This is a genomic window from Edaphobacter sp., from assembly GCF_035763405.1.
Taxonomy (GTDB): domain Bacteria; phylum Acidobacteriota; class Terriglobia; order Terriglobales; family Acidobacteriaceae; genus Edaphobacter.
This window is the reverse complement of sequence record NZ_DASUBE010000160.1, coordinates 1-46,883: the sequence shown is the minus strand read 5'-3', so window position 1 is coordinate 46,883 and position 46,883 is coordinate 1. Positions and strand designations below refer to the sequence as shown.

At 59.3% G+C, this 46,883-nt stretch carries 41 protein-coding genes and 1 tRNA gene; 21 read left to right on the top strand and 21 right to left on the bottom strand.

The window, feature by feature from the left end; translation table 11 throughout:
* The 3 genes from msrA to lpxC form a co-directional block, all read right to left on the bottom strand.
* Window positions 1-501, bottom strand: a 501-nt coding sequence (gene msrA / locus VFU66_RS15025; RefSeq protein ID WP_414649463.1) for a peptide-methionine (S)-S-oxide reductase MsrA, incomplete at its 3' end; no start/stop codon positions are given.
* 41 nt (window positions 502-542) lie between these two features.
* A complete protein-coding gene (gene folK / locus VFU66_RS15020; protein ID WP_326447079.1) occupies window positions 543-1,043 on the bottom strand; it encodes a 2-amino-4-hydroxy-6-hydroxymethyldihydropteridine diphosphokinase in 501 nt (166 codons plus the stop codon).
* A gap of 3 nt (window positions 1,044-1,046) precedes the next feature.
* On the bottom strand, window positions 1,047-1,961 hold the full coding sequence (lpxC, locus tag VFU66_RS15015) for a UDP-3-O-acyl-N-acetylglucosamine deacetylase (RefSeq protein WP_326447078.1): 915 nt from the start codon (window positions 1,959-1,961) through the stop codon (window positions 1,047-1,049).
* 154 nt (window positions 1,962-2,115) lie between these two features.
* Here lpxC and VFU66_RS15010 point away from each other — a divergent pair, with 154 nt between their 5' ends.
* Window positions 2,116-3,252 (top strand): M20 family metallopeptidase, encoded by a 1,137-nt coding sequence (locus tag VFU66_RS15010; RefSeq protein ID WP_326447077.1) that lies wholly within the window; start codon window positions 2,116-2,118, stop codon window positions 3,250-3,252.
* Here the strand turns inward: VFU66_RS15010 and VFU66_RS15005 are convergent.
* The 3 genes from VFU66_RS15005 to VFU66_RS14995 all read right to left on the bottom strand — a co-directional run bounded on the left by VFU66_RS15005 (window position 3,249) and on the right by VFU66_RS14995 (window position 5,267).
* Entirely contained in the window at window positions 3,249-3,836 is a 588-nt protein-coding gene (locus VFU66_RS15005; protein WP_326447076.1) for a Maf family protein, read from the bottom strand. The genes VFU66_RS15010 and VFU66_RS15005 overlap by 4 nt on opposite strands.
* A 202-nt stretch (window positions 3,837-4,038) precedes the next feature.
* Entirely contained in the window at window positions 4,039-4,707 is a 669-nt protein-coding gene (locus VFU66_RS15000) for a hypothetical protein (protein WP_326447075.1), read from the bottom strand.
* A gap of 62 nt (window positions 4,708-4,769) precedes the next feature.
* On the bottom strand, window positions 4,770-5,267 hold the full coding sequence (locus tag VFU66_RS14995) for a hypothetical protein (RefSeq protein WP_326447074.1): 498 nt from the start codon (window positions 5,265-5,267) through the stop codon (window positions 4,770-4,772).
* Window positions 5,268-5,397: 130 nt separating this feature from the next.
* On the opposite strand from VFU66_RS14995, the gene VFU66_RS14990 reads away from it, so the two are divergent.
* The 3 genes from VFU66_RS14990 to rho all read left to right on the top strand — a co-directional run bounded on the left by VFU66_RS14990 (window position 5,398) and on the right by rho (window position 9,197).
* On the top strand, window positions 5,398-6,990 hold the full coding sequence (locus VFU66_RS14990) for a YifB family Mg chelatase-like AAA ATPase (protein WP_326447081.1): 1,593 nt from the start codon (window positions 5,398-5,400) through the stop codon (window positions 6,988-6,990).
* 537 nt (window positions 6,991-7,527) lie between these two features.
* Window positions 7,528-7,746: a DNA-directed RNA polymerase subunit omega gene (locus VFU66_RS14985; RefSeq protein ID WP_326447073.1), complete on the top strand. Its 219-nt coding sequence runs from the start codon at window positions 7,528-7,530 to the stop codon at window positions 7,744-7,746.
* Between the two features lie 200 nt (window positions 7,747-7,946).
* Window positions 7,947-9,197 carry a transcription termination factor Rho gene (gene rho, locus VFU66_RS14980; RefSeq protein ID WP_326447072.1) on the top strand — a complete coding sequence of 417 codons (1,251 nt, stop codon included), beginning with the start codon at window positions 7,947-7,949 and terminating at the stop codon, window positions 9,195-9,197.
* Window positions 9,198-9,253: 56 nt separating this feature from the next.
* On the opposite strand, the gene VFU66_RS14975 is transcribed toward rho, so the two are convergent.
* Window positions 9,254-10,066 carry a NotI family restriction endonuclease gene (locus VFU66_RS14975; protein WP_326447071.1) on the bottom strand — a complete coding sequence of 271 codons (813 nt, stop codon included), beginning with the start codon at window positions 10,064-10,066 and terminating at the stop codon, window positions 9,254-9,256.
* Here VFU66_RS14975 and VFU66_RS14970 point away from each other — a divergent pair.
* From VFU66_RS14970 to VFU66_RS14945, 6 genes are all read left to right on the top strand, one after another.
* Window positions 10,065-10,934, top strand: a complete 870-nt coding sequence (locus VFU66_RS14970; protein ID WP_326447070.1) for a DNA adenine methylase — start codon at window positions 10,065-10,067, stop codon at window positions 10,932-10,934. The two genes, VFU66_RS14975 and VFU66_RS14970, sit on opposite strands and share 2 nt — an antisense overlap.
* Window positions 10,935-11,076: 142 nt before the next feature.
* A complete protein-coding gene (locus tag VFU66_RS14965; protein ID WP_326447069.1) occupies window positions 11,077-11,595 on the top strand; it encodes an RNA polymerase sigma factor in 519 nt (172 codons plus the stop codon).
* A complete protein-coding gene (locus tag VFU66_RS14960; RefSeq protein WP_326447068.1) occupies window positions 11,588-11,932 on the top strand; it encodes a hypothetical protein in 345 nt (114 codons plus the stop codon). The genes VFU66_RS14965 and VFU66_RS14960 overlap by 8 nt, the downstream gene beginning before the upstream one ends.
* A gap of 47 nt (window positions 11,933-11,979) precedes the next feature.
* Window positions 11,980-12,495: a DUF4252 domain-containing protein gene (locus tag VFU66_RS14955; RefSeq protein WP_326447067.1), complete on the top strand. Its 516-nt coding sequence runs from the start codon at window positions 11,980-11,982 to the stop codon at window positions 12,493-12,495.
* Window positions 12,495-12,986 carry a hypothetical protein gene (locus VFU66_RS14950; RefSeq protein WP_326447066.1) on the top strand — a complete coding sequence of 164 codons (492 nt, stop codon included), beginning with the start codon at window positions 12,495-12,497 and terminating at the stop codon, window positions 12,984-12,986. The genes VFU66_RS14955 and VFU66_RS14950 overlap by 1 nt, the downstream gene beginning before the upstream one ends.
* 131 nt (window positions 12,987-13,117) lie before the next feature.
* Window positions 13,118-14,137, top strand: a complete 1,020-nt coding sequence (locus VFU66_RS14945; RefSeq protein ID WP_326447065.1) for a radical SAM protein — start codon at window positions 13,118-13,120, stop codon at window positions 14,135-14,137.
* A 12-nt stretch (window positions 14,138-14,149) separates the two neighbouring features.
* Here the strand turns inward: VFU66_RS14945 and VFU66_RS14940 are convergent, their stop codons facing one another.
* Window positions 14,150-14,830, bottom strand: coding sequence for a DsbA family protein (locus VFU66_RS14940; protein WP_326447064.1), 681 nt, complete (start codon window positions 14,828-14,830; stop codon window positions 14,150-14,152).
* Window positions 14,831-15,147: 317 nt separating this feature from the next.
* On the opposite strand from VFU66_RS14940, the gene VFU66_RS14935 reads away from it, so the two are divergent.
* From VFU66_RS14935 to VFU66_RS14920, 4 genes are all read left to right on the top strand, one after another.
* Window positions 15,148-16,425, top strand: coding sequence for a TolC family protein (locus VFU66_RS14935; RefSeq protein WP_326447063.1), 1,278 nt, complete (start codon window positions 15,148-15,150; stop codon window positions 16,423-16,425).
* 64 nt (window positions 16,426-16,489) lie between these two features.
* On the top strand, window positions 16,490-17,821 hold the full coding sequence (locus tag VFU66_RS14930; RefSeq protein ID WP_326447062.1) for an MFS transporter: 1,332 nt from the start codon (window positions 16,490-16,492) through the stop codon (window positions 17,819-17,821).
* 23 nt (window positions 17,822-17,844) lie between these two features.
* Window positions 17,845-18,579: a hypothetical protein gene (locus VFU66_RS14925; protein ID WP_326447061.1), complete on the top strand. Its 735-nt coding sequence runs from the start codon at window positions 17,845-17,847 to the stop codon at window positions 18,577-18,579.
* A 212-nt stretch (window positions 18,580-18,791) separates the two neighbouring features.
* Window positions 18,792-19,439 (top strand): DUF2306 domain-containing protein, encoded by a 648-nt coding sequence (locus VFU66_RS14920; protein ID WP_326447060.1) that lies wholly within the window; start codon window positions 18,792-18,794, stop codon window positions 19,437-19,439.
* A gap of 159 nt (window positions 19,440-19,598) precedes the next feature.
* On the opposite strand, the gene VFU66_RS14915 is transcribed toward VFU66_RS14920, so the two are convergent.
* The 7 genes from VFU66_RS14915 to VFU66_RS14885 all read right to left on the bottom strand — a co-directional run bounded on the left by VFU66_RS14915 (window position 19,599) and on the right by VFU66_RS14885 (window position 29,080).
* Complete coding sequence (locus tag VFU66_RS14915) at window positions 19,599-20,099, bottom strand: energy transducer TonB (protein ID WP_326447059.1); 501 nt, start codon at window positions 20,097-20,099, stop codon at window positions 19,599-19,601.
* Between the two features lie 5 nt (window positions 20,100-20,104).
* Entirely contained in the window at window positions 20,105-20,422 is a 318-nt protein-coding gene (locus VFU66_RS14910; protein ID WP_326447058.1) for a hypothetical protein, read from the bottom strand.
* Between the two features lie 237 nt (window positions 20,423-20,659).
* Window positions 20,660-21,049, bottom strand: coding sequence for a hypothetical protein (locus VFU66_RS14905; protein WP_326447057.1), 390 nt, complete (start codon window positions 21,047-21,049; stop codon window positions 20,660-20,662).
* Window positions 21,050-21,235: 186 nt separating this feature from the next.
* Entirely contained in the window at window positions 21,236-24,664 is a 3,429-nt protein-coding gene (locus tag VFU66_RS14900; RefSeq protein ID WP_326447056.1) for a TonB-dependent receptor, read from the bottom strand.
* Between the two features lie 199 nt (window positions 24,665-24,863).
* Window positions 24,864-25,508: a PEP-CTERM sorting domain-containing protein gene (locus VFU66_RS14895; protein WP_326447055.1), complete on the bottom strand. Its 645-nt coding sequence runs from the start codon at window positions 25,506-25,508 to the stop codon at window positions 24,864-24,866.
* A 606-nt stretch (window positions 25,509-26,114) separates the two neighbouring features.
* Window positions 26,115-26,204, bottom strand: a tRNA-Ser gene (locus VFU66_RS14890).
* Between the two features lie 212 nt (window positions 26,205-26,416).
* On the bottom strand, window positions 26,417-29,080 hold the full coding sequence (locus VFU66_RS14885) for a chitobiase/beta-hexosaminidase C-terminal domain-containing protein (RefSeq protein WP_326447054.1): 2,664 nt from the start codon (window positions 29,078-29,080) through the stop codon (window positions 26,417-26,419).
* A gap of 627 nt (window positions 29,081-29,707) precedes the next feature.
* Here VFU66_RS14885 and VFU66_RS14880 point away from each other — a divergent pair.
* The 6 genes from VFU66_RS14880 to VFU66_RS14855 all read left to right on the top strand — a co-directional run bounded on the left by VFU66_RS14880 (window position 29,708) and on the right by VFU66_RS14855 (window position 38,738).
* A complete protein-coding gene (locus tag VFU66_RS14880; RefSeq protein WP_326447053.1) occupies window positions 29,708-30,856 on the top strand; it encodes a TIGR03435 family protein in 1,149 nt (382 codons plus the stop codon).
* 19 nt (window positions 30,857-30,875) lie between these two features.
* Window positions 30,876-31,742 carry a TIGR03435 family protein gene (locus tag VFU66_RS14875; protein WP_326447052.1) on the top strand — a complete coding sequence of 289 codons (867 nt, stop codon included), beginning with the start codon at window positions 30,876-30,878 and terminating at the stop codon, window positions 31,740-31,742.
* 45 nt (window positions 31,743-31,787) lie between these two features.
* Window positions 31,788-32,558, top strand: a complete 771-nt coding sequence (locus tag VFU66_RS14870) for a TIGR03435 family protein (protein WP_326447080.1) — start codon at window positions 31,788-31,790, stop codon at window positions 32,556-32,558.
* A gap of 115 nt (window positions 32,559-32,673) precedes the next feature.
* Window positions 32,674-33,540, top strand: coding sequence for a TIGR03435 family protein (locus VFU66_RS14865; RefSeq protein ID WP_326447051.1), 867 nt, complete (start codon window positions 32,674-32,676; stop codon window positions 33,538-33,540).
* Between the two features lie 32 nt (window positions 33,541-33,572).
* Window positions 33,573-36,593 (top strand): outer membrane beta-barrel protein, encoded by a 3,021-nt coding sequence (locus tag VFU66_RS14860; protein ID WP_414649462.1) that lies wholly within the window; start codon window positions 33,573-33,575, stop codon window positions 36,591-36,593.
* Window positions 36,594-36,596: 3 nt separating this feature from the next.
* A complete protein-coding gene (locus VFU66_RS14855; RefSeq protein ID WP_326447049.1) occupies window positions 36,597-38,738 on the top strand; it encodes a VWA domain-containing protein in 2,142 nt (713 codons plus the stop codon).
* Between the two features lie 19 nt (window positions 38,739-38,757).
* Here VFU66_RS14855 and kdpC read toward each other — a convergent pair whose 3' ends face one another.
* The 6 genes from kdpC to VFU66_RS14830 form a co-directional block, all read right to left on the bottom strand.
* Window positions 38,758-39,345: a potassium-transporting ATPase subunit KdpC gene (gene kdpC, locus VFU66_RS14850; RefSeq protein ID WP_326447048.1), complete on the bottom strand. Its 588-nt coding sequence runs from the start codon at window positions 39,343-39,345 to the stop codon at window positions 38,758-38,760.
* Window positions 39,346-39,356: 11 nt separating this feature from the next.
* The gene (gene kdpB / locus VFU66_RS14845; protein WP_326447047.1) at window positions 39,357-41,396 is read right to left on the bottom strand and encodes a potassium-transporting ATPase subunit KdpB; all 2,040 of its coding nucleotides are present in this window, start codon (window positions 41,394-41,396) and stop codon (window positions 39,357-39,359) included.
* Between the two features lie 26 nt (window positions 41,397-41,422).
* The gene (gene kdpA, locus VFU66_RS14840; protein WP_326447046.1) at window positions 41,423-43,210 is read right to left on the bottom strand and encodes a potassium-transporting ATPase subunit KdpA; all 1,788 of its coding nucleotides are present in this window, start codon (window positions 43,208-43,210) and stop codon (window positions 41,423-41,425) included.
* Window positions 43,211-43,225: 15 nt separating this feature from the next.
* Window positions 43,226-43,315 (bottom strand): potassium-transporting ATPase subunit F, encoded by a 90-nt coding sequence (locus VFU66_RS15785; RefSeq protein WP_414649460.1) that lies wholly within the window; start codon window positions 43,313-43,315, stop codon window positions 43,226-43,228.
* 163 nt (window positions 43,316-43,478) lie between these two features.
* Window positions 43,479-44,195: a response regulator transcription factor gene (locus tag VFU66_RS14835; RefSeq protein WP_326447045.1), complete on the bottom strand. Its 717-nt coding sequence runs from the start codon at window positions 44,193-44,195 to the stop codon at window positions 43,479-43,481.
* On the bottom strand, window positions 44,192-45,340 hold the full coding sequence (locus tag VFU66_RS14830) for a histidine kinase (RefSeq protein WP_326447044.1): 1,149 nt from the start codon (window positions 45,338-45,340) through the stop codon (window positions 44,192-44,194). Before VFU66_RS14830 ends, VFU66_RS14835 begins: the two co-directional genes overlap by 4 nt.
* 11 nt (window positions 45,341-45,351) lie before the next feature.
* Between VFU66_RS14830 and VFU66_RS14825 the strand changes: the two genes are divergently transcribed.
* The gene (locus tag VFU66_RS14825; RefSeq protein WP_326447043.1) at window positions 45,352-46,818 is read left to right on the top strand and encodes a sensor histidine kinase; all 1,467 of its coding nucleotides are present in this window, start codon (window positions 45,352-45,354) and stop codon (window positions 46,816-46,818) included.
* Window positions 46,819-46,883: the final 65 nt, after the last annotated feature.

The window sequence follows — 46,883 nt, the reverse complement described above, 5'->3', positions numbered from 1 at the left end:
CTTCGCAATCTTTTCCTGCTCGGGCGATGTGAAGAAGATGACCGAGCGGTAGGACGTGCCCACGTCCGGTCCCTGCCGGTTCAACTGCGTCGGGTCGTGAACGACGGAGAAGAACACGCGCAGCAGCGTGCCATAGCTGATCTGTGCCGGGTCGAAGACCACCTTCACCGACTCCGCATGTTCCGTCGTCTCCGAAGAGACCTGATCGTAGGTCGCCGTCGCCGCCGTCCCACCCGAGTAGCCCGCCGTCGCGTCCACCACGCCCTTCATGTGCTCGAAGGTCGTCTGCACACCCCAGAAGCATCCGCCGGCAAACACTGCCGTCTCGTGCGTGGTCGTGCCATGCGGCTCGTCGAGCGCTGGAGCCGGAATCGGCGCCTTCCGCGCTGCTTCTACACCCATCAACGTCCCCATCGTCAGCCTCCTGCCGCCCGCAATCACCAGCCAGGCAGCCAATACCAGACCCAATCCAACCAATCCCGTCCTGATTCCTGCTGTCATCGCGTCGCTCCACCTATACGACGCGCCAAATTCCGCGTAGGTTACATGCTCGAAGTCCGGAGCCGGTCGAGCATCTCGCTCACCGTTAATCCCAGCACCGGGTGGATCATCCCGGGAGCAATCTCAGCCAACGGCCCGAGCACAAATTCACGTTCAGCGATCGCCGGATGCGGCAAGGTCAACTCTTCGGTATTCATCACCGCATCGCCGTAAAGCAGCAGGTCGAGATCGATCACGCGAGGTCCCTTCGGCGCGGCAGCATCGCGCACACGCCCCATCGCCCGTTCGATGGCCAGCAGCGCGCGTATCAACTTCTCAGGCGGAAGCTCCGTCTCCAGCAGCAACGCCCCATTCAGGAACCGAGGCTGCGCCGTATATCCCACAGGCTCGGTGTCATAGAACGAAGAGACCGCTCGCACCTCGCCCAGCGTGCCCAGCCGTTCGATGGCCTCGCGCAAGTTGGCCTCACGGTCGCCCGCAGCAGAATTCAGGTTAGATCCCAGGGCAATCGCCGCCAGCCCCTTCGCGCGCTCCACAGCCACAGGCTACACGGCCACCGGATGCAAGTTGGCCGTCACAGGCTTCGGTTCGGCAACCTCATCGTAGCCATGCGCCAGCTCCCACGCCGAGCGGTCGCGCATCAGCCGCTGCACCAGCGCGGTATGCATGGCATGGCCCGCGCGCTCGGCCACGACTGTTCCCTGAATCCTGCGGCCAGCGAGAGCCAGGTCGCCAATCAGGTCCAGCACCTTGTGCCGCACAAACTCATCAGGAAATCGCAGCGGCCCATTCTCCACCCGCTGCCGCGAGAGGATAATCGCGCACGCATCGGAGGCTCCGCGAATCAGCCCCATATTGCGCAGCATCGCCTCATCTTCTTTGAAGCCGAAGGTGCGCGCCGGTGCAATCCATTTCCCGTAGTCGCCCGTCGCCAGGTCGCCGGTGAAGGTCTCGTAGCCAATCGGCTGCGGAAAGTCGATGGTGTACCGTATCCCATACCCGTGGCCCGGATACACGCCGATGAACTTCGACCCTTCGCGCACCTCGACTTCCTTCAGGATCTTCAGGTATTCCCGTTTGCGCCGTTGCTGTTTGAGGCCGACTGACTCGAACGCGCGCACGTAGGGCAGCGAGCTACCGTCAAGGATAGGGACTTCCAGGTTATCGACCTCGACGATGACGTTGTCCACGCCGACGCCGATCAGCGCCGAGAGCAAATGTTCAGTCGTCGAGATCAGCACGCTTTGCCGCATCAGGCTGGTCGCATAGCTAACCTTGGCAACGTTGCGCCCCACGGCAGCGATCTCGAAGTTGTCGAGGTCGGTGCGGCGGAAGACGATGCCCGACCCGGCAGGTGCAGGAACCAGCCGCATCGAAACAGGGGCACCGCTGTGCAGGCCGACGCCCGTGAACTCAATCTCCGAGCGAATCGTCCGCTCAAAATGAGCTAGCTGTGCCACCAGACCTGTTCTCCGGTAGAATTCATCTTTTCTAGGCTACAGTTCCGTTACAAAATGTCGATGTGTCAAATTTGCCACACTTGTTGATTGAACCGGCTCCTTTTAGCCTCTGCAAATATCTGCATAAACTATTTGACTGCTATAACATACGCCAATGGACCCGCAAGCCATCCTCAAGACCGTCAAAGCCGAGCGTACCTGGATGCGCACCCATCTGCGCGAGCTGGTCGAGCAGGAGTCGCCAAGTGAAGACAGACAATCAGTTAATGCTGCCGCCTCACTCGTCGAAGACTGGGCGTTTGGTCTTGGCTTTCGCGCAAAGCGCCATCCCGGCAAGAGCTTTGGCGACATCTTTGAGCTGAATCTCACTCCATCTCCTTCAAAACAAAAGCCGGTGCTTTTGCTGGGTCATCTCGATACTGTCTGGCCCCTGGGCACACTGAAGACGATGCCGTGGCGCGAAGAAAGGAGACGCTACCGGGGCCCGGGTGTGCTGGACATGAAGGCCGGGGTCGTCATGGCACTGGCAGCCGTAAGCGCATTGAAAAAGTTGAAGTTAGAAAGAAACGTCACGCTGCTGTTGAACAGCGAGGAAGAGGTCGGCAGTCCAGTTTCCCGGGCCATCACCGAGAGGCTGGCAAAAAAATCTTCAGCCGTCTTCGTTCTCGAACCTGCGCAGGGTCTTGCATACAAGACCGCGCGCAAGGGCGTGGGGTACTACGAGATCGAAGTCAAGGGCGTTGCAGCGCACAGCGGCGTGGACTTCGAGCGTGGCCACTCGGCCATTCTGGAGCTTGTAAAGCAGATCCAAACCATCTCCGGCTTCACCGATCTGAAACGCAAGCTGACGGTGAACTGCGGCGTCTGCTCCGGCGGCACGCGGTCGAACGTCATTGCGGAGAGCGCCCGTGCCGAGGTCGATGTCCGCATTGCGAAGGCCGCCGATGCTGCCTACGTCGAAAAGCTCTTTCGCAAACTCAAAGTCTCGGACCCGCACTGCAAGCTCATCATCACCGGCGGCATCAACCGTCCACCGATGGAGCGCACGGCGGGCACGATTGCGCTCTTCCGGCAGGCGCGTGAACTGGCCCGCGACCTGGGCTTCGATCTGGACGAGGCCGCGACGGGAGGCGGCTCGGACGGCAACTTCACGGCGGCGCTCGGCGTGCCGACGCTCGACGGCATGGGCGCGGTGGGCGAAGGCGCGCACGCGGCGCACGAGTCGGTCTCGATCGAGCATCTCGTTCCACGCACGGCGTTGCTTGCCGCGATGATTGCCCGCGTCTCCTAACGGTTCAGTCCAGCGCGGGCTTCCGTCAGCAGGGCCACGGTGCGGGCGACCGGCAATCCAACCACGTTGAAGTAGCAGCCTTCGATGCGCGGAATCCAGCGTGCGGCGTGACCCTGGATGCCGTAGGCTCCGGCTTTGTCCATGGGTTCGCCGCTGGTGATGTACCTGGCAATCTCGGCATCGGTCAGGACGTTGAATGTGACCTGCGTGATCTCGACTGCGCGCACAATGCCCTTGCGCGTAATGGCGGCAAGGCCGGTAAGCACGGCATGGGTGCGCCCGCTCAGCATCTCCAGCATGCGCCGCGCGTCGGCGGTGTCGACAGGTTTGCCCAGAATGTGTCCGTCACACACAACGCAGGTGTCGGCCCCGAGCACGAGGAGCGGATCGTCCTCGGTGTCTTCCTGCTGCCTGCGTGTCCAGACGGCCTGCGCCTTCTCTTCGGCCAGACGCTGAACGTAGGCGGCGGCCGTCTCGCCGGACAGCACCTCTTCATTCAAATCGGCAGACTCGAAGCTGAACTCGACACCGGCTTGCGACAGCAGTTCACGACGGCGCGGCGAAGCGGAGGCAAGGATGAGCATGGCACGAGACTACGGTACCGTGTCCGTTTCAGCAATGCAGCGCGCAGCCTGCTGGTGTGGTGAGTCCTAAATTCGTTTCACGTGCCAAAGGGCCAAAGGCCCGTTCTATACCAGCCTGGGGCAACGCCCCAGGTGATGTTGCAGCATAAAACCAAGGGCTGAAGGCCCGCCCTATCGTGCGCCGAACTTCGGACTCGCCACACTAGAAGGGAAGATGGAAGACGATACCGGAGCTAACGGACTTGACTGGATAGTTGTGCCTGCCGGTTCCGAAGGGATTGATGGCGCCATAGCCAAACTCAACCAACCGGAAATCCATGACGGGCAACAGTGTGATGTCAACACCGGCATAACCCATGTACTGGAAGTTTGTTGTGAGGCCGATCTTACCGCTTGGATTATCGACGAGGTTGATAGCGGAATTATTGTTAATGCCGTAGTCCGTTCTGGCGACACCAGCGGAGGCCTGTAAGTAAGGTCGAATGGGTACCCAGCGCGTATGAAAGACAGCACGGAGACCACCGAGGCCCGAATAAAGCCGCCCGCCGGTGCCGTTGGCGTAAGTCTCCGCTCCTCTTGTCGTGGTGGAGAGTGTACCGCGCGCATCGACGCCGAGTTTTACGTGACCGAGATTAAGGAAGTCGTAGTAACCGCCGAACGTTCCGCCGAGGAGATTGACGCTGTCATTGTACGTAGGGCAGAAAAGCACGATGCTTGGGTTGCACGGCGGAATCGCCGGCGAGTTCTTGATGCCGCTGAGCTGGTTGACCGTGAAGGTTCCATAAACGGCAGCCTGCGCGTGTGCGGTGGATGCGGCAAACGTGGCAAGGGCGGCGGCCGCCAGGAAGAGAACTGCTCTCTGGAGATTCATGTGCCGTTAGTTTACTAGTTTGGCGGCTTTTCTGGGGAGAGTGCAAAGGAAACTTCGTCCACTCATGGCAGGCGCAGCACCAGTCCCGTGGTGAAGATTTTGGCGTTGACCGAGTTGCTGGTCACGGCACTGTAGTCGAATTCGACGATGCGCCAGTCGATGCGAGGCAGGATCGTGGTGTCGATGCCTGCGATGAGCTGATAGTTCAGATGGTGCGAGCTGGACCCGCCGCCGCTCAGACTGGCGATGCCGACCAGCGCCTCTCCATAGGGCCGAAGGGGAAAGACGGGTGGCTTGATGGCAACGCGCGGGCCGATGGCTCCGGTGTTGAACGTGGTGCCGTTGTGCGTAAGAAACGAGCCACGAAGGTCCGCGCCCAGGTTCAGGATGTAACCCTTCTGCCAGTAGGCGCCGAAGAGCGGACCGTACAGCGTGGAGGAACCGGGATTGAGCTGTGCCCCGCTGAATCCGGCATAGATGCCGACCTGCGCGGAGGCTGCGGCTGAGAAAAAGATGGATACAACGGCAACGACAATCAGGAGACGCGAATTTATTTTCATGGGAGGGCCTGCCATCTGCTGAATCTATACGATGCAAGACCTTGTGCGGCAGTTGGATAGCAAGAAGCGCCTGCGCTGGATGCTATACTCGGCAGAACTTACCGCCTCATGGCTGGACCAGGCCCACGGAATGCTCTTCAAGGCTCGCAGCGCAGCTGTCTATGGAATCGACGCGCACATTATCGATGTGGAAGTCGATTATTCGGGCGTTAAGTTAGACAAGGAAATCTTCAGCACTGTCGGGCTGCCGGACGCAGCCGTGCGCGAGAGCCGTGATCGCGTGCGCTCCGCGATTAAGAACTCCGGCTTCGACATTCCCGCCACCCGCATCACGATTAACCTTGCCCCGGCCGACCTGAAAAAGGAAGGCTCCGGCTTCGACCTGCCCATAGCAATCGGGATTCTGGGCGCATATGGCGCGCTGGTGAAAAAAGACCTGGGCGACTTTCTGCTGGTCGGCGAACTGGGGCTCGACGGTACGCTGCGCGCCGTGCAGGGAATGCTGCCGATCGCGGTCGCAGCGCGAGCCGAGGGCATCGCCAATCTGGTGGTTCCGGCAAGCAACGCCCGCGAGGCTGCCGTGGTCGAGGGCGTCAATGTCTTCCCGGTCACGAGCCTGCTGGAGGTGCGCGAGCTGCTGAATGCCTCGGCACTGGGTGCGGCGAAGGTGCAGCCGCTGCGTGTGGAGGCCTCAAACCTGCTGAACGAGATGCAACAGTTTCCCCATGACTTCAAAGATGTGCGCGGACAGCATGTGGCCAAGCGCGCGCTCGAAGTCGCCGCAGCGGGCGGGCACAACATTCTGATGATCGGCCCCCCCGGCTCAGGCAAGACGATGCTCGCCAAGCGTCTGCCGTCGATCCTGGCTCCATTGCGCTTTGAAGAGGCGCTGGAGACGACGAAGATTCACTCCGTCGCGGGCGTGCTCGACGCCGAGCAAGGCCTGGTGATGCATCGCCCGTTCCGCTCGCCGCACCACACCATCTCCGACGCCGGACTGATTGGCGGCGGCATGATGCCGCGTCCCGGCGAGGTCTCGCTCGCGCACAACGGGCTGCTGTTTCTGGACGAACTGCCGGAGTTTCCGCGCAACGTTCTTGAGGTGCTGCGCCAGCCGCTCGAAGACGGCATGGTGACGATCGCACGCGCGGCCATGAGCCTCAACTTTCCAGCGCGGTTTATGCTCGCCGCGGCAATGAACCCCTGCCCCTGCGGCTACTTCAACGACAAATCGCGCGAGTGCATGTGTACGCCGCCCATGATCCAGCGGTATGTCTCGAAGGTGAGCGGACCGCTGATGGACCGCATCGACATTCATATCGAGGTCCCGGCGGTGCAGTATAAAGAACTGCGCGGCGGCGCGGCGGCTGAAGGCTCTGAGCAGATACGCGCACGGGTGCTGGCGGCACGCGAGCGCCAGCATGAGCGGTTCAACCGAAATGGCGAAGCGGCGAAGGCCACGGCAAAGGGAGCTGCGCGGCAGGTCTTCGCCAACGCCCAGATGTCCACTCAGCAGATTCGCGCCCACTGCGAGCTTTCGCCGGACGCCGAGCGACTGCTGGAGCGGGCGATGCAACAGCAGGGCTTGAGCGCCCGGGCGCACGACCGCATCCTGAAAGTAGCCCGAACGGTCGCGGACCTGGAGGGTGCCATGGACATCTCGGTCAAGCATATCGCCGAGGCGATCCAGTACCGGACACTCGACCGCAGCTATTGGTCCTAGGCGGATATATTCCTTCAATTTGTTGTGTATAAATGGCTTACGATAGAGTTCTTTGAGAATTCTTGATTTTTGAGAAATTTACAATCCCATTTCTGGAATACTGGCGCAGGTGCGATTCCCAAAATAAGTATTGACCGAAGCACCGATACAGGGTACCTTTCAAGAAGCCCAAATACTGAAGGAGCGCCCTGAAGCTGAGGCGTCGAGAGTAGCGGGCGAAAGATTTCGGTCAGAACGACTTTGATTCATTGGTCTGTTTCACGCCCAGGCGCAGCGAGCGCGGAACTCTACGGAAGAGACAGGTTCTGGAAGATGCCGGTTCAATCTGGCAGGTGAGACTATCTCTGCGTCATTGCAAGGATTTAGACGTTGACAATAAGCAGTTTGTCGGAATAAAAGAAGAATCCCTCGGGTCTTTTCTTGCGTCTAAAAGATGTACGGCAGCGGCCGGAAAGCCCGCCGAAAATTTTGAAATGTTTTTGAGGCTTGTGAGCGCAAGTAGACGCTATGTGGCCTTGGAGATGAAAGGAAAAACTTATGCGCTCAGACCTTATTTTCGGAGCACTTACCCACGTAAACAATCGCTATCAGCTGTGCCAGTTGGCGTCGAAGGCGACGCGCAAGCTGCACAAGCCGAATACCCGTCTACAGGACACGACCAATGACGTTCTGGATCGCTTCCGTGACACGGTTCCGATGAGCGACTCCAGCGAAATCGTAGAAAAAGTTCAGGTACAGGAACGCCGCGCGGCTTAGCGCGGCTGTTCCCCTTTGCTTTCAAAACATTCCACTCACCATACTGCCATCCTTCCGCCGTATCGGCACTTCATTCCATATTTTGGCCCCCGCACGACCCCTCTCACCCGTAGCCTCTGCCAAACTGGTACAGTCAAGCAGACCCCGCCTCAGCTCCACCCCCTCCAAAAATTCAAATTCCAGATCAATTCAGGTAAAACATGACAATCTCTGAACTCAAAGAGCACAACATCGCGGAGCTGGGTAAGCTCGCGCGTGGACTCGACATCGCCGGCACCAGCGGCCTGCGCAAACAAGACCTCATCTTCAAGATCCTCCAGGCCCAGAGCGAAAAAGAAGGCCACATCTTTGCCGAAGGCGTCCTCGAAATCCTGCCCGACGGCTACGGCTTCCTGCGCTCGCCCGACTACAACTACCTGCCCGGCCCGGATGACATCTACGTCTCACCGTCGCAGATCCGGAAGTTCGACCTCAAGACCGGCGACACCATCTCCGGCAACGTCCGTCCGCCGCACGAGGGCGAAAAGTACTTCGCGCTGGTCAAGATCGAGGCCATCAATTTCGAGTCTCCCGAGGAGACGCGCAACAAGATTCTGTTCGACAACCTCACGCCGCTCTATGCTGAAGAGCGCGTCAAGATGGAGACGGTGCGCGAGAACATCTCCGGCCGCGTCATGGACCTGCTCACCCCGGTCGGCAAGGGCCAGCGCGGTCTGATCGTTGCGCCGCCGCGCACCGGCAAGACGATGCTGCTCCAGGCTATCGCCAACTCCATTACGTCGAACCATCCCGAAGTCGTGCTGATCGTGCTGCTCATCGACGAGCGCCCGGAAGAAGTCACCGACATGCAGCGTTCGGTGAAGGGCGAAGTCATCAGCTCTACGTTCGACGAGCCCGCTGCCCGCCACGTGCAGGTAGCCGAGATGGTCATCGAAAAGGCCAAGCGCCTGGTCGAGCACAAGCGCGACGTAGTCATTCTGCTCGACTCGATCACCCGCCTTGCACGCGCCTACAACACCATCGTTCCGCCGTCGGGCAAGGTGCTCTCAGGCGGTGTCGATTCGAACGCGCTCCAGCGGCCGAAACGCTTCTTCGGCGCGGCCCGCAACATCGAAGAGGGCGGCAGCCTGACCATCATCGCCACCGCGCTGGTCGATACCGGTTCGCGTATGGACGAGGTCATCTTCGAGGAGTTCAAGGGCACCGGCAACATGGAAGTCATCCTCGACCGCAAGCTGGTGGACAAGCGCGTCTTCCCGGCCATCGACATCCAGCGTTCGGGCACGCGAAAGGAAGAGCTGCTTATTCCGAAGGAAGACCTGCAGCGCATCTGGATTCTGCGCAAGGTGCTCAACCCGCTCTCGCCCGTCGAAGCCATGGAACTGTTGACCGACAAGCTGGCCAAGACCCGCAACAACCAGGAGTTCCTGCACAACATGAGCTCGATCTAAACCGAACGCCTTCGAAGGCAGGTGCCATTCTCCTGAGGGTGGCACCTGCAAAAATATCAGGTCGAAAAGATCACGCCTGCTCTTTTTGCACGCTTCAATCCGGCCAATAGTTCTTCTCGCGTCGGAGGATGTCCTTCTCGAAGTGAGGTCAAAACGTCATCCCAAAGTGTATGCCGCACGTTAGGTTCGCCCATGCTGTAGCCTTTTGTGCCCCGTTCGAAGGGGTATATCAGCCACGTGACTTCAGCATTACCTTCGGGCACGGTGGGCAGCTTTGGCATAGCTTCGAAGAAGGTAGAATCAACGGCAACAAAGAATCGCTTTCCCCAACGGCGGAACACAGGTACCTTCAGCGATAATTGCGGCATGAGTCGCTTCTGTGCCGAAGATCGAAAGTCCGGTCTGCGCCGTCCATTCGCGTCGTTCTCACCCGTTCGAAGATAGTGCTCAAATGGCCCTCTGGTGCTCTTACCCGATATATAAACTGCCTGCACTTCGACAGCAGCGAAATCGATCGGGTCATTCTTCTCGTCCAATAATGCGACAACATAGTCGATTTTCCCGATTTTCCGGCCACTCTCTGGTATTTCCAGCAGCCGAACTTCGGGTACTGCCAAAACTCGTCTGTTCGGACCAAACGCAGCACGCCCAGCATCAACAAAAATTCGTCCAGCCTCTCTGAACCTTGACGGACATACGACTGTCGCGACTGAACCGTCGGAGTATGAGCAGATGCCGAGCGGACTCGTTTTACTTTGCTTCGTACAAGGCTGTTCCAAAAAGGGACACTTCGTATTTCTACGCACATTTTCCTCGATACGAATCGAGGTATCATGACCGAAGATTTCGGCTATTTGGAGAAGTGACATGCAAACGATCCTTGACGATTTTCGATTGACGGTTCCCTCGCCGATTGTAAACGTAGCGACTGTTCGCCACCTTTCTCCATTTCGCTATCCGGGCGGGAAGACATGGCTTGTTCCCAAAGTCTTGTCAGGGTTACGGAGCCTTGCTGCGAAACCTCTTGTATTTGTTGACCCCTTTTTAGGAGGCGGAAGTGTTCCCCTAGCCGCTTTGATAGAAGGCTGCGTCGAGCGCGTAGTACTTTGCGAGATAGACCCGGCAGTAGCGTCTGTATGGAAGGTAATCTTCTCACCCGACTACCGGAAGCTATGTTCGTTGATTTTAAACTTTGATATAAGTCGTGAGAAGGTTCTCGATGTCATCTCACGGGAGCCACGTACAGCCTTAGATCGGGCATTCCAAACCATCGTCCGCAATCGCACGTTCCGGGGGGGGATTCTCGCTAATGGAGCAAGCCTTGTAAGGATTGGGGAAAACGGACGCGGTGTGGCCTCACGCTGGTATCCGGAGACGCTAGTCAAACGGATTCAATTACTTCATGGATATACTGACCGGGTCTCCTTCATTGAAGGAGATGGCATGGAGGTTCTGAAACGGTTTGCGCCGGATCCAACGGCTTTTATCTTTATTGACCCCCCTTACACCGCTGGAGCAGGCAAAAGAGCAGGCTCAAGACTTTACGACCATAGTGACCTGGACCATGAAGCGATATTCTCGACATTGGCGGGAGGCCGTGCGCAATTCATGATGACTTATGACGACGACCTTGATGTGCTACGGATGGCCAAAATAAATGGCTTTATCCTACAACACATCGCCATGAAGAACACTCATCATCGTTGCATGAATGAATTGCTCATAACACGTTCCTGACTCAAAAGGCACTTTAGCGTTGCAGGCGCGGCCTTCGGGTCGCGCCTTTTATTTTTGGCGCGATGCGCACTTTTATGTCATTTCTATAGCTTTTTGCGTCCGGAATTGCAGAGGAATGCGTATAGGAAGTTGAGCGCGCCTGATGAGAGTGGACGAGCAGGGCTTTCGCGGGTTGGTAGAGGAGCACCAGTCAATGGTGTTTTCCATCGCGCTTCGTATCTTGGGAGACCGTGGAGCAGCGGAGGAAGTTGCGCAGGACGTCTTTGTCGAGCTGCATCAGGCGATGGCGAGTCTGGAATCGGAGGAGCATGTGCGGTTCTGGTTGAGGCGCGTGGCCTCACACCGCTCGCTGGACTCCCTGAGACGGCGGCGCGTGAGACCGGAGGCGTTTGCCGAAGAGTGGACAGAGCAGCACGTCGTCACGAATGCGCGGATGCATGCTGGCGATGTGATGGGAACACGATTGGAGCGGATGCTGCTGTCGTTGCCGGAGCAGATGCGCGCGGCGGTGGTGCTGAGGTACCAGGAGGAGATGAGTCCTACAGAGATTGCCGGTGTTCTGTCGCAGCCGGTGGCAACGGTGAAGAGTAATCTACAGCGCGGACTGGAGATGCTGCGGCGCAAGGCCGAGGTGGTGTTGAAGGAGTTTGTTCGTGAGTGATGAAGTTGAGCAGCGATTGAAGAACGATCTGGAACGTGTGGCCGCGCCGGAGGGCTTTGCGGACCGCGTGATGGAGCGCGTTCGAGCGAAGGAGCACGCGCGGCTGCGCCTGATGCCCCGCCGGATGATGCATGTCTGGCAGGCCATCGCCGCCGTGGCATTGATTGCCGTTTTCTTGGGCGGTGTGGAGGCAGTACACCGGCGGCAGGAGCAACGACGAGCAGAGGTCATTCAACGGCAGTTTGAACAGGCGATGGAGATTACGCAGAGAACGCTCGATGGAGTAGGCGAGCGCGTCAGCGAGGCAGGCGTGAAGCACGACAAGGGGGAACGATGAAGGCACGGATGAGGTGGGCAGGGAAGGGAATAACGATGGTGGCGGCTATGCTTTTTATTGCCGCGCCGTTTCAGGCGTTGGCGGCGCCTCCGCAGCAGAAGGACGAATTGTTTGCCGGTGCGGAGAAGTTTGCAAAGAACGCGAAGTCGTCGACCGAGGTGAATCTGGACAAGAACATGCTCGGCATGGCGAGCAAGTTTACCGATGACGACAAGGAAGCGTCCGATCTGACGAAGAAGCTCGACTTCGTGATTGTGCGTGACTACGAGTATGACAAGCCAGGCCAGTACAACATGGCGGACGTCGAAGAGTTCCGGAATCGCCTAGATAACGGTGGCTGGTCGCACGTGGTGAAGGAGAGAAGCGCGACCGAGAGCACGGACGTCTGCATGAAGACCGACAGCGAGGGAGTGACCGAACTGGTGGTCATCGACGCCGAACCGAACGAGCTGACGTTTGTGCATCTGAAGGGGCACATGTCGATGAGCGATCTCGAAAAGGCCGGCAGCAAATACGGCGGCTCTCAGAAGAAGGACGCGAAGCTGAAAGCGAAGGTGAAGTGATGCGCCGGCTCGGAGGGTTGTTACTGATTGCAGTCGGCGTGGCGTTGTTGGTGGTCACGAACGTCGATGCGTCGGGGAGGAACTCAAAGAGCTTCGACGCGATGGTGACGGCGTTGAGCGCACGATACGGAGTCCAGCCGAAAAAGATTCCGCTGATGTGGATGGTGAGCCTCTGCGCACGAGGCGCAACACACGGTGGTGTGCGGGGCATGAGGATCGTCCAGTTTGAGCACTTCGGCACGGTTGCCGACAGGGACGAGTTCGACGCGATCGTGCAATCCAGGCTGGGCGCCGACTGGACACCGACGGTCCGCGAGCGCGAGTCGAACGGCGAAGAGTCGCTCGTGTATACGCGCGAAGCCGGACGGCTGACGGAGTTTGTCGTGATTGATCTGGACCACAACGAGCTTGATCTGGTACGGATGGAGATGAATCCCCAGCAGCTTGCGCAATGGATCAATCAGCGAGAGCGGGTCGCAACCCACGATTAGGCCGCAGCCTTCCGGCAGAACCGCCTCGTTGAAGACTGGCCCGAAGGCGCATTCCGCCGTGCTCCCGGCCATTGAGGAAGGTATACTTAGGGGGTATGTCCTCTTCATCTCCCACAACAGGCAAGCGGCCCATGAATGCCCGCCGTCGCTGGAAGGCCGTGACGCGCAAGGCACGCGAGCTGGGCTCGATTGGCTGGGCGCTGGCCTCGACCGGGCACCCGTACATGGCGCACATCGTGCCCATGCGGCGGTGCAACCTGGCCTGCACGTACTGCAATGAGTTCGACGACTTCTCCGACCCGGTGCCTATCGACGAGATGCTGTGCCGCATCGACCATCTGGGACGGCTTGGGACGAGCGTTATCACGATCTCCGGCGGCGAACCGCTGCTGCACCCGGAACTGGACCAGATCATCGCGCGGATTCGCAAGACGGGTGCTATCGCCGGTATGATCACCAACGGCTATCTACTGATGCCGGATCGCATCGAGCGGCTGAACCGCGCCGGGCTCGACCACATGCAGATCTCGATCGACAACGTGATGCCCGACGAGGTCTCGAAGAAGAGCCTGAAGGTGCTCGACAAGAAGTTGCAGATGTTGGCCGAGCATGCAGACTTTCACGTCAATATCAACTCGGTGGTCGGCGGCGGCATCGCCAACCCGAACGATGCTCTGACGGTGAGCGAGCGCGCGCTGGGCCTGGGCTTCAGCTCGACCATCGGCATCATCCACGACGGAAGCGGCCAGTTGAAGCCGCTGGGCGAGGCTGAGCGCACCGTGTGGGACAAGGTCCGCAAACTAACTCGCCGCAGCTACTCGCGCTTCAACCACTTTCAGGAAGCCATCGCCAACGGCAAGACGAACGACTGGCGTTGCCGTGCAGGCGGGCGCTATCTGTACGTCTGCGAAAACGGCCTGGTGCACTATTGCAGCCAGCAGCGCGGCTATCCTGCAACCCCACTGGCCCAGTACACGACGGCCGACGTGAAGCGAGAGTTCCTGACGGAGAAGAGCTGCTCGCCCAGTTGCACGATCAGTTGCGTGCATCAGGTCAGCTACATCGACCACTGGCGCGCGCCGCAGACTTCGCAAGTCACGCCGGGATCTTCGCATGGAGCAGGGGCGCAGGAGCTGGTGCAGATTCGCTAAGCGCGCCCCGCGCTACTTCTTGTGCGCGGTTCTCGACCTGGAAACGGGTCTTGCAACAGCGGGAGCCTCTGCCAGCGCCGTGTCAATGGTCTGATACAGCAGGCTTACGTCCGTCACCTGAGTCCAGTGGTGCGCAGTCACAACAAAGATGGAAGGCGTATGGCTCAGGCCGATCCGTTCACCGAGCGAGCGGTCGGCTTCAACCTCGCGGGTGAACTGCCCGGTCGGGTCGATGACGAAGGGCATCTCGTGCCCATGTGTCTGGAAGTAATGTCGCGTGAAGTTCTGCAGGTCTTCCTTCGACGCAATCGAGGTCTGGTTGGCAAAGACCGCGCCGCGATAAGCCTCCGCCTCCTTCGCGCCGATTTTGTCCTGCATGTAGCGGGCGATCACCGCGGCGTCGAAGCTCCAGATATGCATCCGCAGCGGAAAATCGTGACGGATGAAAGGAATATTGTAGTGCGCGATGGCCTGCTGGACGATGGGAAAGGCATGGGCGCAGGCGGGGCACTCCAGGTCTTCGTACTCGATGACGGCGACGCGCGCTCCGGCTGGAGGCTTCAGTGTCGAGGTGTCCTTGAACTGGTCGCCGGAGTTGGGCGGCGCGGCGGACTGGGCAATCGTTGGAACGGCTGGGATGGCAAGCAGCAGGGCGACGGCAAGGGCGATGCGATTCATTGAGATAAGACGCATAGGAATGTGATTAGTATTTTATCTGAACCCGGAAATTGGGCGAACAGTTAACGAAGATGTCAACAGGAGGCTGCCTGGCAGCCCTGCAATTTCGCAACCGGAAAGGGTGCATGGCACTCTAATAAGGAGCAATGTCAGATATTCAGCCTCGAAATTCAAGCAGAGCAAAGGTGTGGGCCACGGCGCTTGTGTGCTGTGGGCTTGCTTGCGCCGCGTGTGCGCAGAGCACACCTGAACTGCCTTCAGCCCCCGTGCCGCATCCTGCGCCCATCCGGCTGACAGGGGGCGTTCTGGTCGAGCAAGGATCCGGGCAGTCAATGCCGCTCAGTCTGGATGAGGCGATCGAGCTTGGCATGAGGCACAATCTGCAACTGGAGCTTGCGCGGCAGAATCAGCGTGCAGTGCATGGCGAAGTGCTGACAGTCGCCAACAATCTGCTGCCCAGCCTGACTGCAAAAGCAACCACCGGCACGCAGGAGATCAACCTGGCGGCGATGGGCTTCAAGCCCACCTCGCTTGAAGGTTTCGGATTGCCTCCCGGAGCCTTCCACGAGATCGTCAAAGTGAATACCACCTCGGCGCAGTTGAATATGGAGCAACAGTTGTTTAACGTCCCGGCGTATTACATGTACCGCGCGGCGCAGAAGGCGGACACGGTTGCGACCATGACCGAGTTGAACGCCGAAGGCACGGTGACGCTGGGCGTAGGACAGCAGTATCTGCTGGCGCTGGCCGATGCTTCCGAGATTCAGAATGCGCAGGCGCGCGTGAAGGCCGACGAGGTCGCGCTCCAGCAGGCGACCGACGCACACAACGCGGGCGTTGGCACAAACCTCGATGTGCTGCGCGCCAAGGTGCAGTTCGAGACCGAACAGCAGGCCGTCGTGCGTGCCGAGAACACCTTCGCCAAAGACAAGATTGAGTTGAACCGCAGAATGGGCCTGCCCGCCGATCAGGAGCTGACCCTGACCGACAAATCTCCCTACTCGGAGTTTGCCGAACTGCCGCTGGCCGACGCGATGAAGCTGGCCTTTGCGCGACGCAAAGACCTGCTCAGCCTCGAAGCACAACTGGATGTGGCCGAGCGAGCGCGGAAGGCCGTGAAGTTCGAGCGGCTGCCTTCGCTCTCGTTCAACGGCCACTATGGCGTGTTGGGCGAGACGACGGGACTCTATCACGGAGTCTTTGCCGCCGAAGGCAAGCTGAGCGTGCCTATCTTTGAAGAGGGCCAACTGCGCGGCGAGCGTGAAGTGGCGGATGCGCAGGTGAGCGGCCTCCGGAAGCAGATTGCCTCGCTGCGCGTGACGATTGAGTCGCAGATTCGCACTGCAATGCTCGATGTCAACTCGTCGGCGCAACTGGTCAAAGTGGCGCAAAGCAACGTTGACCTGGCGAGCGAAGAGCTTGACCAGGCCAGCCAACGGTTTGCCGCCGGAGTCGATGACAATCTGGCCGTGGTGCAGGCTCAGGCCGTGCTGGCCTCGGCTCAGTCGCAACTGGTCGGAACGCTCTATCAGTACAACGTTTCGAAGCTGGTGCTGGCGCGGAACACGGGTGTGGTGGAGACGCAGTACAGGACCTACCTGGGCAAGTAAATCGACCGTAAATTAGGACGCCTCGATGGTCCGTCCAAAGCTGGAAGTGTGAAACCATAGATGAATGGCTGAGGGTGTGTCACGGTGGTTGCCGGCTGCAGGTGACGCGTTCCAATCGCGTGATTTTCGCTTGTACCAGATTGCGCGGCTGATGGTCATCATCGGTGCGGAGGCGCAGGCGATCGCCGTTGCCTGGCAGGTATATGCCATTACGAACTCGGCTCTCGACCTCGGCTACACCGGACTTGCTCTCTTTCTGCCGGGCCTGTTTCTGATGCTCGCGGCTGGGCATGCGGCGGACCGCTACGACCGGCGCAAAATTATCCTCGCCTGCTACGGATTGCAGATGCTCTGCACGGTGGCGCTGCTTGGTCTTTCGCTGAGCGGAGAGACCGCGTTGCGCGGCGGTCGTGTGTGGCCTATCTACGTGGTGCTGCTCGGCATCGGCATGGGCAGGGCGTTCAGCGGGCCTGCGGCGACGGCGATGCTGCCGAGCCTGGTGCCTGAAGAACACTTCGTCAACGCCGTGACCTGGAGCGCAACCGTCTACCGGACAGCGAACATGACAGGCCCGGCCTTAGGCGGGCTGCTCTTCACGCTTCCTCTCACCGGGTTCCTGGCCCGCTTCAACGGAGCGGCGATTGTCTATGCCTTCACGCTGGTGATGCTGGCTGGGTTCATCGTGCTGGTCGCGATGATTCGCGCGCCGATGGTGCGGGACACGAAGAAGGCGTTTACGTTCAAGACGGTGCTGGCCGGGCTTGAATATGTGTGGCGGACGAAGCTGCTGCTGGGCTCGATCTCGCTCGATCTGTTTGCGGTGATGCTGGGCGGTGCTACGGCTCTGTTGCCTATCTTTGCAAAGGACGTGCTTCACTCCGGTCCGCAGGGTCTGGGCCTGCTGCGTGCGATGCCTTCGGTGGGCGCGCTGGCCGTCTCGCTGATGATGCTGGTGAAGCCGATCAAACGGCGCGCAGGTTGGCTGATGCTGATCTGTGTGGCGATCTTCGGTGTTTCGACGGTTGTGTTCGGGTTGTCGAAGAGCCTCGTGCTGAGCGCCATCGCACTCATTATCGTGGGCGGAAGCGACATGGTGAGCGTAGTGATTCGGGGCAGCATGTTGCAACTGGCCACACCGCCCGAGATGCGCGGGCGGGTGAGCGCGGTGAACTGGCTCTTCATCGGCGCGTCGAACGAGTTCGGTGAGTTTGAGAGCGGCGTAACGGCGCAATGGTGGGGGGCGATTCCTGCCGTTGTCATCGGCGGCATCGGCTCGATTCTGGTGACGGCAGGAGCGGCGGCCTTCTTTCCCTCGCTGCGCGGTGTCGATACTCTGACTGCCGATGAGCTGCTGCAGGCTGACCGCGAGTTGAGCGTGGCTGAGCCTGTAGATTAGAGTGTCCGCACGGAGGATTCTCGGTGAAGACAGGTGTGAAGGCGGCGATTGGGGCTACGGCGGTGCTGGTGCTGGCGGTGGTGGGCGAGGTGGCGTGGTTGCATCACGAGCGGAACGCTCCGATGAAGACGCAGGCCACGCGGCAGGAGGAGCCGATCGACCAGGATGATCTGGTCTTTCTGAAGAAGATGCGGCCTGACACGCCGAAGGACGTGAAGGAGCTGGATGGCAAGACGATCTGGGTCTCGGCGGGCGGGCAGATGGACTACTATCCGTTTGTCGGGCACAGGGTTGAGTACGCGAAGACCTCGGGCACGCTGCTGGGCGCGCAGCCTTTGGTGGTGAAGGACGTCGTCGAGCAGGTGGCTCCGAAGGAGGCGACCTACCGGGTTCCCGGTGGCGATCGGCAAGTGCTGATGGTTTTCACTCTTCCGAACGATGCGAAGGAGTATGCGGTGCCGGTCGGCTACCGTGAGGGGAAGGACTACACCTTCTATACGGACGAGATCTTCTTCTATGACGATCCTCATGTGCTGTACAAGCACTGGGGGCCGGAGATATGGAAGGCTGTCGATGCTCATCAGGTGGTGATGGGGATGAACGAGCGGCAGGTCGAGCTTGCGCTGGGGCAGGTCTCGAAGAGCACGAGTCAGGATTATGGGAACAGGATGGTCGTGTTTGCGAACCTGGGCAAGCCGATGGCCGTGACCTTCGTGAAGAACAAGGTGACGGCGTTTCGGGCTGACCAGGGGTACTAGGGCACCCCCCCATATCTAATACCTAAAATCCTTCAAACAAAGGACTTAGATAGGGGGTATCGATGGGTATCGGCGCACGTTTCGTGCCAAAGAAGAAAGCCCGGCATAGCGCCGGGCTTTCTTCTTTCTTCTGATTTAAGTCTAGCAGGCGTGTCAAGAGTCGAACCCTGCGGCGGTGTTTTGCGTAACGCGGTTGAGATAGGAATCCATATATGGAGACGGCCAAGTCTGTATCGGGGCGGTTCAGGTGGGTGGCTCTGTATGGGCTGTGCTTCATAGGAGCGGCGGCGGCGGTGCGGAGGATTGCGGTGCTGCTGTTTCCTCCTGCGGCTCCGGTGACGGCGGAGTTGGGGAATCTGGATGCGCAGTTTGCTTCGCACGCGGCGCTGACGATGGCGCATATTGTTCCGGCGCTGGTCTTTGTGGTGGTGCTGCCGTTCTGGTTTTCGCGTAGGGTGCGGGCCAACGGTGTTGTGTACCGGAGGGTTTCGTGGGTGCTGCTGGTACTGGGCGCGGTGGTGGGGTTGACTGCTTTGCCGATGGCCGCGCTGCCGGTGGGCGGGGTGACGGAGCAGGCGGCGGTGCTCGTCTTCGATGCCATCTTTTTGTTTTCGCTTGCTCGCGCGTGGATGCTGTTTGTCCGGGGTGAGATGGCGCGGTATCGGGAGTGGATGATGCGGGCCGTCTCGGTGTTGCTGGGGATTGCGACGACACGGCCGGTAATGGGGGTGTTCTTTGCTACGTCGCGGCTGACGCACCTGACGCCGCATCAGTTCTTCGGGATTGCGTTCTGGATTGGGTTTGGGGTGACGTATCTGGTGGGTGAGGCTTATTTGCGGCGGCATCCGGCGGGGGTGTGATTCACCGTCGGATCTGCGCCGTGAAAGATGTCTGATTGGACTTTGTGCGATCCCACCCTTCGCAAAGACGCGAAGGATGGGGCACCCGAGCGTCTGCGGCTGGATTGAGGGAAGCAAAGACGAGGTCATCTCTGCGATCAGGAGAAGCGGCGTTTTGGTTCAGAATATTTGGAAATTGACCTTGACCTTGAGCTCAACGAGGACGGGTTTGCCGTTCTGCATCGCTGGGGTGAATGTGTACTGTTCTACAGCGGCCAAAGCCTGTTCATCCAGCCCCGCCCCGGTAGGATCGGCGATGGAAAGGCGGGTGGCTTTTCCGTCTGGCGTGATCCAGAGATCAACGAGGACCGTTCCGGAATATTTCAGGGCACGAGCGGTGTTGCTGAACTGCGGATTCACAGAGTGTTTCAGTACAGGTGCCGTGATACCGCGGTTCTGCAAAGTATTGACGGGTTTTGATGCGGGTTCAGAGGAGGCCGTGGGTTCTTCGTTAGTGGCGGGGAGAAAGTTCTTTGTTGCGTAGCCCTTCCAATAAGAAGGAAGTAATGGAGCAATCTCGGCTAAGCCATTGGCGAACACGGCGCTAATGGCCTGGGTGTAATCGCCGTTTGGGGGAGCGTCGATGGTGACGTCGACCATCAGGTCGTGATGTGAAAACATGCCTGCTATGGAATAGGGACGCGCTTCACCTTGTTGTCTCGAAACTCAAGAGCGATGCGCCGTCCGGTGAGGATGAGCCGATTCGGTTCGAGGGCCACATGTACGAGTTCAAAGCCGCTGAGTGTGAAAGAGACTGGATTGGAGTGGTCCTTTAATTGGCCGTAGGAATCGAAGTGGAGATCGTTGTTTCTCCAGAAGCCGCGCAAATAGAGAGGCTGATTCATCAGCCGGGCTTTGATGGCGGCTTCGGTGGACTGGGCGCGGGCGGGTGATTGCGCGAAAGGCAGGATGAACAAGAGAAGGGCGAGGGCCGTGGTTCGCATACTTCAGCACTGTACTTGATAACGGTGGTGATGGGGCGGGCTTTCAGCCCTCAGGGGGTTCGGATGGGTCCATACCTGGGGCTTCGCCCCAGGCTGGTATGGAGCGCGCCTTTGGCGCTCTTGACGCTGCGCTTCATGGAGTCCTTTTGCAAACTCTTAAGCAACTTGATTTTGCTGGGATTTTCGTAAGGCTGAAGAGGGTGATGAAAAAGTGTCTCGCCGGGAAGAAAGCGTACCTCAGCGGCTAAAGCCGCGTTGATTTTGCAGCGTTAGCGGCACGGCTGAAGCCGTGCCCTTAAGCAAAACTGACTTTTTCAGCACCCTCTGAAGCCCTGCGCTCCCACCGAAAAGCACAAGGTGTGCATTTTCCCGACACTGTGGTTCGGTGTGACCCAAAACGAAACGCAGATTCCCTTCGGGAATGACAAACAAGAGAGGCAAGAGCAAAGGCAAGAGCAACGGCAAACGCAGATTCCCTTCGGGAATGACAACAAGAAAGGCGAGACGCGGATTCCCTTCGGGAATGGCAAAAAAGTTTGGGAATGGCGAGCAAAAAGGTTCGGGATTGCGTTCTGGATTGGGTTTGGGGTGACGTATCTGGCGGGTGAGGCTTATCTGAGGCGGCATCCGGTGGGAGTGTCTTAGATTCTATGTGCTTTCATCAGCGTGTTTCGTGTGGGGAGAGGGAATACGGGGGTCTCTCCGCTACGGCGGCAAACGCGCCGCCTTCGGTCGAGATGACGTGATGCGGTGGTGGCAGGGAAAGCGGATTCCTTCGCTGCGGAGTGGAGATGCAAACGTGGGCGGCGCATCCTAGAAGGCGTATTTGAGGCCGAACTGGATGATGCGTGGGTTGGTGGTGGTGGAGGTGATGAGGCCGAAGGCGGAGCCGGCGATGAGGTTGTTGATGGGTGGGGCGAAGTTGGCCGTGTTGGTGAGATTGAAGAACTCGGTGCGGAAGCGGAGGGTGCCCCACTCGCGGACGGGGAAGCTGCGTTCGAGAGCGAGGTCGAGGTTGCGCTGGCCGGGGGCGCGGAGGATGCCGACGCCGCAGTTGCCGAAGTCGGTGCCGTCGCCGATGGCGGGGGCGGAGGTGAAGGCGTCGGGGTTGAGGTAGCCGTTGATGCGCGTGAACAAGGAGCCTTTGGTGGCCGGGTTGGCTCCGGTGCATTCGGCGCGGGAGAAGCCGGAGAGGTTGCCGTAGATGCTGCCTGCGCTGACGTCTCCGACGGTGATGGGCGTGCCGGATTGCGCGACGGCGACGGTGGAGACGGTCCAGTCGTTGGCGGCGTAGCGCACGGGGCTGGGTCCGGCTGTTAGCTTCGGCGGCGTGTAGACGAGGCTGAGGACGGCGCGGTTGGCGCGGTCGAAGTCGTCGAGGCCGCGGGCCTGACTCTGGTTGTGCTGATCGTTGGTGAGGAAGCCGAGTTCGAAGTTGGAGAGGCCGCCGGAGCCGCTGGTGGTGTCGAGATTTTTAGACCAGGTGTAGCTCGCGAGGAATTGCAGGCCGTGGGAGAGGCGTTTGGTGACGCTGGTCTGAAGGCTGTTGTAGCGGGAGTCGAAGCTGGTCTGGCAGATGAAGGAGCCTTGCGCGATGCCGCTGTAGGGCAGGCGCTGGACGATGTTTTCGAGCGTGTTGGTGGTCTCGCCGTTGACGGGATGTTCGGGACTGGCGAGCAGGGCCTGGTTGAACTCGATGCAGCCGGGAATGTGCGTGGACTTTGCGCCGACGTAGCCGACTTCAACGAGAAGGTTCTGGGTGAGTTCATATTGCAGGTTCAGGTTGTACTGCTGGATGTAGGGGTCGGAGAGATGCGGGGAGATGGCGGCGAGTGAGAGTCCGCCACCGGGGACGCGCGGGAGGAAGATGGGGAAGGCTGAATTGGGCGGGAGCGCGGGAACGTAGGGATTGGCCAGCGATGCACCGGCGTTCTGCACGCCTTGCAGGCGTTGGAGGAAGGAGAATGGGGGCTGGCCGACGGTCTGCTCGGCGAGGTCTCCGGACATGCGGTCGTAGTAGATGCCGTAGCCGCCGCGCAGGACAAGTAGCGGATGGTTGAAGAGGCGCGCGGCGAATCCGAAGCGCGGCGAGAGGTCGTGGTAGTTGGTGGCCCAGAGGCTGGAGTGTGAGGATTTGACGACGCCTGTGGGCAGCGGACCTTTGTAGTTGGAGGGAAGGATGAAGCCGCTGAGCGAGCCGGAGGGCGGGACGGAGGATGAGGCGATGGAGGGATCGAAGGTGGGGAGCTTGCCCTGGATGTCGGAGGGTGCGCCGAAGATCTCGTAGCGCAGGCCCATGTTCAGGGTGAGGCGCGGGGTGAGCCTGAAGTCGTCCTGCGCGAAGCCGGCGAAGTCGGTGTATCGCTCGTCTTTACGGAAGATGCCGGAGGAGCCGGTGGCGGAGAAGACGTTGCTGATGGTGCTGCCGTTCTGGGCGGCGTTCTGGCCGATGAGCAGGTCGGGCAGACCGCGGAGGTCGAGGAAGCCGTCGCTGACGAAGGGGACGTTGACATCGACCTGGTGGCGTTTGGCTTCGGCACCGAGGCGGAGGCTGTGGCGGCTGCGGGTGACGGAGACGGTGTCTTGCCAGACGTAGGTGTTGGTGTCTTGCCAGTAGAAGGGCTGGCCGGCAGTGCCGATGGTGAAGAGGCCATCGACGGAGAGGCCGGGGGTCTCGGGCAGGCCGGAGGGCGTCGCCATGCCAAGCGCGGCGGCGGTGATGGGCTGAGCGATGACGGCGTATCCGTCGAAGCGCATGTAGCCGAGACGGGCGACGTTGACGAGGCGCGGATTGAAGACGTGCGTGTCGGCGAGGACGAACATGTGGTTCTGGTCGAGCTCGTTGGTGCCCCAGCCGGGGACGGTGGCGCCGAAGGGCGAGAAGGGTTCGCCGGTGGAGGCGCGCGAGTAGAAGAAGCGGCCGCCGAGCTGGTTCGCGGGCGAGACGACGTAGTCGAGGTTGCCGGTGTACTGGTCTTCGCGGTACTTCGCGGGGATGGAGTAGGTGGACTCGCCGATGGGAAGCGAGCCGGGCTGGTCGGGGAGCAGCGTCTGCGGGCTGGGAATGGCGTACTGGCCGTTGGCGAATTTGAAGTTGAGCAGCTTGAGCGCGACGGGGTTGATGTTGGAGCCGTCGCAGGCGACCTGCGTGCCGCCGCCGAAGGTCTGGTAGGCGGAGTTGCCGGGATGGTTGGCGGGGCAGAACTGCGCGCCGAGGGTTTGGGCGGAGCGGTCGTTGGTGAGCTGCGGCAGGATGGCGGTGACGAGTGAGAGGCTCGAGTCGCCGTTGCGCTGCGTGGTGCCCTGGTAGGCGGTGAAGAAAAAGAGACGATCGTGCAGGATGGGGCCGCCGAAGGTGCCGCCGAACTGATTCTGCTTGAGCACGGGACGCGCCTGGCCGTTGCGCTTGGCGAAGAAGTCGTTGGCGTTGAGAGCGTCGTTGCGGAGGAACTCCCACGCGCTGCCATGCCATTGGTTGGAGCCGCTGCGGCTGATGACATCGACGTTGGCCCCCGCGCCGCGACCGTAGCCGGCGTCGTAGCCGCCGGTCTGCACCATGAACTCCGCGATGGTGTCCGGCGCGGGGATCGCCGTTCCCACCTCGGACTGGTAGCCGGAGGCCGAGTTCTGGGAGAGGTTGTTGGCGTCGATGCCGTTGAACTGGATGTTGTTGGAGGTGGTCTTGTTGCCGTTGGCGGAGACGTTCTGGTTGTTGCGTCCGAGTGCGGCGGCGTTGGGGACTTCGACGACGACTCCGGGTGAGAGTGCGGCGATCTGGGTGTAATTGCGGTTGGCGAGCGGAAGCTCCTGAATGGTTTGCTGGTTGACGGCGCGGCCCATGGCGGAGCTTTCGAGCCGGGCCATGTCGGTGACTTCGAGCGTCTCGTTGTGCGTACCGATGGCGAGCCGCAACTCGACGGTTGCTGTTTCGGCTACACCGACCTGCACGGAGACGAGCTGCTTCTGCTCGAAGCCGGTGGATCTGGCGGAGATGGAGTATGCGCCGGGAACAAGGAGCGGGACGCGGAATTCACCGTGGGCCGCGGTGGTGACAGTGCGCGCTGCGCCGGTGGCGTTGTTTGTCACGGTGACTTCGGCCTGCGCCAGGACTGCGCCGGTAGGGTCCATGACTGTGCCGGCGATGGCGCCGGTGCCCGGCGTCTGCGCCTGGATGGCTGCGCCGGTCAGAAGCGCCACTGTAAAGAGAGCCAAGCGGAAGGTGACAGCGCGAAGACAATGCATGATCTCGCCTCAACGGTTGGGAGTTGATTACGAGACAAGTATTTGCCTTGAGCAGGGCGTGAGTTGTCACGGCTTTGTCTGCGTTTCGCACGATGTTTGTCATGTGAAAGAGATGGGCCTGCGACATGGACGCAGAGAAATTATGGCCGCGCCGGAGAGCCGGCGCGGCCATGAGTAAGCAGTGAGGAGTTGTGCGTTGCTAGCTGGCTTTGAACTTGCGCAAAGCAATGCCAGCCGCGCCGAAGAGACCCGTTCCCAGGAGCAGGAGTGAAGAGGGTTCGGGAACCGGGGCTACGCCGCCGGGTCCGGAGACGAGGAAGTACTCCTCGCGGCCGTCATTGACCAGTGGCATGACCACGTGGAACTGCACGGTGTCGGTGGCGGCGAAACTTGCCAGACTGGTGAAGCCGGTCAGGGTGTAATCAGCGTAGCCGTTGCCGTTGCCGCCGCCAGCCGTAGGCGGGACAGGGGTGGCCGGGTCGGCTGAATAGGTATCGACGACCGTACCGTTGATCAACATGGTGAACAGGCTCAACGTTTGGGTTACGCTGGTCTGGTTGACATCGACGCCGATCTCTAACGCGTTCCCAGGTCCCAGAATCGACTGAATTTGAGAGACAGTATAGACCGGCGAAAGCGAATCGTAGGAACTGGCCCCCGACGGGAAGATGGTTTCAGGGAAAACCCCGTTATTGCATGAGGGATCGCCGATGACGCAGGGATTGTTGACTGTCTGCTGAAGTTGATGGACAACCGTGACCGGAGTAAGGGTCAGGGTGTCCGCATAAACTGTGGTAGCACTGGCAACGAGAAGTACCGCTAGTGCTAGTCCGAGATTTCGCATGTTGAATCCTCCTAACGAACCGAATACTTGGCCGACGGTTTCCCTGAACGTTCGGGGAGGAGGGAATCGTTACCGTGATGAATGCACGAACATGGCCAAAGAGGAGGAATTCGAGGTGTTGAGAGGAGCAGAGAGGTCTGGAGGAGACGCGGGGCTAATATGCCGCATTGTCAGCAAGTTATCGAAGGCTCTGCGAATCAGGAGGCGGGCATGTTTCGGGCACGCGAAAAAAGCGTACAGTGGCCAGTTTTGAATGTGCAGGATGTTGCAAGAAAATAGAACGGACTTGCCCAAACCTATCCGTTGTGAGTGCTGCTGGTGAGCATGGGATTTTAGGAAAGGTCTGTAAGTATAGAAGATTTCCACAGGGGCTAAAGAGGGTAATGAAAAGTGTCTCGCCGGGAAGAAAGCGTACCTCAGCGGCTAAAGCCGCGTTGATTTTGCAGCGTTAGCGGCACGGCTGAAGCCGTGCCCTTAAACAAAACTGACTTTTTCAGCACCCTCTAAAGCCCCATTCAAAATAGGTGGTTTGCGGCACGGCTGAAGCCGTGCCCTTAACAAAAGCAGGACTTCATCAGAGTCTTCCTAGAGCGGGGTCAAGGGCAATGGCGGAGGGAGAGGGATTCGAACCCCCGTTGGACTTTCGCCCAAAGCGGTTTTCAAGACCGCCTGTTTCAACCGCTCACACATCCCTCCGCGTGAGGGGTATCGATAGTTTAGCAGGGCTGAAAATCATCAGACAGGTTCACTGTGGGGAAAATGGTGTGGGATCTGCAATCTCTGCTTGCGCGAGGTTGTATGTGAGGTTGGACTGTTCCGGCTTCTCCACGGCCTTGCGTTTGTGCTCCGGGGTGGATGCACAAGCGCAAGGTCGTGTTGATGCCGTTCAGCCGCCAACTCACCTCAGATCACGGCCAGATCTGCGTTTCGGAGATGGCATTTACATTGTCGATATTGGTGCCATAGCAGACATAGCGTACATAGCGCGCGGTGACACCGCTGGAGAACGTGTAGGTCTCAAGCGCATTGCTTGTTCCGCTGCTGTTGACGCCGCTCAGCGCGGTTGTCCAGTTCGTGCCGTCGGTCGAGGTATCGACATCGAACCACGTCGAGCGCGTATTGCCCAGATACCATGCAATCTTCACCGAGTGCACCGTCTGGCTGCTGCCCAGATCGTATTGCGCATAAGCGGAGTTGCTGCCATTGGTCGTCGATTGCCAGTACGTGTTGTAGTTCCCGTCGATCGTTGTGGCCACGTTATGACCACCGCCGTCATCGCCGCTCTCGGAGGTCGCAGCGATTGCAAGCCCGCTGCTGCCGCCGGTCGTGATCGATACATTGTCGAAAGTGCTTGTGTTGAGCACTGTGTTGTTATGCGATGAAACGGCCAGCCCGGCAGTCGCGTTGGTGGCCATCGTCACGGTAGCTGTGCCAAGCTGTGTCCAGGTTGTGCCGTCCGGCGAAGTCGATGCCGTGAAGGTAGAGCCGGATCTCGCCAGCCGCACCCAGTATGGGGCCACTGGCCCCGTGGTCTCGGGACCATTCGTGGCGCTCGCTCCTGTTGTCGTGCGGTATTGCAGGCTCACTCCCTTTGCCGGTGTGACATACACGCCTACATAGGTCGAGCCCGCAGCTGTCGTCTCGCGGATCATCACGCCTGCCTTGGCCCAGGAGTTGGTGTTCTGCTGTGTAGCGACGCGTGCCGTAATCGTGACGTTGCCATTGGCCGCCATGTACGCATAGTTGAACTGGTCCGCAGTGCCATAGATGTCGGCGCCGCTTCCACTCACGGTGAATGTGGGGCTGCTGTAGCTTGCGCTGCCCGCAACACCTGGTCCACCGATGTCCGTGTCCGACCATCCGCTCGGCAATGTTCCGCCGGTTGTGATGGTGTAGGTTGCGCTGGTCACAGAGCTGTCCGCATAGCCCGATTTGTAGGCGATGGCCTTCAGGGTAGTCGTGCTGCTGATGTTCACAGCGCCGGAGTAGACCGTTCCATTGGTTTCGCTCGGCGTGCTGCCGTCGGTTGTGTAACGAATGGTTGCGCCGCTGGTGCTGCTCGTCATCGTCACCGACTGCGCGCTGCTGTACGTGCCGCCGGCAGGGTTGAAGGTTGGGGCCGCGGCTGTCGGTTCTGTCGAGACCGTCAGGTTCACTGTAGCCGTCTGAGCGACAGTGCCCATCGACGTTGCCAGGATGGTGAGCGGGTAGGTGCCGGCTGGTGTGGAACCTGCGGTCTGCACTGTCATGGTAGAGTCGCCACCGCCGGAGATGGTGACTGGGCTGAAGCTCGCTGAGGCTCCGCTGGGCAAGCCTGAAACACTCAGTGCAACACTGCCGGCGAACGCTCCCTGGGCCGCGACGGTGGCGATGAAATTGGCACTGCTGCCTTGAGCTACCGTCTGAAAAGAGGGAGATGCCGAGAAGGTGAAGGATTGGTATCGCTTGTTTTTGAGCCATAGAAAGCGTGAGAAGCGATCGATGGCGGTCGTCGTGCCCGGCGCGGTAAAGTCTGCGCCCATCATGTTCTCGTATTGGCTGGGGAGAAAGTCGGCGGTGAGCAGCCAGCCGCTGCGAATATACGTCGTGCTGGCCGAGTTGCCGGAACCCGTCGTGCCGTCGATGACGCCGGAGTAGTCGCCGGGCCCCAGGGTCATGACATCGACAAACGTATTGCCGAACGGAGCGAGCATGGCGGGCGTGATGCCGTATTCGCCGGACATGTAGGCGCGATAGAAGCCGTTCACGTCGAGGCTGCCGTGGTCGTTGTCTTCCTTGGTGGTACTGGGCATCGAGTAGCCCCAGCTATAGGCCGTGTTGCCCGCGTTGTCGGTGTAGGAGGTATAGCCCGCCGAGAAGAACCAGTTGATGCTGTCCTGCACAATCTGGTGGTACTGCGCCGCGCGAGCCGGATCGTCGCCGAGGATGTCGTGCGCGATGGCGAGGTTCTGGAAGCCGTAGTCGAACATCATCTGCTGGTTCCAGGGGACAGGCGTGCCGCCTTTGTAGGGATCGGATGCGGCAAAGTACTGGTGGTCGCTGTTGGAGAGATCGAGCTCCGACTTGAGGATGTGGCCGTCGATGGCTGCGTCGCCGCCTGCAACGTAGGTCTTGGCGCGGGCAAGGTAGGTTGTGCCGTAGCCGTCTGGGTCGCCGATGGGAACGGTGGTGTTCCAGATCGAGGGTGTTTGGAGGATCAGCCGCGCGCAGTTGCCGAGGTGGCCAACCGGGTCGCCCTGTTCGCCGCCGGTACCGATGGGGGTGGTGGTGACTTCATTCGGCCAGACGGGATCGATGCGGCCTGTCCAGATGACGTATTGGCCGGTTGGCGCGGGCGCCAGGTCGTTGCGCTCCGACAACACGGCGTCGCAGAAGCGCACCATCTGGTCGAGGATCGCTGTGTCCTGAGTGATCTGGTAGACGAGGGCCATGGCTTTCACGTCCTCGCCGCTGTTGTGCTGCGCCCATTGATTGCCGACGTTGTTCGACGCGGGCCTCAGCGCGTTGATGTACGCCTTGAAGGAATTGATCTCGTTGGTCGTCACCGGGCCGTCGAAGCTGTCAATGCTCATGCTGGTTTGCGCACGCGCAGGCACCGATGTGGTGATGAAGCATCCGGCAAGGACAAGGCCGGACAAAGAAAGAGCAAGCAACTTCGTTAGTAAGGACATCGAACTATCTCTACACATGGGAATCTCCTGAAAGATCGTGAATTTCACAGCATTTTTCGGAGGTACTAAGGACATGGTCCGCAGACCGGCACACACATTCTCATGTGGGTGTGTTGATTGTCAATTTAAATGTGAAAAATGATTTTTACCGAGAAAAATGTTTACGTTTACATTTTTTACTGGAAGATCGTACAAGATGCTTCAACAAAGCCCTTCAGGTGGTCATCGGGCCGTGCAAAAAAACAGATGAGAAATGTTTACCTATTGCTGTCGCCGGGCCCGAACGATCAGGTGTTGACGCAGGTCCTATCGCTCCATGAGGGCAGTGATGAGCTGGAGAATGTATAGTTTTAGGCGTGTTGCCGTTGATATGAGTGGGTTTGCGTAGTGTCTGCTGTTGGTTGTCTCGTTCGAAGCGTGGGTTTGATTTGAGGAAAGGGATTGCGCGTGATGACTATATCGATTGATCGAGGAATGCGTTGCAACAGGACACGTTCGTGGTTCGTGGGTGGAGTGATAGCTGCTGCGATGCTGATCGTCAGTGCTCCTATAGCTTGTGCGCAGACTGCACCTGCGGCGCAGAGCACAGCACATGCGCGCGATGACATTGCCGGAAATTGGCAGGGGACGTTGCAGGCACCGCAGAGGGCGTTGCGGATTGTGATGAAGATCGCAAAGACAGATAAGGGGTGGAGCGCGTCGATGTACAGCATCGACCAGGGAGCGCAGCCCGTCAAGGCTTCGTCGGTTACGCTGGATGGCTCGACCTTCAAGTGCGCGGTAGACCTGATTGGCGGCGACTACCAGGGGACGTTGAGCGCGGATGGGAACTCCATTGCAGGGACGTGGACGCAGGGGCCCAAGCCGTTGCCGCTGACGCTGGTCCGCGCGACCACGGAGACGGCGTGGGAGATTCCTGCGCCGCCGCCTCCGCCGAAGCTGATGGCGGCGGATGCGGACCCGTCGTTTGAGGTGGCGACGATTAAGCCGAACGACTCCGGGGTTGGAAAGATGCAGGGGATTAAGGTCCGGGGGCGCAACTTCAGCGTCGTTAACGGCTCGCTGGGAGACCTGATTGCGTTTGCCTACGATATTCAGGTGAAGCAGATTGCGAACGGGCCCGATTGGCTGGAGAAGGACCGCTTCGACATCGACGGAGTGCCCGACAAAGACGGCGTGCCGAATGCGACGCAGTTGCGGAGCATGATGCGGAAGCTGCTGGCCAGCCGGTTTAAGCTGACCGCTCACGAGGAGAAGCGTGAGATGTCCGCCTATGTCCTGACCGTTGCGAAGAGCGGACAGAAGCTGACGCCGACCCAGGTGCATGGGCCGCTGCCCGGCTATGGCATGAGACCGGGGACGGGCGGATTGACGATGAACGTCATCAATTCAACGATCGAGGAGTTTACGAGCATTCTGCAGATGATGGTGCTGGACCGGCCTGTGGTAGACCAGACGGCGCTTACGGGACGGTACGATTTTCACTTCACGTTCATGCCCGACGATTCGGAGTTCAACGGCAATCCGCCCAAGCTACCGGCACTAGCGGAAGGTGTGGAAGCTGCTCCGGGTTTGTTCGAGGCGCTCCAGGCACAGGCGGGGTTGAAGCTGAGTGCGGAGAAGACGCCGGTGAAGGTTATTGCGATTGACCATGTGGAGAAGCCTTCGGCGAATTAGCGTGGTGAGGTGCAGAGGAATGAGTTTTTCCGCAAACTGTTTCTTCATGCAGATTGGCGCGAAGGGTAAACGTCTTCTTACCGTTGGCATGCTCCTTGCGATGGCGTCGGTTGGGTATGGGCAAACGAGCGCGCCTGCGCCTGCGGATAACCTGCCACGATTTGAGGTCGCCACGATTAAGCCGGTCGATCCTGAGCCCGGTGTCATTCATGAGATGGGAGTCAATGTCTATCCTGGGGGAAGGCTTGTTATCAGAGGCTTGTCGTTGAAGGCATTGATTGACGCCGCGTTTGGTCTGAGTTACTGGCAGCTATCGGGCGGTAGCGATTGGATGGATAAGGTTCGCTACGATGTTCAGGCCAAGGCTCCACAGACTGCGCAAACTGCGTTGATAGCGCCTGAGTCCACCTGGTTCAGCCTGAAAAATAAGCAGATGCAGCAGATGTTGCAGGCGTTGCTGATCGATCGGTTTCAGTTGAAGTTCCATCGTGAAACGAAGACGGGTACGGTGCTCATTCTGGAAAAGAGCGGCAAGCCGCTGAAGCTGCGCCCGACGAAGGAAACTGCGAACGACATATCCGGAGATTTTGGCAGGTTTGAGGGGCGTGGGATAAGTGGACACAATGCCTCAATGGATCAACTGGCAAAGTTTCTCAGCAACTCTATTGTGCATCGTCCGGTCCTGAACGAGACCGGGTTGGAGGGGCAATTTGATTTCGAGTCAAAGACGGTTCCGACCAATGCTGATTCTCAAAACAATGATCCATACGACGCGAACTCCGCTTTTCTGGATGCGGTCCGGGAGATAGGGCTTCGGTTGCGAACAACGAAAGGGCCGGTCGAGATGTTTGTGATTGACCATGCGGAGAGGCCGTCTCCGAATTAGTTGCGATCGTTTGTCAACGAAGGTGCAAAAAAAAGGCTACGACTTATGCTTGGATGGAGTGGGTGCGACGGCAAGGGTCTTCTGCTGGTTACGGTGGCTGTGACAGCGATGAGTGTAGCGGGTATTGCGACAGCGCAATCACCGACAGTGCCGGCGCCATCGTTTGAGGTGGCTTCCGTCCGTCAGGTCTCCAGAGGAAGTGGATATACATCGATTAGTCCGCTCGGATCTGCGCGGTTCTTTGCAAGGAACGCCTCGATGAAGCTGCTGATCGAGATGGCCTTTGGGGTTCAGGGCTATCAGATAGCAGGGAAGAATGTAGGTTGGATCGATTCGGAGCTCTACGACATTGAAGCGAAACCACAGGGTGATGTCAGCCTGAGTTATGAACAGTTGAAACCGCTATTGCAGCACTTGCTGGCGCAGCGGTTCAAACTGGAGGTTCATCACGAGCAGAAAGAGATTCAAGGCTATGCACTGAAGGTTGCAAAAAATGGGTCAAAACTCCAGGTAGGCAAGGAAGCTACCGGAATGGGATATATTTTGTCGAACGGAATCAGAGGTCCAGCCGTATCTATGTCCAGCTTAGCTGCCATGCTTGCTCACCCGGTAGGGACGCCGGTCGTAGACAAGACGGGCGTCACGGGCAAGTACAGTATCAAGCTGAATTTTGCACCTGATGGTTCGGCCGATTCGCCGTATCCGTCCATCTTTACTGCATTGCAAGAACAGCTTGGATTGAAATTGGAGCCGCAGAAGGTTGCCGTGGAGATGCTGGTGATTGATCGTCTGGACAAGGTGCCTTCGGCGAATTGATGGCAAGTGCGGGTCTGGCAAGAAAATAAATCTGTTGTCGTTGCGAACGTTCGTGGAGAGCAAGGCGTCTATTAGCTGCACCTTACATTTGGTTTCCGGGAGAGATGGATCAGTGATGACCGGGCGGGCGGTGCTTCGGCGGAAAAGGTTTGTGCTCCTTGCGATGGGGTGGATGGCCGTTGCTGTGCCGGTGCTGGGGCAGGGTGCGGCTGCTGGCGCCAAGAGGCCGGCGTATGACGTGGCTGCCATCAAGCTGAACAAGGTTGGTCGGGGCTGGAGGTTCAGTGGAACTGCGGATGGGTATTCCGCTACGAACGCTCCGCTGAAGATGCTGATCAGGTACGCCTATGACCTGAAAATGGATGATCAGATTTCAGGATTGCCCGGATGGGCGGACTCTGCACATTTTGATATTACGGCGAAGATGGATGAAGACACTCTGGCCGCGTTCAAGAAGCTGTCGAGGGAAGATAGCATGAAGCAACGCAGGTTGATGATGCAGTCGCTGCTGGAGGACCGCTTTCAACTGAAGGTTCACCACGTGAGCAAGCAGCTTCCCATCTTTGACCTGGTGGCCGCCAAGGGAGGGTTCAAGCTGAAGGATGCCGACCCGAAGAATGCGTCTACGAATGGCATCAAGGGGCCGGATGGAGTTGTTCATGGCAGCGTGATGTCCTTTGATGGCAGGCATCTGAAGGCGCAGGAGATACCAATCTCAGATCTAGCCGACATGTTGTCGAATTTCCTGAACCGGGAGGTTGTGGACAAGACGGGGCTGACGGGGAAGTATGATTTCACGCTCGAGTGGTCGCCGGAGGACAACCAGGGGCCAAAGATGTTGAACGGGCAACAAGATGCGACGGACACTGGGCCTTCGATCTTTACGGCCTTGCAGGAACAACTGGGGTTGAAGCTGGACTCGACCAAAGGGCCGGTGGACACGATCGTCGTTGATCACGTCGAGATGCCTTCGGAGAACTGATGCCGGGATTTCATTCGTCTTTAGGGCAGTGGGTGAGATGGTTGAGCCGAGGGTTGTGCGTGCTTGCGCTGCTGGGAGTTTCAGGCGCGGCGTTCGCTGTGGAGTATCACGGGCTGGTGATGTTTGGTGGGCTGCCGGTGCCCGGGGCGACGGTGACGGTCACGCAGCATGGGAAGAAGTTTGCCACGGTTACGGATACGCAGGGGCTCTATTCGTTTCCCGCGCTGGCGGATGGGGCGGCGACGGTTCGGGTTGAGATGACCGGCTTTGCCACGATGGAGCAGACGGTGACGATTGCTCCGAATGCCGCGATGGAGAAGTGGGAGTTGAAGCTGCTTTCGCTGGACCAGATGCGGGCTGAGCTGAAGCCTGTGCTGAGCGCGGACATGACGGCGGAGCAGGCGAGGAGCGAGCCGAAGAAGACGGGCGATGCGCCCAAACCGCGCGGCGACCAGCCAGCGCCGCCGGTTGAAGTTGCTCAGAGAGCGGACGATGGGTTGCTGATTAATGGCAGCGTGAATAATGCGGCGACATCGCAGTACTCGCTGTCGAGCCGGTTTGGAAACACAGCAAGCGGAAGGTCGCTGTATAACTTCGCGCTCAATGCGCGGGTCGATAATTCGGCGTTGGATGCGAGGTCATACTCGCTGGCTGGATTCGATACGCCGAAGCCTGAGACGAACCGGTTTACGGGCGGATTTTCCATGCAGGGGCCGCTCAAGATTCCCGGCCTGCTGCGCCATGGGCCGAACATCTTCGCGAACTATCAGCGGACGCGGAATGGCGTGGCTACTACGACTCCAGGCCTGGTGCCGGGCTTGCTGGAGCGGAGCGGTGACTTTTCGCAGGCGGTCAACTCGCAAGGCCAGCCGGTCGTGATCTACGATCCGGCGACGGGGCAGCCGTATCCGGGCAACAAGGTTCCGATCAGCCCAGAGGCGCAGGCTTTGCTGAAGCTCTATCCGCTGCCGAATGTTGTGGGGAACGCGCGTTACAACTATCAGATTCCACTCATTATCGACTCGCACTCGGATGCGGTGTACACCAACGTGAACAAGACTGTTGGGCGCAACAACCAGCTCAGCGGATTTTTTGCGGCGACGAGTACGCGCGGCAGCAGCACGACGCTGCTGGGCTTCGTCGATAGAACAAATGGATTGGGGATGAACAGCGCGGCTCATTGGGCGCATACATTTAATGCGCATCTGCGTATGAATTTGAGTTACCAGTTCAGCCGGCAATCCAATCGGATTACACCGTACTGGGAGAATCGTGCGAACATCTCCGGGCAGGCGGGGATCACGGGCAATAATCAGGAGCCGGTGAACTGGGGGCCGCCGACGCTGAACTTTGCGAGCGGAGTGACGGCGTTGACGGATGGGAACAGCTCGTTGATTCGCAATGAGACCAATGGAGCTTCGTACGCGATGACATGGAACAGATCGCCGCACAATATCACGGCAGGAATCGATTTCAGGCGGCAGGAGTTCAACTATCTCTCGCAGGCGAATCCACGCGGGACGTTCAGTTTTACTGGAGCGGCGACGGCGGGCAGCGCGGCGGGCAGCGGCTCGGATGTTGCGGATTTTCTGCTGGGCATTCCGAGCGCGAGCACGATCTCGTTTGGCAACGCGGACAAGTATCTGCGGCAGTCGGTCTACGATGCGTATCTGCAGGATGATTGGAGAGTGAATCCGCAACTGACAGTTAATGTAGGGGCTCGCTGGGAGTATGGCGCTCCGGTGACGGAGTTGAAGAACCGGCTGGTTAATTTGGATGTCGTGCCTGGCTTTGCTGCGGTTGCTCCTGTGCTGGCGAGTGATCCGACGGGCGCGCTGACCGGGCAACATTATCCGACGTCGCTGATGAGGCCGGACAGGCGCGGTCTAGAGCCGCGGATTGGCGTGTCGTGGCGGCCGCTTCCGGGATCGTCGCTGGTGGTGCGTGGGGGTTATGGGATTACTTATGACACGTCGGTGTATCAGGGGATTGCGATCCGGATGGCGCAGCAGGCTCCGCTGGCCAAGAGTCTGACGGTTGCGAACAGCGCCGCGTGTCCGTTGACGCTGGCGAATGGATTCAAAGTATGTCCGGGAAGCACGCCGCAGACCTTTGGCGTCGATCCGAACTTTCGCGTGGGATACGCACAGAGCTGGGACCTGAAGGTGCAGCGCGATCTGCCGTGGTCGCTTCAGATGATGGCGACGTATCTGGGGATTAAGGGAACGCACGGCGTACAGGAGTTTCTGCCGAACACGAATCCGGCGGGTGCGACGAATCCTTGTCCGAGCTGCCCGGCTGGGTTTGTGTACCTTGCGTCGGGCGGCAACTCGACGCGCGAGTCGGGACAGATTCAACTGCGTCGGCGGCTTCACAACGGATTGACCGCATCGGTTTTGTACACGTTTTCCAAGGGGATCGACGATGACTCCGCGTTCGGCGGCCAGGGGGCCGCGACCGGAGGCTCGGCTACGATTGCGCAGGATTGGCGCAACCTGCGGGGCGAGCGCGGGCTTTCGTCGTTTGATCAGCGACACCTTGTGAATGTACTGGTGCAGTACACCACGGGGATGGGACTGGGCGGAGGAACGCTGCTGAGCGGATGGCGAGGGCGACTCTACAAGGATTGGACGATTCAGACGCAGATTAATGCGGGAAGCGGCTTGCCGCAGACGCCGGTTGATTCGTCGGTGGTGGTCTCGGGTTACTCGGCGTTTGTGCGCCCGAATGTTACGGGCGCGCCTCTGTATGCGGCACCGCCTGGGTTGTTTCTGAATCCAGCGGCCTATGCGCCGCCAGCTTCGGGGCAGTGGGGGAATGCGCGCAGAAATGCCATCACGGGGCCGGGGCAGTTCAGTCTGAACGCTGCGATGGTGCGCACGTTTCGCGTGGATGCGAAGGTGAGTCTCGATCTACAGTTGGCTGCGACGAACGCGCTGAACCATGTCGCGTACTCCGGCTGGATGACGAACATTAACAGTACGCAGTTTGGCCTTCCTGCATCGGCCAATGCGATGCGCAGCTTTGAGACTTCTCTGCGGTTGAGGTTCTGATATATGCGATGGCTTGTCTCCATCTCGACTGCAATGACGCTGGTGGGAACGCTTGTGGCTGGAGCACGTGCGGCAGGCGCGCAGGTGATCGGGCAGAATTCGCAGGTGAGCGGCAGCAACGGAGCGTACACCTTGTCGGTCAGCTCGAAGCTGGTGATTGAGGCGGTCAACGTCAAGGACAAGGAAGGGAAGTCGATCAACGGGCTTACCGCCAAAGACTTCACGGTTACGGAGAACGGCGTGCCGCAGAAGGTGAGCTTCTGCGAATACCAGGAGATGCCGATGGCTCCCCCCGTCGCACCGGCGAAGCCTGCTCCGGAGAACATCACGGTGTACAACCGGCTGGCCGTGACGCAGTTTGCGCCGGAGAAGCCGGGCGACGTTCGCTACAAGGACAAGCGGCTGATTGCGATGTACTTTGACCTGACGGCCCTGTCGCCTGATGACAAGCTGCGCGCGCTCGAGGCCGCGCAGAAGTTCATTCGGACGCAGATGACCTCTGCTGATCGGGTTGCGCTTGTACGCTATGGCGGCGGCTCGGTGGATGTCCTCCAGGACTTCACCGACGATCACGACCGGCTGCTGAGCATTCTGGAGACCCTGATCGTGGGCGAGAATCAGCAGGCAGAAGATACGACCGATGACGCCAGCGCCGCCGACACTGGAGCTGCGTTCGGTCAGGACACCAGCGAGTTCAACCTGTTTAATACCGACCGTCAACTTTCCGCGTTGCAGACGGTGGCGAAGATGCTCGGGCGGTTAAACGAAAAGAAGGTGCTGATCTACTTTGCGAGCGGGTTAACGCTGCATGGCGTTGACAATCAGGCGCAGCTTCATGCAACGGTGGACGAAGCGATACGTTCTGGCGTGACGTTCTGGCCGATTGATGCGCGCGGGCTGGTGGCGTCCGCTCCGCTGGGAGACGCCACGCAGGGGTCGCAGGGCAATGGCGGGATGTATTCGGGCACGGCGGCGCTGGCATCCACGTCGCGGTTTCAACAGTCGCAGGACACGCTCTATGCGCTGGCTGGAGATACGGGAGGCAAGGCGCTGCTCGACTATAACGACCTGACGCGCGGTATCGTGCAGGCGCAGCAGAGCGTCACGAGTTATTACATTCTTGGGTATTACACGACGAATGTGACGCCGGATGGCCGCTTCAGGCGTATCAAAATCGACGTCAAACCAGAGCTTGCCGCGAAGCTCGACTATCGGCAGGGCTACTACGCGAGCAAGCAGTTCGAGAAGTTCACCGCAGCGGATAAGGAACGGCAACTGGAAGACGCGCTGATGCTGGGCGATCCGGTGACGGATCTTACGATTGCGATGGAGATTAATTATTTTCAACTGAACCGCGCGGAGTACTTTGTGCCGGTCGTGGTGAAGATTCCAGGACGTGAACTTGCGCTGGCGAAGAAGCGCGGAGCGGAGCATACGCTCATCGACTTTTTGCTTGAGGTGAAGGACGAACTCGGCAACAACATGACTGTCGAGAGCATGCGCGACAATGTAGACATCAAACTGAGCGATGAAACGGCGGCGGAACTGGCCAAGCGTCCGGTGGAATATGACACAGGCTTTACGCTCTTGCCGGGTAAGTACTCGATCAAGTTTCTGGCGCGCGACGATGAGACGGGAAGAATCGGAACCTTCCAGACATCGTTCGTTATTCCCAACCTGAACAAGGAGACGAAGCAGGTTGCTATTAGTTCAGTGGTGCTGGGAAGCCAGCGCATCGACCTGAAAGATGCGATCTACAACGCGGCTAAGCAGAAGGAGCTTGCCAAAGACAATGCTGCCAGCCCGCTTGTGCTCAATGGACAGAAGTTGATACCGAGCGTGACGCGAGTATTCAGCAAGAGCCGCGACCTTTATGTCTACCTGCAGGCTTATGAGCAGGGTGCAGCAAGCACGCAGCCACTGATTGCGTATGTCAGTTTCTATCAGGGGCAGACCAGGGTCTTTGAGACGCACCCGATGGAGGTCACGAGCGGAATGAATAACTCCGTGAAGACGATGCCGCTGCGATTCAGCATCGGACTGAATGCGTTGCCTCCGGGAGACTATGACTGCCAGGTGACGGTGCTCGACCCAACGAGCGAGAAGAGCGCCTTCTGGCAGGCGCCGATCACGCTGGTTCCGTAGGAGGGATCCTCAGTGAGAGTCAGCGCGCGGAGAGACGATCGAGATCCAGGTTGAGTTCGAGGACGTTGACGCGGGGTTCGCCGAGGAAGCCGAGTTGACGACCGCTGGTGTGGCGGACGACGAGTTGGCGAACTGTATCTTCAGAGAGGTGACGCATAGTGGCAACGCGCGCGATCTGAAACTCCGCCGCTGCCGGAGTGATGTCGGGGTCGAGGCCGGAGGCAGAGGCTGTGACGAGATCGATCGGGACATCAGTGCTCGGATTGTTTTGTTGGAGTGCGACTGCGTCGTTGGCGATACGCTCGATCAGCTTTTTGCTGGTGGGGGCGAGATTGGAGCCGCCGGAGTTGGCGGCATCGTAGCCTGTGCCTGCGGCCGAGGGACGGGAGTGAAAGTATCCGGGCGCAGTGAATGGCTGGCCGATGAGGCGGGAGCCGACGAGTTGACCGGGACGACCATCGGTGCCGTTCGCATAGATGAGCTGTCCGTTTGCTTTGTCTCGGAAGAGAAGCTGCGCGGCGGCGGTGACTACGACGGGATAGGCAACGCCGAAGATGATGGTGGTGATGACGGTGTAGAGAAGGGCGGTGACGAGATGGCGACGCATGGTGGTGGTCCTCAGGCCAGATGCATGGCGGTGATGATGAGGTCGATGAGCTTGATACCGGCGAAAGGTGCGATGATGCCGCCGAGGCCGTAGAGGATGAGGTTGCGGCGGAGAAGGGCCTCTGCGGACATGGCCTTGTAACTGACGCCGCGCAGCGCGAGCGGGATGAGGCCGATGATAATCAGCGCGTTGAAGATGACTGCCGAGAGAATTGCCGACTGCGGCGTTTTGAGGTGCATGATGTTGAGCGCATTGAGCACGGGAAAGGAGGCGGCAAACATGGCGGGAATGATGGCGAAGTATTTAGCGACATCGTTGGCAATGGAGAAGGTAGTGAGTGCGCCGCGCGTCATTAGAAGCTGTTTGCCGATCTCGACAATTTCGATGAGCTTAGTCGGGTTACTGTCGAGATCGACCATGTTGCCGGCTTCCTTGGCGGCCTGCGTGCCGGTGTTCATGGCAACCCCTACGTCGGCCTGAGCAAGCGCGGGCGCGTCGTTGGTTCCGTCGCCGGTCATGGCGACGAGCTTGCCTTCGGACTGCTCGCGGCGGATGAGATCCATTTTGTCTTTTGGTTTGGCTTCGGCGAGGAAGTCATCGACGCCAGCTTCGCGGGCAATGGCTGCGGCGGTGAGAGGGTTGTCGCCGGTGATCATGATGGTGCGGATGCCCATGGCGCGAAGCTGGCTGAAGCGTTCCTTGATGCCGCCTTTGACGATGTCCTTCAAATGAATGACACCGAGTGCCTGGCGGTTTTCCGCGACGACGAGCGGTGTGCCTCCGCTGCGGGCTATGGTTTCGACGGCGGCGCGGACTTCCTCGGGGAAGACGCCGCCGTTTTCCTGGATAAAGCGAGCGATGGCGTCGGTGGAGCCTTTACGGATGACGCGGCCGTCGAGGTTGATGCCTGACATGCGCGTGGTGGCGGAGAAGGGGACGAACTCCGCTTGTAGCTCATGGAAGTCGCGGCCACGAAGGTTGTACTGTTCTTTTGCGAGGACGACGATGCTGCGGCCTTCCGGGGTTTCGTCGGGAAGCGAAGAGAGTTGTGCGGCGTCAGCGAGTTGATTTTTGGTGACGCCGGGTGCGGGGATGAACTCGGCTGCCTGGCGGTTGCCAAAGGTGATGGTGCCGGTCTTGTCGAGCAGAAGCGTGTTGACGTCGCCTGCGGCTTCGACGGCGCGGCCCGACATGGCGAGCACGTTGTGCTGCACGAGGCGGTCCATGCCTGCAATGCCGATGGCAGAAAGCAGACCGCCGATGGTGGTTGGAATCAGGCAGACCAGTAGTGAGATGAGGACGAAGACAGTTTGTGGCGCGGTGGAATAGATGGCGATGGGCTGCAGGGTGACGACAGCAAGCAGAAAGATGATAGTGAGGCCGGCGAGAAGAATGTTGAGGGCGATCTCGTTGGGCGTCTTCTGGCGCTCGGCGCCTTCGACGAGGGCGATCATGCGGTCGAGGAAGGTTTCGCCGGGGTTGGAGGTGATGCGGACTGTGATCTGGTCGGAGAGGACGCGCGTGCCTCCGGTAACGGCGGAGCGGTCGCCTCCTGCTTCCCGGATGACGGGCGCGGATTCGCCGGTGATTGCGGACTCATCGACAGAGGCGACACCGTCGATGACTTCGCCGTCTCCGGGAATCATGTTGCCCGCGGTGACGAGGACGATGTCGCCTGCTCGGAGATCGCAACTAGCGATCTCTTCGGTTGCGCCGTCTGGTAAAAGGCGGAAAGCTGTGGTTTCGGATTTGGCGCGACGCAGGGAATCCGCCTGGGCTTTGCCGCGGCCTTCGGCCATGGCCTCGGCAAAATTTGCGAAGAGGATGGTGAACCAAAGCCAGAGGGTGATTTGAAGATCGAAGAGCAGCGCATGATGGTTTCCCGCGAGATCGCGGAAGAGGTAGATGGAGGTGATGACGCTCCCGATCTCGACCACGAACATGACGGGGTTCTTCATCATCATGCGCGGGTTGAGCTTGAACAGCGCGTCAAGCAGAGCACGGCGTACGATCTTTGCGTCCCAGAGAGATTGTTTGCGAGTGTTTGGCATGTTTTCTGTTCCTGACAGTCCTGCGCTTAGAAGACTTTGCCTGCGTACATGAGGAGGTGTTCGAGGATGGGGCCGAGCGCGAGTACGGGAAAGAAGGTAAGCGCGCCGACGATGAGAATGACTCCAATGAGCAACACGGTGAAGAGCGGCGTGTGTACGGGGAAGGTGCCGGTGGAAGCGGGCACGAGCTTCTTTCGTCCGAGATTGCCTGCAATGGCAAGCATGGGGACGATCATGAGAAAGCGGCCCAGCAGCATTGCACCGGCCAGCGACAAGTTGTACCAGTGCGTGTTTGCATTGAGTCCGGCGAAGGCGGAGCCGTTGTTGCCGGTGGCGGAGGTGTAGGCGTAGAGGATTTCAGAGAGGCCGTGCGGGCCGGCGTTGGCGAGCGAGGAGAGGCCGAGATTTGGCATCATTAGCGCGATTGCGGTGAGTGTGAGGATGGACAGAGGAAAGATGAGCACGTAGAGCATGGCCATCTTGACGTCGTAGGACTCGATTTTTTTGCCGAGATACTCCGGCGTGCGACCGACCATGAGGCCGGCGATGAAGACAGCAAGGATGACAAAGATCAACATGCCGTAGAGCCCGGAGCCGACTCCGCCGAAGATAATTTCGCCGAGCATGATATTTACCATAGGCACGAGACCGCCGAGAGGCATGAAGGAGTCGTGCATACTGTTGACTGCGCCGCAGCTTGCGTCCGTTGTCACTGTGGCGAAGAGTGCGGAGTCTGCGATGCCGAAGCGGACCTCCTTACCTTCCATGTTGCCGCCGGGTTGCAGCGCCGAGGCGCGCTGATCGATGTGCAATCCGGATGTTGCAAGGAGTGGGTTGGGCTGGGATTCTGCGTAGTAGGCAACGAAGACGCCAACGAAGAAGAGCGCGGCCATGGCGGCAAAGACGGCCCATCCGTGTGCGGGAGAGCGCGTCATGCGGCCAAGAGTGACGGTGAGCGCACCGGGGATGAGGAAGATGGAAAACATCTGCATCATGTTCGAGAGCGGCGTGGGGTTCTCGAATGGATGCGCGCTGTTGGCGTTGAAGAACCCGCCGCCGTTGGTTCCGAGCATCTTGATGGCCTCCTGTGAAGCGACGGGGCCCTGGGCGATGGTTTGAGTCGTGATGGTCTGGGTTGTGACCTTTCCGTCCGGAGACGTGGTGGAAACAACTTGTGGCTGCACAAGTTTTGCCTGATCGTAGGGGCGGAAGTTCTGAACGACGCCCTGCCCGACCAGAAGGAGAGCATAGATGAAGCAGGTGGGAAGCAACACCCAGAGCGAGGCGCGTGTGATGTCCACCCAGAAGTTGCCGAGCGTCTTTGATTCTCTGCGGGAGATGCCTCGAACCAGGGCAATGGCGAGAGCGATACCGACGGCAGCGGAAAAAAAGTTGTGGTACGCGAGCGTGAGCATCTGGGTGAGATAGCTCATCGTCGTCTCTGGCACATAGGACTGCCAGTTGGTGTTAGAAGTGAAGGAGGCCGCGGTGTTGAGGGCGAGATCGGGGCTGACGGCTGGAAGGTGCTGCGGGTTGAGAGGGAGCAGGTGCTGGAGCCGCTCTACTGCATACGTGACAAGCATGGTGACGAGGCTGAACAGAAGCATGACAACGCCGTACTCGGTCCAGCGCATTTCATGTGACTCATCGATGTGGGCAATGCGATAGATGAGGCGTTCGATGGGGCGAAAGATACGGTCCGCAAAAGTGCGTTCACGCTCGAAGACTCGTGCCATGTAGATGCCGAGAGGCTTCGCGGAGACGAGAACGAGGGCGAAGAAGAAGGAGATTTGAAGCCAGCCGTTGAGAGTCATTGGGAAGATGTTCCTTTAGAAGCGTTCCGGACACAGCAGTGCGTAGACGAGATACACAAGGACCGCGAGCGAAACGAGGAGGAGAAGCAACGTGTCGAGCGTCATTTTCCCTCCCCGGTTCGCAGGCGGTCGCATCCGGCGATGTAGGCGATGGCGAGGAGAAAGAAGAGAGTCGAAGCGGCAATCATCAAGGCATCCCACATGACCCTATGGAATGCCTTGAGGCATAAAGAGTGCGTAGGAAAGCTATAAAGATTTCGTAAAGGCGTTATTGATCGTCATTGCCGGAGGGGAGAAAGCGATAGCCGATCCAGGGCTCCGTGATGATGTAGCGTGGCTCATCGGCGGCTTCGATCTTCTTGCGTAGCTGGCCGATGTTGACGCGAAGATACTCAGGCTGATCGGCATTGGCGCCCCACACTGCATGGAGCAGGGTGCGGTGGGTGAGGACCTGGTCGGGACGCTCGGCGAAGCAGGTCAGCAGATCGAACTGTTTTGGGGTGAGATGGACTTCCTGGCCGCGGACCGTAACGCGGTGTTGCAGCTTGTCGATGTGAAAGTCACCGATGTCGATGACGTCAGGTTCTTCGCCAGTGGAGGCAACTGTCCGGCGCAACTGTGCTCGAACTCGTGCCTGGAGCTCCTGAATGCTGAAGGGCTTGGTGACATAGTCGTCCGCGCCGGCGTCGAGGGCTTCGATCTTCATGCGCTCGTTGTTGCGGACAGAGAGGACGATGATGGGAACCTGCGATTCCTGGCGGAGTTCGCGGCACAGGTCAACCCCGTTCATCTCGGGCATGGAGACATCGGTGATGACGAGATCGGGGTTCCATTCGCGGGCCATGTCCGCGCCCTCTGCTCCGTTGGATGCAACGCGCACTGAGTAGCCTTGCGCGGAGAGGGCCGTGCGAAGGACACGCATGATCTGCGGTTCGTCATCTACGATGAGAATCTTTGCAGGCTGGTCGCGCTCGCCGGGTTTCATTCATGCCCCCGGTGCTGTGTGACGATGTGGACATCGACGGTTGGGGCCTCCGAGAGAAAGTGCTGAATGGCCCAGTAGTAGAGATATTTGCGAAATCCTTTGACGGCGGTGCGGCCGAAGATGATGTGGGTGATGCGCTTGTCACGGACGAACTCGGCAGCAGCGCGGGCCACGCTGGTACCTTTGACGGTGATTACCTGAGCGCCAAGGTTGCGTGCAAACTGCATGTTGGCTTCGAGCGTGCCGGGTTCTTCGTCGCGGTCGCCTGTGTCGATGTGGAGGACGAAGAGTTCGCCGTTGACTCCCTCTGCGACCCGCGCCCCGCGTGCGATGAGAACCTGCGAGGCGCTGTTGGAGCTGATGCAGACGGCCACACGCTCGCGCACGGCCCAGTGCTCCTGAATGCGCTTTGCATCCATGTAGGCGGTAAGCGTGCGGTCTACCGCTTTGGTGACGTGTTGCAGGGCCAGTTCACGAAGGGCGATGAGATTGCCGCGGCGGAAGAAGTTGGCGAGCGCCTTCTCCGCGCGACCGGTGCCGTAGATGTCGCCGCGCTTCATACGGGTTTGCAGGGCCTCGGGCGTGAGGTCGGCCATGACGATCTCGTCGGCGCGCTGGACGAGCCAGTCGGGAACAGTCTCCCGAATCTGGACTCCGGTGATGCTCTGTACGGTTGGGGCGACGCTTTCGATGTGTTGCACGTTCATGGTTGCGAGCACGTCAATATTGGCGGCAAGCACGTCGAGCACGTCCTCGTATCGCTTGCGATGCTTCGAGCCTTCGATGTTGGTGTGGGCAAGCTCGTCGATGAGAACGATCTGCGGACGGCGGGCAAGGATTCCGTCAAGATCCATCTCCTCGAAAGCGACACCTTTGTACTCGATTCTGCGGCGGGGGACTTTTTCAAGCTGGTCGGCCAGTTCTGCGGTTGGAGGACGCCCATGTGTTTCGACGACGCCGATGACGATGTCTTCGCCGCGCTGGTGCCGGCGGATGGCCTCGCTCAACATGTTGTAGGTTTTGCCGACGCCGGGGGCGTATCCCAGAAAGAGCTTGAACGTGCCGCGGGTCTTTTCGGGGGCTACTTTTTCCAGCCACTCTTCCGGGCTTTTCGTGGCGGGACTGGATGGAGTGCGGGTTGACATAAGGCTAAGATATGGATGTGTCGCGCTCGGTTCTATTCAGCATAATCCGGTATGTCGTATCGACGGGTACGCTCGCAGTCATTGTAGCCGTGTATGTTCTCTGGGTACATGTCAATGAGATGACTGTCGCAATGACGTTACTGGTTGTCATCCTGATTGCAGCGTCTACGTCAGGCCTGCGCCATGCGATTTATCTCTCTCTGCTGTCTTCAGCAGCGTTTAATTTCTTCTTCCTTCCGCCGGTGCTCACATTTACGATTCGCGAACCGCGAAATTGGGTGGCGCTGCTTTCATTTCTGGTTACAGGCATCATTGCAAGCCAGCTTGCTGAGCGGGCGCGAACGGAGGCAACGCTTTCACGGCGGCGACAGAGAGAGGCGGAGCTTCTCTATGAGTTTAGCCAAGAGATGCTGGTGACGGGCAACGTCATCGACCTGCTCAACAAGCTGCCGCGTATCATCGCGACCACCTTTGGGCTTTCCGGTGCTGCGCTGTATCTGCGGGAAAAGGACCGGGTGTACCGGTCGAGTCCGGATTTTATGGACATTACGGCGGCGGAACTCCGCGATGTTGCGTTTATGCGGGACCACGTTCGCGATCAGGTTCGTTCGGTGACGCTGGCGCCTATCCTGCTCGGGACGCGACCGATTGGCTCGGTCGGCATCGTGGGTTCGGGCACGTCGTCCGAGGCTCTGGACGCCGTGTGCGGACTGGCCGCCATTGCGGTTGAACGGTCCGGAGCGATGGAGTCTCTGGCGCATCTGGAGGCGTCGCGAGAGAGCGAGCGGTTGCGGAACGCTTTGCTCGATTCAGTGGCTCACGAGTTGAGGACTCCGTTGACGTCGATCACCGCAGCGATCACCAGTTTGCAGTCGAATCCGCAGCTCAATTCGGTACAGAGCGCGGAGCTAATGCAGGTGATTGAAGAAGAGGCGGCACGGCTGAACCGGCTGGTGGGGCAGGCCATGGAGATGGCCGAACTGGATGCACACGACATCAAGCTGAACCTGCAGCCGCATTCTATCCGGCGTGTGATTGAAAGGGCACTCGATGAGGCGCAGTTGCGCAATCATCCGGTTGATGTCCGGCTGCCGGAATCGTTGCCTGAAGTGGAATTAGATATGGATCGCATCGGCAAGGTGCTTCACCACCTGCTGGAGAATGCGGCGAAGTACTCGGAGGCGCAAACCCCCATCTTCATCAGTGCCGAGGTGTCCAAAGGGAAGCTTGTGACCAGCGTCGCAGATCGCGGTATCGGGGTCGATGATATGGAGCGATTGATGATCTTCGACAAGTTTTATCGAGGGCAGGGACAGCGTTATCGTGTGCAGGGCACCGGCATGGGCCTGGCCATCGCGAAAGCGATCGTTGAAGCACATGGAGGCGCGATTGAGGTGACAAGCCAGCCTGGCCATGGCTCCGTCTTTTCATTCTCACTCCCGATTTCCTCGGCATCGCAAAACGACACAAGTTTGTGAGGACGGCGTTTTATTCCCACTGGTTTGCGGTCGATGCTATTCGCACGCGCTGCTTGTTGTATTTC

What these genes read in the sequence shown, in the direction of transcription:
- VFU66_RS14940 (WP_326447064.1), bottom strand. Translation starts at nt 14,830, where the DNA reads ATGCGTCTTATCTCAATGAATCGCATCGCCCTTGCCGTCGCCCTGCTG.
- VFU66_RS14995 (WP_326447074.1), bottom strand. Translation starts at nt 5,267, where the DNA reads ATGAAAATAAATTCGCGTCTCCTGATTGTCGTTGCCGTTGTATCCATC.
- VFU66_RS14945 (WP_326447065.1), top strand. Translation starts at nt 13,118, where the DNA reads ATGAATGCCCGCCGTCGCTGGAAGGCCGTGACGCGCAAGGCACGCGAG.
- VFU66_RS14885 (WP_326447054.1), bottom strand. Translation starts at nt 29,080, where the DNA reads ATGAGCATTGACAGCTTCGACGGCCCGGTGACGACCAACGAGATCAAT.
- VFU66_RS14965 (WP_326447069.1), top strand. Translation starts at nt 11,077, where the DNA reads ATGAGAGTGGACGAGCAGGGCTTTCGCGGGTTGGTAGAGGAGCACCAG.
- VFU66_RS15785 (WP_414649460.1), bottom strand. Translation starts at nt 43,315, where the DNA reads ATGACGCTCGACACGTTGCTTCTCCTCCTCGTTTCGCTCGCGGTCCTT.
- VFU66_RS14875 (WP_326447052.1), top strand. Translation starts at nt 30,876, where the DNA reads ATGAGTTTTTCCGCAAACTGTTTCTTCATGCAGATTGGCGCGAAGGGT.
- VFU66_RS14915 (WP_326447059.1), bottom strand. Translation starts at nt 20,099, where the DNA reads ATGTTTTCACATCACGACCTGATGGTCGACGTCACCATCGACGCTCCC.
- VFU66_RS14910 (WP_326447058.1), bottom strand. Translation starts at nt 20,422, where the DNA reads ATGCGAACCACGGCCCTCGCCCTTCTCTTGTTCATCCTGCCTTTCGCG.
- VFU66_RS15005 (WP_326447076.1), bottom strand. Translation starts at nt 3,836, where the DNA reads ATGCTCATCCTTGCCTCCGCTTCGCCGCGCCGTCGTGAACTGCTGTCG.
- VFU66_RS14990 (WP_326447081.1), top strand. Translation starts at nt 5,398, where the DNA reads ATGCTCTTCAAGGCTCGCAGCGCAGCTGTCTATGGAATCGACGCGCAC.
- VFU66_RS14900 (WP_326447056.1), bottom strand. Translation starts at nt 24,664, where the DNA reads ATGCATTGTCTTCGCGCTGTCACCTTCCGCTTGGCTCTCTTTACAGTG.
- VFU66_RS14855 (WP_326447049.1), top strand. Translation starts at nt 36,597, where the DNA reads ATGCGATGGCTTGTCTCCATCTCGACTGCAATGACGCTGGTGGGAACG.
- rho (WP_326447072.1), top strand. Translation starts at nt 7,947, where the DNA reads ATGACAATCTCTGAACTCAAAGAGCACAACATCGCGGAGCTGGGTAAG.
- VFU66_RS15000 (WP_326447075.1), bottom strand. Translation starts at nt 4,707, where the DNA reads ATGAATCTCCAGAGAGCAGTTCTCTTCCTGGCGGCCGCCGCCCTTGCC.
- VFU66_RS14880 (WP_326447053.1), top strand. Translation starts at nt 29,708, where the DNA reads ATGCTGATCGTCAGTGCTCCTATAGCTTGTGCGCAGACTGCACCTGCG.
- VFU66_RS14905 (WP_326447057.1), bottom strand. Translation starts at nt 21,049, where the DNA reads ATGCCGCCTCAGATAAGCCTCACCCGCCAGATACGTCACCCCAAACCC.
- VFU66_RS14895 (WP_326447055.1), bottom strand. Translation starts at nt 25,508, where the DNA reads ATGCGAAATCTCGGACTAGCACTAGCGGTACTTCTCGTTGCCAGTGCT.
- VFU66_RS14955 (WP_326447067.1), top strand. Translation starts at nt 11,980, where the DNA reads ATGCTTTTTATTGCCGCGCCGTTTCAGGCGTTGGCGGCGCCTCCGCAG.
- VFU66_RS14920 (WP_326447060.1), top strand. Translation starts at nt 18,792, where the DNA reads ATGGAGACGGCCAAGTCTGTATCGGGGCGGTTCAGGTGGGTGGCTCTG.
- VFU66_RS14930 (WP_326447062.1), top strand. Translation starts at nt 16,490, where the DNA reads ATGGCTGAGGGTGTGTCACGGTGGTTGCCGGCTGCAGGTGACGCGTTC.
- VFU66_RS15010 (WP_326447077.1), top strand. Translation starts at nt 2,116, where the DNA reads ATGGACCCGCAAGCCATCCTCAAGACCGTCAAAGCCGAGCGTACCTGG.
- VFU66_RS14985 (WP_326447073.1), top strand. Translation starts at nt 7,528, where the DNA reads ATGCGCTCAGACCTTATTTTCGGAGCACTTACCCACGTAAACAATCGC.
- VFU66_RS14935 (WP_326447063.1), top strand. Translation starts at nt 15,148, where the DNA reads ATGCCGCTCAGTCTGGATGAGGCGATCGAGCTTGGCATGAGGCACAAT.
- VFU66_RS14970 (WP_326447070.1), top strand. Translation starts at nt 10,065, where the DNA reads ATGCAAACGATCCTTGACGATTTTCGATTGACGGTTCCCTCGCCGATT.
- VFU66_RS14865 (WP_326447051.1), top strand. Translation starts at nt 32,674, where the DNA reads ATGACCGGGCGGGCGGTGCTTCGGCGGAAAAGGTTTGTGCTCCTTGCG.
- kdpC (WP_326447048.1), bottom strand. Translation starts at nt 39,345, where the DNA reads ATGCGTCGCCATCTCGTCACCGCCCTTCTCTACACCGTCATCACCACC.
- VFU66_RS14825 (WP_326447043.1), top strand. Translation starts at nt 45,352, where the DNA reads ATGGATGTGTCGCGCTCGGTTCTATTCAGCATAATCCGGTATGTCGTA.
- VFU66_RS14835 (WP_326447045.1), bottom strand. Translation starts at nt 44,195, where the DNA reads ATGAAACCCGGCGAGCGCGACCAGCCTGCAAAGATTCTCATCGTAGAT.
- VFU66_RS14975 (WP_326447071.1), bottom strand. Translation starts at nt 10,066, where the DNA reads ATGTCACTTCTCCAAATAGCCGAAATCTTCGGTCATGATACCTCGATT.
- VFU66_RS14870 (WP_326447080.1), top strand. Translation starts at nt 31,788, where the DNA reads ATGCTTGGATGGAGTGGGTGCGACGGCAAGGGTCTTCTGCTGGTTACG.
- VFU66_RS14950 (WP_326447066.1), top strand. Translation starts at nt 12,495, where the DNA reads ATGCGCCGGCTCGGAGGGTTGTTACTGATTGCAGTCGGCGTGGCGTTG.
- VFU66_RS14830 (WP_326447044.1), bottom strand. Translation starts at nt 45,340, where the DNA reads ATGTCAACCCGCACTCCATCCAGTCCCGCCACGAAAAGCCCGGAAGAG.
- kdpB (WP_326447047.1), bottom strand. Translation starts at nt 41,396, where the DNA reads ATGCCAAACACTCGCAAACAATCTCTCTGGGACGCAAAGATCGTACGC.
- kdpA (WP_326447046.1), bottom strand. Translation starts at nt 43,210, where the DNA reads ATGACTCTCAACGGCTGGCTTCAAATCTCCTTCTTCTTCGCCCTCGTT.